The organism is Leclercia barmai, from assembly GCF_049312895.1.
GTDB classification, from domain to species: Bacteria; Pseudomonadota; Gammaproteobacteria; order Enterobacterales; family Enterobacteriaceae; genus Enterobacter; species Enterobacter barmai.
On sequence record NZ_JBMNWZ010000004.1, the window covers coordinates 1 to 56,211 of the forward strand.

General features: G+C 56.2%; 56 protein-coding genes, 1 tRNA gene, 1 other RNA gene and 1 pseudogene (1 of these 59 only partly in view). 31 read left to right on the forward strand and 28 right to left on the reverse strand.

Annotated elements, in window-relative coordinates:
* Window positions 1-161 precede the first annotated feature (161 nt).
* Entirely contained in the window at window positions 162-503 is a 342-nt protein-coding gene (locus ACOYA6_RS15730; protein WP_138370478.1) for a TehB family protein, read from the forward strand.
* 219 nt (window positions 504-722) lie between these two features.
* Here ACOYA6_RS15730 and ACOYA6_RS15735 read toward each other — a convergent pair.
* Both ACOYA6_RS15735 and ACOYA6_RS15740 read right to left on the reverse strand, forming a co-directional pair.
* Window positions 723-798 (reverse strand) — tRNA-Phe (locus ACOYA6_RS15735).
* Window positions 799-893: 95 nt separating this feature from the next.
* Complete coding sequence (locus ACOYA6_RS15740; RefSeq protein ID WP_039029786.1) at window positions 894-1,604, reverse strand: DUF554 domain-containing protein; 711 nt, start codon at window positions 1,602-1,604, stop codon at window positions 894-896.
* Window positions 1,605-2,002: 398 nt separating this feature from the next.
* Here ACOYA6_RS15740 and ACOYA6_RS15745 point away from each other — a divergent pair, with 398 nt between their 5' ends.
* Window positions 2,003-4,138: an ornithine decarboxylase gene (locus ACOYA6_RS15745; protein WP_422654982.1), complete on the forward strand. Its 2,136-nt coding sequence runs from the start codon at window positions 2,003-2,005 to the stop codon at window positions 4,136-4,138.
* A gap of 37 nt (window positions 4,139-4,175) precedes the next feature.
* Here ACOYA6_RS15745 and ACOYA6_RS15750 read toward each other — a convergent pair whose 3' ends face one another.
* From ACOYA6_RS15750 to mutY, 4 genes are all read right to left on the reverse strand, one after another.
* The gene (locus ACOYA6_RS15750; protein WP_139563597.1) at window positions 4,176-5,432 is read right to left on the reverse strand and encodes a nucleoside permease; all 1,257 of its coding nucleotides are present in this window, start codon (window positions 5,430-5,432) and stop codon (window positions 4,176-4,178) included.
* A gap of 236 nt (window positions 5,433-5,668) precedes the next feature.
* Window positions 5,669-6,748, reverse strand: a complete 1,080-nt coding sequence (gene mltC / locus ACOYA6_RS15755) for a membrane-bound lytic murein transglycosylase MltC (protein WP_039030108.1) — start codon at window positions 6,746-6,748, stop codon at window positions 5,669-5,671.
* A gap of 83 nt (window positions 6,749-6,831) precedes the next feature.
* Entirely contained in the window at window positions 6,832-7,104 is a 273-nt protein-coding gene (locus tag ACOYA6_RS15760) for an oxidative damage protection protein (RefSeq protein WP_039029789.1), read from the reverse strand.
* A gap of 25 nt (window positions 7,105-7,129) precedes the next feature.
* Window positions 7,130-8,182 carry an A/G-specific adenine glycosylase gene (gene mutY / locus ACOYA6_RS15765; RefSeq protein WP_039029790.1) on the reverse strand — a complete coding sequence of 351 codons (1,053 nt, stop codon included), beginning with the start codon at window positions 8,180-8,182 and terminating at the stop codon, window positions 7,130-7,132.
* 144 nt (window positions 8,183-8,326) lie between these two features.
* Between mutY and trmB the strand changes: the two genes are divergently transcribed.
* The 3 genes from trmB to ACOYA6_RS15780 are packed head-to-tail and all read left to right on the forward strand — an operon-like array spanning window position 8,327 to window position 10,144.
* Window positions 8,327-9,046: a tRNA (guanosine(46)-N7)-methyltransferase TrmB gene (gene trmB, locus ACOYA6_RS15770; protein WP_039029791.1), complete on the forward strand. Its 720-nt coding sequence runs from the start codon at window positions 8,327-8,329 to the stop codon at window positions 9,044-9,046.
* On the forward strand, window positions 9,046-9,372 hold the full coding sequence (locus tag ACOYA6_RS15775; RefSeq protein ID WP_039029792.1) for a YggL family protein: 327 nt from the start codon (window positions 9,046-9,048) through the stop codon (window positions 9,370-9,372). The genes trmB and ACOYA6_RS15775 overlap by 1 nt, the downstream gene beginning before the upstream one ends.
* 52 nt (window positions 9,373-9,424) lie before the next feature.
* Window positions 9,425-10,144 (forward strand): YggN family protein, encoded by a 720-nt coding sequence (locus tag ACOYA6_RS15780; protein WP_422654983.1) that lies wholly within the window; start codon window positions 9,425-9,427, stop codon window positions 10,142-10,144.
* A gap of 81 nt (window positions 10,145-10,225) precedes the next feature.
* Here ACOYA6_RS15780 and ACOYA6_RS15785 read toward each other — a convergent pair whose 3' ends face one another.
* The 6 genes from ACOYA6_RS15785 to ACOYA6_RS15810 all read right to left on the reverse strand — a co-directional run bounded on the left by ACOYA6_RS15785 (window position 10,226) and on the right by ACOYA6_RS15810 (window position 13,942).
* Complete coding sequence (locus ACOYA6_RS15785) at window positions 10,226-10,564, reverse strand: endonuclease domain-containing protein (RefSeq protein ID WP_422654984.1); 339 nt, start codon at window positions 10,562-10,564, stop codon at window positions 10,226-10,228.
* Window positions 10,565-10,627: 63 nt separating this feature from the next.
* Complete coding sequence (gene hemW / locus ACOYA6_RS15790; RefSeq protein WP_422654985.1) at window positions 10,628-11,770, reverse strand: radical SAM family heme chaperone HemW; 1,143 nt, start codon at window positions 11,768-11,770, stop codon at window positions 10,628-10,630.
* A complete protein-coding gene (locus tag ACOYA6_RS15795) occupies window positions 11,763-12,356 on the reverse strand; it encodes an XTP/dITP diphosphatase (RefSeq protein ID WP_422654986.1) in 594 nt (197 codons plus the stop codon). Before ACOYA6_RS15795 ends, hemW begins: the two co-directional genes overlap by 8 nt.
* A 3-nt stretch (window positions 12,357-12,359) precedes the next feature.
* A complete protein-coding gene (gene yggU / locus ACOYA6_RS15800) occupies window positions 12,360-12,656 on the reverse strand; it encodes a DUF167 family protein YggU (RefSeq protein ID WP_422654987.1) in 297 nt (98 codons plus the stop codon).
* Window positions 12,653-13,219, reverse strand: a complete 567-nt coding sequence (locus tag ACOYA6_RS15805) for a YggT family protein (protein WP_039029798.1) — start codon at window positions 13,217-13,219, stop codon at window positions 12,653-12,655. The genes yggU and ACOYA6_RS15805 overlap by 4 nt, the downstream gene beginning before the upstream one ends.
* Before the next feature lie 21 nt (window positions 13,220-13,240).
* The gene (locus tag ACOYA6_RS15810; RefSeq protein ID WP_138370486.1) at window positions 13,241-13,942 is read right to left on the reverse strand and encodes a YggS family pyridoxal phosphate-dependent enzyme; all 702 of its coding nucleotides are present in this window, start codon (window positions 13,940-13,942) and stop codon (window positions 13,241-13,243) included.
* A 17-nt stretch (window positions 13,943-13,959) separates the two neighbouring features.
* Here ACOYA6_RS15810 and ACOYA6_RS15815 point away from each other — a divergent pair, with 17 nt between their 5' ends.
* Together ACOYA6_RS15815 and ACOYA6_RS15820 are read left to right on the forward strand one after the other, a co-directional pair.
* Window positions 13,960-14,937, forward strand: coding sequence for a type IV pilus twitching motility protein PilT (locus ACOYA6_RS15815; RefSeq protein WP_039029800.1), 978 nt, complete (start codon window positions 13,960-13,962; stop codon window positions 14,935-14,937).
* Window positions 14,938-15,030: 93 nt separating this feature from the next.
* Window positions 15,031-15,720, forward strand: coding sequence for an IclR family transcriptional regulator (locus tag ACOYA6_RS15820; RefSeq protein ID WP_039029801.1), 690 nt, complete (start codon window positions 15,031-15,033; stop codon window positions 15,718-15,720).
* A gap of 39 nt (window positions 15,721-15,759) precedes the next feature.
* On the opposite strand, the gene ruvX is transcribed toward ACOYA6_RS15820, so the two are convergent.
* From ruvX to metK, 8 genes are all read right to left on the reverse strand, one after another.
* Window positions 15,760-16,176, reverse strand: coding sequence for a Holliday junction resolvase RuvX (gene ruvX, locus ACOYA6_RS15825; RefSeq protein WP_139563590.1), 417 nt, complete (start codon window positions 16,174-16,176; stop codon window positions 15,760-15,762).
* The gene (locus tag ACOYA6_RS15830) at window positions 16,176-16,736 is read right to left on the reverse strand and encodes a YqgE/AlgH family protein (RefSeq protein WP_039029803.1); all 561 of its coding nucleotides are present in this window, start codon (window positions 16,734-16,736) and stop codon (window positions 16,176-16,178) included. Before ACOYA6_RS15830 ends, ruvX begins: the two co-directional genes overlap by 1 nt.
* Before the next feature lie 211 nt (window positions 16,737-16,947).
* Entirely contained in the window at window positions 16,948-17,895 is a 948-nt protein-coding gene (gshB, locus tag ACOYA6_RS15835) for a glutathione synthase (protein WP_422654988.1), read from the reverse strand.
* A gap of 19 nt (window positions 17,896-17,914) precedes the next feature.
* A complete protein-coding gene (gene rsmE, locus ACOYA6_RS15840; RefSeq protein WP_138370490.1) occupies window positions 17,915-18,646 on the reverse strand; it encodes a 16S rRNA (uracil(1498)-N(3))-methyltransferase in 732 nt (243 codons plus the stop codon).
* Window positions 18,647-18,761: 115 nt separating this feature from the next.
* Window positions 18,762-19,469 (reverse strand): deoxyribonuclease I, encoded by a 708-nt coding sequence (endA, locus tag ACOYA6_RS15845; protein WP_422654989.1) that lies wholly within the window; start codon window positions 19,467-19,469, stop codon window positions 18,762-18,764.
* 94 nt (window positions 19,470-19,563) lie between these two features.
* Window positions 19,564-20,061 (reverse strand): SprT family zinc-dependent metalloprotease, encoded by a 498-nt coding sequence (locus ACOYA6_RS15850; RefSeq protein ID WP_138370491.1) that lies wholly within the window; start codon window positions 20,059-20,061, stop codon window positions 19,564-19,566.
* Window positions 20,062-20,132: 71 nt separating this feature from the next.
* Entirely contained in the window at window positions 20,133-21,530 is a 1,398-nt protein-coding gene (locus ACOYA6_RS15855; protein ID WP_422654990.1) for a sugar porter family MFS transporter, read from the reverse strand.
* Between the two features lie 208 nt (window positions 21,531-21,738).
* A complete protein-coding gene (gene metK / locus ACOYA6_RS15860; RefSeq protein WP_032613918.1) occupies window positions 21,739-22,893 on the reverse strand; it encodes a methionine adenosyltransferase in 1,155 nt (384 codons plus the stop codon).
* Between the two features lie 419 nt (window positions 22,894-23,312).
* Here metK and ACOYA6_RS15865 point away from each other — a divergent pair, with 419 nt between their 5' ends.
* From ACOYA6_RS15865 to speB, 4 genes are all read left to right on the forward strand, one after another.
* Entirely contained in the window at window positions 23,313-23,465 is a 153-nt protein-coding gene (locus ACOYA6_RS15865; protein WP_419146408.1) for a hypothetical protein, read from the forward strand.
* Between the two features lie 87 nt (window positions 23,466-23,552).
* The gene (gene yqgB, locus ACOYA6_RS15870) at window positions 23,553-23,684 is read left to right on the forward strand and encodes an acid stress response protein YqgB (protein ID WP_156126890.1); all 132 of its coding nucleotides are present in this window, start codon (window positions 23,553-23,555) and stop codon (window positions 23,682-23,684) included.
* Between the two features lie 8 nt (window positions 23,685-23,692).
* Window positions 23,693-25,669 carry a biosynthetic arginine decarboxylase gene (speA, locus tag ACOYA6_RS15875; RefSeq protein ID WP_138370495.1) on the forward strand — a complete coding sequence of 659 codons (1,977 nt, stop codon included), beginning with the start codon at window positions 23,693-23,695 and terminating at the stop codon, window positions 25,667-25,669.
* A gap of 260 nt (window positions 25,670-25,929) precedes the next feature.
* Window positions 25,930-26,850 (forward strand): agmatinase, encoded by a 921-nt coding sequence (gene speB, locus ACOYA6_RS15880; protein WP_006811917.1) that lies wholly within the window; start codon window positions 25,930-25,932, stop codon window positions 26,848-26,850.
* Between the two features lie 44 nt (window positions 26,851-26,894).
* On the opposite strand, the gene loiP is transcribed toward speB, so the two are convergent.
* Window positions 26,895-27,653, reverse strand: coding sequence for a metalloprotease LoiP (gene loiP / locus ACOYA6_RS15885; RefSeq protein WP_039029810.1), 759 nt, complete (start codon window positions 27,651-27,653; stop codon window positions 26,895-26,897).
* Window positions 27,654-27,932: 279 nt separating this feature from the next.
* Between loiP and tkt the strand changes: the two genes are divergently transcribed.
* From tkt to ACOYA6_RS15920, 7 genes are all read left to right on the forward strand, one after another.
* Complete coding sequence (gene tkt, locus ACOYA6_RS15890; RefSeq protein WP_422654991.1) at window positions 27,933-29,924, forward strand: transketolase; 1,992 nt, start codon at window positions 27,933-27,935, stop codon at window positions 29,922-29,924.
* A 357-nt stretch (window positions 29,925-30,281) separates the two neighbouring features.
* Window positions 30,282-31,301, forward strand: coding sequence for an erythrose-4-phosphate dehydrogenase (gene epd / locus ACOYA6_RS15895; RefSeq protein ID WP_039029812.1), 1,020 nt, complete (start codon window positions 30,282-30,284; stop codon window positions 31,299-31,301).
* A 49-nt stretch (window positions 31,302-31,350) separates the two neighbouring features.
* Window positions 31,351-32,514, forward strand: a complete 1,164-nt coding sequence (gene pgk, locus ACOYA6_RS15900) for a phosphoglycerate kinase (RefSeq protein ID WP_039029813.1) — start codon at window positions 31,351-31,353, stop codon at window positions 32,512-32,514.
* A gap of 89 nt (window positions 32,515-32,603) precedes the next feature.
* Window positions 32,604-33,683 (forward strand): class II fructose-bisphosphate aldolase, encoded by a 1,080-nt coding sequence (gene fbaA, locus ACOYA6_RS15905; RefSeq protein WP_039029814.1) that lies wholly within the window; start codon window positions 32,604-32,606, stop codon window positions 33,681-33,683.
* Window positions 33,684-33,870: 187 nt separating this feature from the next.
* Entirely contained in the window at window positions 33,871-34,728 is an 858-nt protein-coding gene (locus tag ACOYA6_RS15910; protein ID WP_422654992.1) for a small-conductance mechanosensitive channel MscS, read from the forward strand.
* 140 nt (window positions 34,729-34,868) lie between these two features.
* Window positions 34,869-35,504, forward strand: coding sequence for an arginine exporter ArgO (gene argO, locus ACOYA6_RS15915; RefSeq protein ID WP_138370497.1), 636 nt, complete (start codon window positions 34,869-34,871; stop codon window positions 35,502-35,504).
* A gap of 125 nt (window positions 35,505-35,629) precedes the next feature.
* On the forward strand, window positions 35,630-36,379 hold the full coding sequence (locus ACOYA6_RS15920; RefSeq protein ID WP_422655107.1) for an oxidative stress defense protein: 750 nt from the start codon (window positions 35,630-35,632) through the stop codon (window positions 36,377-36,379).
* Window positions 36,380-36,439: 60 nt separating this feature from the next.
* Here ACOYA6_RS15920 and argP read toward each other — a convergent pair whose 3' ends face one another.
* The gene (argP, locus tag ACOYA6_RS15925) at window positions 36,440-37,333 is read right to left on the reverse strand and encodes a DNA-binding transcriptional regulator ArgP (RefSeq protein WP_039029817.1); all 894 of its coding nucleotides are present in this window, start codon (window positions 37,331-37,333) and stop codon (window positions 36,440-36,442) included.
* Between the two features lie 150 nt (window positions 37,334-37,483).
* Here argP and rpiA point away from each other — a divergent pair, with 150 nt between their 5' ends.
* Both rpiA and serA read left to right on the forward strand, forming a co-directional pair.
* The gene (rpiA, locus tag ACOYA6_RS15930) at window positions 37,484-38,143 is read left to right on the forward strand and encodes a ribose-5-phosphate isomerase RpiA (RefSeq protein ID WP_039030111.1); all 660 of its coding nucleotides are present in this window, start codon (window positions 37,484-37,486) and stop codon (window positions 38,141-38,143) included.
* Between the two features lie 267 nt (window positions 38,144-38,410).
* Window positions 38,411-39,643 carry a phosphoglycerate dehydrogenase gene (serA, locus tag ACOYA6_RS15935; protein ID WP_039029818.1) on the forward strand — a complete coding sequence of 411 codons (1,233 nt, stop codon included), beginning with the start codon at window positions 38,411-38,413 and terminating at the stop codon, window positions 39,641-39,643.
* 92 nt (window positions 39,644-39,735) lie between these two features.
* Here serA and ACOYA6_RS15940 read toward each other — a convergent pair whose 3' ends face one another.
* From ACOYA6_RS15940 to zapA, 3 genes are all read right to left on the reverse strand, one after another.
* Window positions 39,736-40,335, reverse strand: coding sequence for a 5-formyltetrahydrofolate cyclo-ligase (locus tag ACOYA6_RS15940; RefSeq protein WP_223075451.1), 600 nt, complete (start codon window positions 40,333-40,335; stop codon window positions 39,736-39,738).
* Between the two features lie 25 nt (window positions 40,336-40,360).
* A non-coding RNA gene (gene ssrS, locus ACOYA6_RS15945) (6S RNA) lies at window positions 40,361-40,544 on the reverse strand.
* 41 nt (window positions 40,545-40,585) lie between these two features.
* Window positions 40,586-40,915, reverse strand: a complete 330-nt coding sequence (gene zapA, locus ACOYA6_RS15950; protein ID WP_039029820.1) for a cell division protein ZapA — start codon at window positions 40,913-40,915, stop codon at window positions 40,586-40,588.
* A gap of 167 nt (window positions 40,916-41,082) precedes the next feature.
* Here zapA and ACOYA6_RS15955 point away from each other — a divergent pair, with 167 nt between their 5' ends.
* From ACOYA6_RS15955 to ACOYA6_RS15990, 8 genes are all read left to right on the forward strand, one after another.
* Window positions 41,083-41,661, forward strand: a complete 579-nt coding sequence (locus tag ACOYA6_RS15955; protein WP_138370500.1) for a YecA/YgfB family protein — start codon at window positions 41,083-41,085, stop codon at window positions 41,659-41,661.
* Between the two features lie 21 nt (window positions 41,662-41,682).
* Window positions 41,683-42,996, forward strand: coding sequence for a Xaa-Pro aminopeptidase (gene pepP, locus ACOYA6_RS15960; protein WP_139563578.1), 1,314 nt, complete (start codon window positions 41,683-41,685; stop codon window positions 42,994-42,996).
* Window positions 42,993-44,171, forward strand: coding sequence for a 2-octaprenyl-6-methoxyphenyl hydroxylase (gene ubiH / locus ACOYA6_RS15965; RefSeq protein ID WP_422654993.1), 1,179 nt, complete (start codon window positions 42,993-42,995; stop codon window positions 44,169-44,171). Before pepP ends, ubiH begins: the two co-directional genes overlap by 4 nt.
* Window positions 44,172-44,183: 12 nt before the next feature.
* Complete coding sequence (ubiI, locus tag ACOYA6_RS15970) at window positions 44,184-45,386, forward strand: FAD-dependent 2-octaprenylphenol hydroxylase (RefSeq protein WP_138370503.1); 1,203 nt, start codon at window positions 44,184-44,186, stop codon at window positions 45,384-45,386.
* Window positions 45,387-45,814: 428 nt separating this feature from the next.
* Window positions 45,815-46,909 carry a glycine cleavage system aminomethyltransferase GcvT gene (gene gcvT, locus ACOYA6_RS15975; RefSeq protein ID WP_039029825.1) on the forward strand — a complete coding sequence of 365 codons (1,095 nt, stop codon included), beginning with the start codon at window positions 45,815-45,817 and terminating at the stop codon, window positions 46,907-46,909.
* Window positions 46,910-46,932: 23 nt separating this feature from the next.
* Entirely contained in the window at window positions 46,933-47,322 is a 390-nt protein-coding gene (gcvH, locus tag ACOYA6_RS15980; RefSeq protein ID WP_039029826.1) for a glycine cleavage system protein GcvH, read from the forward strand.
* Window positions 47,323-47,446: 124 nt separating this feature from the next.
* On the forward strand, window positions 47,447-50,320 hold the full coding sequence (gene gcvP, locus ACOYA6_RS15985; protein WP_422654994.1) for an aminomethyl-transferring glycine dehydrogenase: 2,874 nt from the start codon (window positions 47,447-47,449) through the stop codon (window positions 50,318-50,320).
* Window positions 50,321-50,387: 67 nt separating this feature from the next.
* Complete coding sequence (locus ACOYA6_RS15990; RefSeq protein ID WP_039029828.1) at window positions 50,388-51,131, forward strand: SDR family oxidoreductase; 744 nt, start codon at window positions 50,388-50,390, stop codon at window positions 51,129-51,131.
* Between the two features lie 77 nt (window positions 51,132-51,208).
* Here ACOYA6_RS15990 and bglA read toward each other — a convergent pair whose 3' ends face one another.
* Both bglA and ACOYA6_RS16000 read right to left on the reverse strand, forming a co-directional pair.
* Window positions 51,209-52,642, reverse strand: coding sequence for a 6-phospho-beta-glucosidase BglA (gene bglA / locus ACOYA6_RS15995; RefSeq protein ID WP_422654995.1), 1,434 nt, complete (start codon window positions 52,640-52,642; stop codon window positions 51,209-51,211).
* A 114-nt stretch (window positions 52,643-52,756) separates the two neighbouring features.
* Entirely contained in the window at window positions 52,757-53,488 is a 732-nt protein-coding gene (locus tag ACOYA6_RS16000; RefSeq protein ID WP_039029830.1) for a MurR/RpiR family transcriptional regulator, read from the reverse strand.
* Window positions 53,489-53,540: 52 nt separating this feature from the next.
* Between ACOYA6_RS16000 and yqfB the strand changes: the two are divergent.
* Together yqfB and trhA are read left to right on the forward strand one after the other, a co-directional pair.
* A pseudogene (gene yqfB / locus ACOYA6_RS16005) lies at window positions 53,541-53,852 on the forward strand (N(4)-acetylcytidine aminohydrolase).
* Between the two features lie 165 nt (window positions 53,853-54,017).
* A complete protein-coding gene (gene trhA, locus ACOYA6_RS16010; protein WP_039029832.1) occupies window positions 54,018-54,677 on the forward strand; it encodes a PAQR family membrane homeostasis protein TrhA in 660 nt (219 codons plus the stop codon).
* A gap of 89 nt (window positions 54,678-54,766) precedes the next feature.
* Here the strand turns inward: trhA and ygfZ are convergent, their stop codons facing one another.
* Window positions 54,767-55,747 carry a tRNA-modifying protein YgfZ gene (gene ygfZ, locus ACOYA6_RS16015; protein ID WP_039029833.1) on the reverse strand — a complete coding sequence of 327 codons (981 nt, stop codon included), beginning with the start codon at window positions 55,745-55,747 and terminating at the stop codon, window positions 54,767-54,769.
* 303 nt (window positions 55,748-56,050) lie between these two features.
* Here ygfZ and sdhE point away from each other — a divergent pair, with 303 nt between their 5' ends.
* Window positions 56,051-56,211 carry the 5' portion of an FAD assembly factor SdhE gene (gene sdhE, locus ACOYA6_RS16020; RefSeq protein ID WP_039029834.1) on the forward strand. It continues 106 nt past the right edge of the window, so the window shows 161 of its 267 coding nt (coding positions 1-161); its start codon is at window positions 56,051-56,053; its stop codon lies beyond the right edge, outside the window.

A 56,211-nucleotide genomic window follows, 5' to 3' on the forward strand; every position in this document is an offset into this window, starting at 1 on the left:
TCCCGTCCTGCCCGGTGGCGCTGCGCTTACCGGGCCTACAAAAAACAATTCTCTGTCATATATCCTCCATTAATAATAGAAATGAGAGTTATTATCAAATGGGCTTTACAGGCTTATCATAAACATGTAATTTAAATGCATGTTTTAAGTCGGAGGTCATTATGAGCCATCAAAGAATCCCCAAAAACTGGACAATCAAACGTTCAACTCCCTTCTTCACTAAAGATAACGTTCCTGCAGCGCTTCTGAGCCACCACAATACCGCAGCTGGCATCTTTGGGCAGCTTTGTGTGATGGAAGGAACCGTAACCTATTACGGCTTCGCGAACGCAGAGGCAACAGAACCAGAAGTGAAGGTTGTGATTAACGCAGGTAACTTCGCGACCAGCCCACCGCAGTACTGGCACCGTATTGAGATGACGGATGACGCCCAGTTCAATATCAACTTCTGGGCTGAACCGACCTTCTCTGGGGAAGAAGTCTACAGCGCGAAAAAGGCGTAACGCCGTTTGTTAGCGAAGGGCGCTCTTAATCATTGACTGTATAGTGTCTGGACGGCCATAAGAAGCCAGATAGACGCAGGACTGTGTTGCAGAAGTTAAAACCTTCGCAACGCGTATGGGTCGCAAATTTAGGGCCATTAAAGAAGAGTTAATAGAGAGCGATGAAAGTTCGGTTCTGCAAAAGCAAAAACCCGCCTTTTGGGCGGGTTCTTTAAATAGTGGTGCCCGGACTCGGAATCGAACCAAGGACACGGGGATTTTCAATCCCCTGCTCTACCGACTGAGCTATCCGGGCAACGGGGCGCATTAAACCCGATCTACCCTCTGCCGTCAACGATATTTGTTAATTTCGCTACTGACCGCACACTCTGTCGCCATTTCGCTGCAATATCAGGCAAAAAACGCAGTCCACAGGGCAGAGAGCGGCATGGCGATCACCAGCGCAGGCAGCATATTCACCACCGCAAACATCTTGATCCCACAGATCCTCAAACCCGTCGCCAGCAGCAGCAGGCCACCGACGGCGGTGAAGTCAGCCATCATTGCCGGGGTTGTCAGCGGCAGTATCAGCGTGGCGCAGGTTGCCAGGGCGAGTTGGATAAGCAGCATCGGCACGCAGATGGCGGCGACGGCAATACCGAGTGTGGTCGCAAAGATGGTGGCGGTAAAGAAATCGAGAAAGGCTTTCGCGATCAGTATGCTCGGATCGCCGGTCATTCCTTCCTGCATCGAACCAAAAATCCCCGTACCGCTGGCGCAGAACAGAATAATGATGGCCACATAGTTCTGGATAAACGCGTCGTGACCGCCGCCTTTCTGTTTACCCCGCGAGAGCAGATTTTTCGCTCTGCTGACGGCACCATTAATACCCTTCTCCAGATAGCAAAACTCGCCAATCAGCGCTCCAAGCAGCGTTGCCAGCACCATTACCGGCAGGTTGGCGCACTTGATGACCAGCAGAATACCTATGCCTAATGAGGCCAGGCCGAAGATCGAGGGCATGGAGGAGCGAATACGCTCCGGTAATCGCTGGCTCAGCACGGCGCCCAACACGCCGCCCAGCAGCACGGCGCCTGCGTTAATAAATGGTCCAATAACCACTGCGAACTCCTGTTATTTACTCATTGATATTGCATTATTATTACTCTTTTCAGTGAGTAATCGCCAAATGTAATGACGTATTTTGCATAAAGATTCCTTCTTGCACCACCTTATGAAAGGTGACATTATTGCGCGAATTTTCTTCTCTCAGATACGGGGCCGCCCATGAACAGATCTTCTCTCGCTGTGCGAATGGCTGGCCGTATCGACACATCTTATTCTACGCTCACCATGCGGTGAGGGTAACGCAGGCTCACTGCAGGACAACAGTAAAACCAGACGCGTTCTGTTTTTACTGATGTCTGGCGGTCGGAGCTGAACTCCGGTCAGACACATTCGTTGGGCAGGGGGACTCCCTGTCCGGGGCTTTTTCTCGCCTTGCACGGGTATTTGCGCTTATGAAATCAATGAAAATTGCCGTCAGCCGCGAGCTGGCGTCCGCCTTATCCACGCACCGGGAAGTGGTGACGCTGGATAACACAGATTTTACGGATGTGGCGGCAGTCGTCATTACCGTCGCTGACAGTCACAGCGGCATCCTCGCGTTACTGAAACGCACCGGTTTCCATCTGCCTGTCTATATGTTCTCAACAGAGCCTGTAGAAGCCCCTGCGGGTGTCGATGCGGTGATCGACGGCAAAGCGCAGGAGTGGTTAGAGCTGGAAGCCGCCGCCTGTCGCTACGAAGAGAACCTGTTGCCGCCGTTTTTCGACACCCTCACTCAGTACGTGGCGATGGACAACAGCACCTTTGCCTGTCCGGGGCACCAGCACGGCGCGTTCTTTAAGAAGCACCCTGCAGGGCGTCAGTTTTTCGATTTCTTCGGTGAGAACGTCTTTCGTGCCGATATGTGCAACGCCGACGTGAAGCTTGGCGATCTGCTGATCCACGAAGGTTCCGCCAAACATGCGCAAAAGTTCGCGGCGAAAGTGTTTAACGCCGACAAAACCTACTTCGTTCTCAACGGCACCTCGGCCGCCAACAAGGTGGTGACCAATGCGCTGCTGACCCGTGGCGATCTGGTGCTGTTCGACCGCAACAACCATAAGTCCAACCACCATGGCGCCCTGATTCAGGCCGGTGCCACGCCGGTTTATCTCGAAGCGGCGCGCAACCCGTTTGGCTTTATTGGCGGCATTGATGACCGCTGTTTTGACGAGGCCTACCTGCGGGAGCTGGTCCGTGAAGTCGCTCCGGAAAAAGCCCGTGAAGCGCGCCCGTTCCGCCTGGCGGTGATCCAGCTCGGCACCTATGACGGCACCATCTATAACGCCCGCCAGGTGATCGACAAGATTGGCCAGCTCTGTGACTACATCCTGTTCGACTCCGCGTGGGTGGGTTACGAGCAGTTTATCCCGATGATGGCGGACAGCTCGCCGCTGCTGCTGGAGCTGAACGCCAACGATCCGGGGATCTTTGTCACCCAGTCGGTGCACAAACAGCAGGCCGGGTTCTCCCAGACTTCGCAGATCCATAAAAAGGATAACCATATCCGCGGCCAGGCGCGTTTCTGCCCGCATAAGCGGCTCAACAACGCCTTCATGATGCACGCCTCTACAAGCCCGTTCTACCCGCTGTTTGCGGCCCTCGACGTGAACGCCAAGATCCACGAAGGGGAGAGCGGGCGTCGGCTGTGGGCAGAGTGCGTTGAGCTGGGCATTGAAGCGCGCAAGGCGATTATTGCCAACTGTAAGATGATTAAGCCGTTTATCCCGCCGGTCGTGGCCGGACGTCCGTGGCAGGATCACCCAACCCACGCGATTGCCAGCGAACTGCGCTTCTTCAGCTTTGAACCGGGGGCGAAATGGCACGGCTTTGAGGGCTATGCCGACCAGCAATACTTTGTCGATCCCTGTAAACTGCTGCTGACCACGCCGGGCATCGACGCCGAAAGCGGCGAATATACCGATTTTGGTATTCCGGCGACCATTCTGGCGCACTACCTGCGTGAGAAAGGCATTGTTCCGGAGAAGTGCGATCTCAACTCCATTCTCTTCCTGCTGACCCCGGCGGAGAGCGCCGAAAAAATGGCGCAGCTGGTGGCAATGCTGGCCCAGTTTGAGCAGCACATCGAAGATGATACCCCGCTGGCGGATGTTCTGCCGACCATCTGGAACAAATATCCGGTGCGCTACCGCGACTACACGCTGCGCCAGCTCTGCCAGGAGATGCACGATCTGTATGTCAGCTTTGACGTGAAAGATCTGCAGAAGGCGATGTTCCGCAAAGAGAGCCTGCCCACCGTGGTGATGAACCCGCAGGATGCCAACCAGGCCTTTATTCGCGGTAACGTCGAACTGGTACGCATTAGCGAAGCCGAAGGGCGCATCGCGGCGGAAGGGGCGCTGCCATACCCGCCGGGCGTGCTGTGCGTGGTGCCGGGTGAACTCTGGGGCGGCGCGGTGCAGCGTTACTTCCTGGCGCTGGAAGAGGGCGTCAATCTGCTGCCCGGTTTTTCACCGGAACTGCAGGGCGTATACAGCGAGAAGGATGCGGACGGGATTAAGCGTTTGTACGGCTATGTACTGAAGTAAAAAAAATCCCCCTCCGCAGGGAGGGGGACTTAACCGATTAATGCGCGACGGTTTGCGCACCTGTTGGGGTACGAACATGTTTGTACTTGAACAGCACCATGAACGCGAAAGCCAGTACCAGTGAGTAGCCTGCGAAGATCAGCCACACCGGCTGCCAGTTAGTAATACCGTTAGTGGTATACATCTCCACAACCTTGCCGCTCACCACGCCGCCGAGAATACAGCCGAAGCCGTTGGTCATCATCAGGAACATGCCCTGGGCGCTGGCGCGGATTTCCGGACGAACCTCTTTTTCCACGAACACGGAACCGGAGATGTTGAAGAAGTCGAAGGCGCAGCCGTAGACAATCATCGACAGAACCAGCAGCACGGTACCGAAGGCAGACGGGTCACCGTAGGCGAACAGACCAAAGCGCAGCATCCACGCGAAGATACTGATCATCATCACGTTCTTGATGCCGTAGCGGCTCAGGAAGAACGGGATGGTCAGGATGAACAGTGTTTCGGAGATCTGGGAGATCGACATCATCACCGAGGCATGTTCAACGATAAAGCTCCCGGAGAACATCGGGTCGTTATCAAAGCTGTGCAGGAAGGTGTTGCCGAACATGTTGGTGATCTGCAGCTCCGCACCCAGCAGCATGGAGAAGATGAAGAAGATCGCCATGCGTTTGTTTTTGAACAGCGCGAACGCGTCCAGGCCGAGCATGGAGCTCCAGCTCTGGTTTTTCTGCTGGTTAGAGACCGGAATGTGCGGCAGCGTCAGGGTGAACAGCGTCAGCACCAGAGACAGCGCAGCACCGATGTAGAGCTGCATATGGCTCAGTTCGAAGCCTGCGAAGCTCACGCCCCACATCGCCATGATAAAGCCGATGGTGCCCCAGATACGGATCGGTGGGAAGTCGGTCACGATATCCATACCGGCGTTTTTCAGACGGTAGTAGGAGATGGTGTTGATAAGCCCCAGCGTTGGCATATAAGCCAGCGAGTTAAGCAGGATCACCATAAACATCGCCCCTGGCGTGGTGACTTCGGCCGCCATAAACAGCGTACCCGCCCCCACCAGATGACAAAGCGCATAGACCCACTTCGCGCTTATCCATTTGTCCGCCACGATCCCGAGCAGCGTCGGCATCAGGACAGCGGCAATGCCCAAAGAGCTATAGACAGCGCCGATAGAGGCACCGTCGAATTTGAGCGTGACAAACATGTAGGAGCCGAGCGTGGTCAGCCAGCTCCCCCACAGACAGAACTGCAGAAACGACAAGATTTTAAGCTGCAGCTTAAGGTTCATGTTACTTTCCTCACAAGAGAGCGGGCTGTATGTTGGTGTAGAAACATTTGGGTTTTGGATTTGATGCAATTCTATCAGCGAGTGGCGTTATGTTTTGTTACCTCCCGCAAAAAAATGCAATCCACATTAATTTGCAGTTTGGATTGTGATGCAAATAACAATTTCGTATGGATAAAGCGGGCGGTCAGGAATGAAGGATTACCCTCTCCACAACGGAGAGGGTAAAAAAAGTCACACTACTTTCTACGATAGCTCTTCTGAGCCGTATTGACCTTATAGAGGTAGCGGCGGGACTCTGCGGAAGGGTGACGGGTGGTGAGGGTCTGATAAACATCCCCCGGCGACATGCTGTTGATGATGCTCGCCGCCTTGATTTTATCGTTGGAGAAGACGCGCAGCACGCTGCCTGCGCCACCGTTATAGGCGGTGATCACCGCGTAGCGACGCGAGGTCGGGTTATCAATGCCGCCCAGGTAAACGTTATTCAGCATCGCCAGATAGGCGGTGCCGGTATCGATGTTGCTTGCGGGATCGAACAGATAGCTGCGGCTCGGGGTGCCGGAACGCCCCTGCGAGCGGAACACGTCTTTGCCGGCGCTGTGCTGCACAACCTGCATCAGGCCCAGGGCGTCGGAACGGCTTACCGCGTAAGGGTTAAACGACGACTCCGTCTGCATAATCGCCAGGATCAGCGACTCATCCACACCGTATTTACGCGAGGCCTGGCGTACCATCCCGACATATTTATGCGCACGCTTATCGAGGTGGTTCGGCACCAGGTTAATGGTTACGCTGTAGATCACGCGCAGGCCGTTGCTGCGGCTTTTCAGGCGCGTCTGCAGCAGATAGTTGGCAAAGTTGTTGGCGCGGCCTTCCCAGCGGATGGACTGGCCGGTCTGATCCACCACCTGACCATAGAGGAACGGCTCTCTGGAGATAGTGATATCGTCGGTGTCGGAGTAGAGATCGATAGAGCCCGGATCGTCACCCATCAGCAGGGTTTTAACGATCGCCTGACGCAGTCGTCCGGCAGGATCGGTCCCGGCGATGGTCTCGACGGTGATAGTCCCTTCGTCAAAGTTGATGTGGCTGCGGGTCTGGTAGCCGTCGGTGTACTTAACGTAGTCCTTTGGACCGGCGATCAGAACTTCGTTAAAACCCCATATGTTTTCGATGTTATGGGCGAACTGCCCCATCAGAATGTCAAAACCGTTGGTGTCCTTTACCCAGGCTTCGTTATAGCTATCGCCTTTATTACTGGAGGAACACGAAACAAGTAACGGTGCAACAAGAGCAAGCGCTAAAAATTTTTTCATCATTCCGGGAGTGCGTGTTGTGTTTGTTCCGGGGCAGTTTTCGCCGGGTAAGCGTAGCGCCACCCGGCATCAACCGCTGGGTATTATTTTTCTGGCGGCGTATAACCTTCGATGTGCACCTCTTTCCCTTCAAACAGGAAATTGACCATCTCTTCTTCGAGCTGTTTACGGTGTTCAACGTTCATCATGTTGAGCTTGCGCTCGTTAATCAGCATGGTTTGCTTGTGCTGCCACTGCGCCCACGCTTCTTTTGAGATCTCGTTATAGATGCGCTTACCCAGATCGCCCGGATAAAGCTGGAAGTCCTGACCTTCTGCTTCACGTTGCAGGAAGGTGCAAAAAATTGTTCTGGCCATACTGATTCCTCTTTGTCGCCCGGAGCTAAACCGTTGCTCCGACACGTAATTGCTGTAACAGGCGCTCTACGGGAGCCGCCAGACCCACTGATGGCGGTTGCGCTAAGTTATACCAGAGAGCGCTGCCTTCATCCATGCACGCCGTGAATGAGGACACGGGAAGCCACATCGGCACAATATCCAGATGGAAATGGCTGAAGGTGTGGCGAAACGCGGTGAGCTGCACAAGAGTATCGGCGCTAATGCCGCGCTGCGCCAGCCAGTCGCGAAGTCCGGCCTCATCCTCAAACTGCGGGAAGCAGAACAGTCCGCCCCATAATCCACTCGGCGGACGCTGGGCGAGGTACACGGTCTCCTCGTGCTGCATCAGCAGAAAATAGCCGGTACGCTCTGGCAGGGTCTGCTTCGGCTTTTTACCGGGATACTGCGCCCACGACTGGTTAGCATAGGCCACGCACAGATTATTGAGCGGGCAAAGTTCGCATTTAGGTTTCGAGCGGGTGCAGACCATCGCCCCTAAATCCATCATCGCCTGGTTAAAACGTTCAACCCCTCTGGCGGGCGTCACCGCTTCACTGATTTCCCACAGGCGTTTTTCCACCTCTTTTTTGCCCGGCCAGCCGCTGACTGCGTAGCAGCGCGCCAGCACGCGTTTCACGTTGCCGTCGAGAATAGGGAAATGTTTGCCCAGCGAAAGGGAGAGGATCGCCCCGGCGGTGGAGCGCCCGACGCCCGGCAGGGCGGCCACTTCATCGAAGGTTTCGGGGAAGATGCCACCGTGCAGCGACACCACCTGCTGGGCGGCTTTGTGCAGATTGCGGGCGCGGGCGTAATAGCCCAGCCCGGTCCAAAGATGCAGCACTTCGTCCAGCGGGGCGTTGGCCAGATCGGTGACCGTCGGGAAACGCGCCATAAAGCGCTCAAAATAAGGGATAACCGTCGCGACCTGCGTTTGTTGCAACATCACCTCTGAGAGCCATACTTTGTACGGTGTTTTTTCAGTTTGCCAGGGCAGGGTTTTACGCCCGTATTTGTCGTACCAGTCCAGCACCTGGGCTGAAAATTGAGAGGCTTGCATGGTCTTCGCTTTGCGGTATCAGGGACGCAGATTGCAGCACAGCGGCATGCGGCTGTAAACCGGATCTTTCCCATGCTTGCATCCGGTCATTAACTTTGGATAATGCCCGTTTCCCGAACATTCTCACAAGCAGACTACTCTTTTATGAAAAACGACGTCATATCACCGGAATTCGATGAAAACGGCCGCCCGCTGCGCCGTATTCGCAGCTTCGTCCGCCGTCAGGGGCGCCTGACAAAAGGGCAGCAGCACGCGCTGGATAACTACTGGCCGGTGATGGGCGTTGAGTTCACCGAACAGCCGCTCGACTTTGTTGAACTCTTTGGCCGCGATGCGCCGATTACGCTGGAGATCGGTTTCGGTATGGGCGCTTCGCTGGTCACGATGGCCAAAGCGCGCCCGGAGCAGAACTTCCTCGGTATTGAGGTACACTCACCGGGCGTAGGCGCTTGCCTGGCGACGGCTCATGAAGAGGGCGTCGAGAACCTGCGCGTCATGTGTCACGACGCGGTAGAAGTGCTGCACAAGATGATCCCTGACAATTCTCTGAACATGGTTCAGCTCTTTTTCCCTGACCCATGGCACAAAGCGCGTCATAATAAACGCCGTATCGTTCAGGCACCGTTTGCCGAACTGGTCAAAAGCAAGCTGAAGCTGGGTGGTGTTTTCCACATGGCGACCGACTGGGAACAGTATGCGGAACATATGCTGGAAGTGATGTCAGGTCTCGACGGGTATAAAAACCAGTCGCAGAGCAACGACTATGTGCCGCGTCCTGAATCACGTCCGGTAACCAAATTTGAACAGCGTGGCCATCGTCTTGGTCACGGCGTATGGGATTTAATGTTCGAGAGGGTGAAATAATGGCAAAGAACCGTAGCCGTCGTCTGCGTAAGAAAATGCACATCGACGAGTTTCAGGAAATTGGTTTTTCGGTTGCATGGCGTTTCCCGGAAGGCACCAGCGTAGAAAAAATTGATGAAGACGTGGATGCGTTCATCAATGAAGTGATCGAGCCGAACAAACTGGCGTTTGACGGCAGCGGCTACCTGGCGTGGGAAGGGTTGATCTGCAAACAGGAGATCGGCCAGTGCACAGAAGAACACCAGGCCATCGTGCGTAAGTGGCTGGAAGACCACAAATTCGAAGAGGTGCGCATCAGCGAACTTTTCGACATTTGGTGGGACTAATAGAGCATCAGGGGCCAGCAATTGCTGGCCCATTTTGTATGAGGGAGAAGATATGATGCGCAAAACGCTGCTCGCTGCGGCTTTAATGACCACGGCCCTGACTGCTCACGCAGAGTACAAATGCGAAGTCACGCCGCGCGACGATGTGATCCTCAGTCCGCAAACCGTGCAGGTAAAAGGTGAGAACGGCAACCTGGTGATCACCCCTGATGGCAACGTGATGTTCAACGGCAAGCAGTACCAGCTCAGCGCCGCCCAACGTGAACAGGCGAAAGATTACCAGGCCGATCTGCGCAGCGCGCTGCCGTGGATAGACGAAGGCGCGCAGAACCGCGTGGAAAAAGGCCGTGTGGCGCTGGATAAGATCATCGCTAAAGAGGTAGGGGAGAGCAGCAACATGCGCTCGCGCCTGACCAAACTGGACGCGCAGTTAAAAGAGCAGATGAACCGCATTATTGAGCATCGTACCGATGGCCTGACCTTCCACTACCAGGCGATCGATCAGGTGCGCGCCGACGGGCAGCAGCTGGTGAACCAGGCGATGGGCGGCATTTTGCAGGACAGCATTAACGAGATGGGCGCCAAAGCGGTGCTGAAGGGCGGGGGCAACCCACTGCAGGGCGTGCTGGGTAGCCTGGGCGGTCTACAAACCTCTATTCAGAACGAATGGAAAAACCAGGAAGCTGATTTCCAGAAATTCGGTAAAGACGTGTGTAAACGGGTGGTTTCGCTGGAAGAGAGCCGCAAGGGGCTGGTGGGATCGCTGAAGTAGGTTGGTGCGCTCTGGGCCCCTCACCCCGGCCCTCTCCCCATGGGAGAGGGAGTACGAGTTCCCTCTCCCTGTGGGAGAGGGTTAGGGTGAGGGAATCAGGCATTGCAGATGTTGCAGAATAACCATCAATACGCCCTCTTCGTTCGCCCTGAATTCGTTATTCCAGAACCGAATCACACGCCAGCCACGCGAATTCAGATAAGCCGTTCTGCGTAGATCGTACTTTTCATCATCCTGATGCTGTCCACCATCCAGTTCAACAATTAATCGGGCCTTAAAGCACGCAAAATCAACGATGTAAGAACCCACCGGCATCTGGCGGCGAAACTTGAAGCCATAGAAATGCCGTCCCCGAAGTAGATACCAAAGGCGCACCTCTTCTGGCGTCATGTTTATTCGTAGCTGTTTTGATTTTTCCATCCCCACACTCTGCCAGCTTTTCCCTCAGCCAGCAGAACGGGATGCAAAATCCTGAATCATGCTTCAGGATTCTTCGGCGAGGAAAAGCTCGAGAAGGGAGTTTAAGAACAGTTTGCCATGCTCGGTGATCTGCCAGAAATCTGCGCACTCGGTTAGATACCCCTGCGCCAGCGCCTCGTCAATCTGCGGGCGAATCACCGATTCCGCTAACCCGGTATACAGCGTAAACTCCGCGCGCGGTGCGGCTTCCAGCAGTCGGAAGCGGTTCATAAAGAACTCGAACGGCTTATCTGCGGCTTCGACATCATGGCTGCGCTCAAGATAGCGTCCTTCCATATAGCCGCGCGGATGGCGGGTTTTGGCCGTGCGCAGAATACGCCCGTCCGGGAATGTCACTTTGCCGTGTGCGCCACATCCAATGCCCAGGTAGTCGCCAAAACGCCAGTAGTTCAGGTTGTGCTGACACTGATAGCCCGGCTTTGCATAGGCCGAGGTTTCGTACTGCTGATAACCGGCGGCGGTCAGCAGTTGGTGGCCCTGCTCGAAAATATCCCACAGCGCGTCATCATCAGGCAGTACCGGGGGACGCGACCCGAACAGCGTGTTCGGCTCAATGGTCAGCTGATACCACGAGAGGTGCGGCGGATTCAGCTCAATGGCCTGGCGCAGATCGTCCAGCGCCTCTTCCAGAGACTGATCCGGCAGGCCGTGCATCAGGTCGAGGTTGAAGCTGCGTAACCCCAGCCCGGTCGCGAGATGGGCGGCACGCTTCGCCTCATCCGGGCCATGAATTCGGCCCAGACGCTTTAACTTCGGCTCGCTGAAGCTCTGCACGCCAATGGAGATACGGTTCACCCCGGCGCGCTGATACTCCACAAAACGGTCGGCCTCAACCGTCCCCGGATTGGCCTCCATGGTAATTTCTGCATCCGCTGCCAGACTGAGGCGCGCACGCACGCCATCCAGCAGCGTCTGCATCGCCGGGCCTGAGAGCAGGCTCGGCGTACCGCCACCGATAAAAATGGTCTTAACTTCACGTCCCTGCGCGTAAGCGACGTCGGCGTCCAGATCGGCAAGCAGATGCTGAACGTAATCGTCATGAGGCACTTCGCCTTTCAGCGCATGCGAGTTGAAATCGCAGTACGGGCATTTCTGCACGCACCACGGGATGTGAATATAAAGACTCAGGGGTGGCAAATTAGCCATTACGTAATGCTTCCAGTAACAGTTTCAGGGCGCGTCCACGGTGGGAGATCGCGCTTTTTTCTTCGCGGGTCAGTTCCGCAGCGGTTTTGCCCTCGGTCGGGACAAAGAAGATCGGGTCATAGCCAAAGCCGCCGCTGCCAGCCGCCTCGCGGGCGATGACACCCGGCCAGCTGCCGTGGCAGACAATCGGCGTTGGGTCTTCGGCATGGCGCATATAGACCAGCACGCAGTGGAACTGTGCCTGGCGCTGCTCGTCCGGTACGTCCTTAAGCGCGTCCAGCAGCTTTTCAAGGTTCTGCTGGTCGGTGGCATCGACGCCGGAATAGCGGGCGGAGTAAATTCCTGGCGCACCGCCAAGCACGTCCACCGCCAGCCCGGAGTCGTCGGCAATGGCCGGCAGACCGGTGACCTGCGCGGCATGGCGCGCCTTCAGAATGGCGTTTTCGATAAACGTCAGGCCGGTCTCTTCGGCAGAGTCCACGCCCAGTTCGGTCTGGGCGACCACGTCCAGACCAAAATCATTTAACAGCGAGGCCAGCTCGCGCACTTTACCGGCGTTACCGGTAGCGAGAACAACTTTTTGCATGTGTTAATCCTGTTGTATCAGTGCCGCGACTTCCGTCGGGATATGTTGCGGATTAAGAATTTTGACCTGCTTGTGGCGTCCCAGTTCACCCTTCTCGATCAGCACATGGCCTTTCGCGACGCGAAACTGCTTAGCCAGATACTTCACCAGTTGGGCATTCGCCTGGCCGTCCACCGGGGGCGCGGTGATGGCGACTTTCACTTCGTCGCCATGCAGCCCGATAATTGAATCACGGCTGGCTTTCGGCTGAATATACAGCCGTAAAACCAGCCCGTCGGCGCAAGTGCTGACCGCACTCATAACGCCATCCACAGCCCCGGCAGCAGCACGTTGCCTGTGGACTGCAGCAGTTCAGCAATACCCATGTTGATGACGTACAGCAGCAGCACGAGGATCATCGGGGAGAAGTCGATCCCGCCCATGGCTGGCAGCAGATTACGAATCGGGCGCAGCAGCGGGTCGGCGAGCTGAATCAGGGAGTATTCCACCGGGCTACGGCCCTGGCTTACCCAACTCATGATCGCCATCAGCAGCAGCACCCAGAAAATCAGCAGGCCGATGGTTTTTATCAGGATCAAAACCGCTGCGATCCAGATGATCGGCTGGAAGGTGATGACCATAAACAGCACGATCGCTTTTACCACGCACAGGATCAGCGCAATCAGCAGAGAGGCGCTGTCAATAGGGCCCATCGGCGGGATCACCCGGCGCAGCGGCCCGACAATCGGTTGGGTGACTTTCACGACAAACTGCGAGAAGGGGTTATAAAAATCACAACGGGCCCACTGCATCCAGACGCGTAACAAAAGCACCATCGTATACAGTTCAATGACCGTTGAGAGCAGGAAGGTCAACGTCTTCATGGCGTTCCTCAGGTTTCCTTATTATTGGGTGTAATCGCGCGCGCCGAAAATAGCTGTCCCGATGCGCACCATGGTGCTGCCAGCTGCAATCGCGGCAGCCATATCGTCCGTCATGCCCAGTGAAAGCGTGTCGACCGTTGGGAAGCGTGTTTTAAGCGCCTCAAATGCTACAGCCATTTGCCGGGCTACGGCAAACTGCCTGTCGTAATCTGACTCCGGGGCCGGGATCGCCATTAACCCGCGAAGCGTAAGGCCAGGCATGGCTGCCACCTGTTCCGCCAGCTGATCAAGCGCTTCCAGCGCAATACCGGATTTGCTGTTCTCATCGCTAATATTGATTTGAATCAGCACGTTAAGCGGTGGCATTTCTGCCGGGCGCTGTTCGCTCAGACGGGTGGCGATGCGCAGTCGATCGACGGTATGACACCAGTCGAAATGCTCCGCCACCAGCCGGCTTTTGTTCGACTGCAGGGGCCCAATAAAGTGCCACTGCAGATCCGCGGCGCCTGCTTCCCGGAAGTGGCGAATCTTTTCCACCCCTTCCTGCACGTAATTTTCACCGAACATGCGCTGGCCTGCGTCAATCGCTTCTGCGATGGCGCTCGCAGGTTTGGTTTTACTGACTGCAAGCAACGTAACTTCTTCTGAAGCACGGCCGCAACGCGTTGCTGCGGCTGAGATTTTGTCCCTGACCTGTGCCAGGTTATGCGCAATGTCGTTCATTTTCCGGGGATCATTAAATGGATATGGAAGAAATTGTGGCCCTTAGTGTAAAGCATAACGTGTCGGATCTACACCTGTGCAGTAACGCGCCACCACGCTGGCGGCGGCGCGGGAAAATGGAATTCGCCCCTTTTCCGGGGCCGGATGTCGCCATGCTGCTGAAAAGCTGGCTCAGCGATGAGCAGCAGGGAGCCTGGTGCGCCCAGGGGCAGGTGGATTTTGCCGTCGCGCTGGAGCACCATCGGCTGCGGGCCAGCGCCTTTGCCCATACGCAAGGCTGTTCGCTGGCGCTGCGGCTGCTTGCAGAGCAGTGTCCGCAGCTGCGAACCCTGGGCACGCCGCGGGCGATACCCGAGCTGCTGACCAACGATAACGGCCTGATTCTGGTGACCGGGGCCACCGGCAGCGGCAAATCCACCACCCTTGCGGCCATGGTCGATTTTCTCAATCACCACAGTGACGGGCATATTCTGACTCTGGAAGATCCGGTGGAGTTTATCCATCAGAGCAAGCGCTGCCTGGTGCAGCAGCGGGAGATTGGCCTGCACTGTCCGTCGTTTGCCGATGGGTTACGGGCGGCCCTGCGTGAAGATCCGGATGTGATCCTGCTGGGCGAACTGCGTGACAGCGAGACGATCCGCCTTGCGCTCACCGCCGCCGAGACGGGGCATCTGGTGCTGGCGACTCTGCATACCCGGGGCGCGGCTCAGGCGGTAGAGAGGCTGGTGGATGCTTTCCCCGCCCAGGAAAAAGAGCCGGTACGTAAACAGCTGGCGGGCAGCCTGCGCGCCGTGCTGGCGCAAAAGCTCGAAAGGGATAACCAGCAGGGTCGCGTCGCGCTGTTTGAGCTGCTGGTGAATACCCCTGCTGCCGCGAATTTGATCCGTGAAGGTAAAACTTATCAACTGCCCGGCGTGATCCAGACCGGGCAGCAGGCGGGCATGCAGAATTTCGATCAGAGCCTTGCCGAGCGCCGGGCACAGGGGCGGCTGTAATGCATTAGCGGCAGCAGAGAATGGCTTCGCGGCCTTGTTTCCTTCGGTACGGGCGCTAAAATCGACTTTCTGATTGCACTGATTGAAGCGGCTATGTCATCACAACCGAACCAAAGTCTTATCGACGGCATTCGCTGTCTGCAGTATCTGGTTTCCAGCGGCCGCGCCATCGGCTGCCGTGAACTCGCACGACTGATGGGGATTAACACCACCCGTGTTAACCGTTTGCTGATGACGATGGCCTCCATTGGCCTGACCATGCAGGACGATCATCGTCGCTATCTTCCCGGCCCCGGCATTCATGCCCTGGCGGCGCAGTCCATCCGTGGCTCTGAGCTCTTCTCCCGGGCGCTGCCCCGGCTGGAGCGCCATGCGCCGCGCGACATCGTGGTGGCGCTGGGGGTTTTGTGGGAAGACCAGGTTATCTATATCTGGCACTCCGTTCCCGGCAGCCAGACCAGCCAGGCGCTGGCCGGTTTCCACATGCTGCCTGCCTGGCAATCGGTGATTGGTATGTCGCTGCTGGCGAGCGAAACGGATGAAGCGCTAATCCCTCGCTTTACGCCCGAGCAGTGGCAAAACCTGGCCCCACATGTGGCCCAGCAGCGCGAGCAGGGGCATGTGATCTGGCATCACGACGACGGTGAAGTGTCGATGGCGCTGCCCGTGGGCGCGCATCATGCCGCGCTGGCGTTTGCCGGTATGTGGAATATTGACGATGCGAGCGTCCGGACGCGTCTTACTGAACTGACCGCGCTCAATGCCACGCTGCTGGCGGAATAAACGTGATTTGCCCGGGGAACCGGGCAAAGGGAAGGGGGATCAGTAACCCTGCTCGAAGAAACTCTCAAGGATAACCACGGCGGAGGCGGAATCGACGCTGCCTTTGTTAAGCGCGCGGAAACCGCCATGCTCAAACAGACCGGCGCGAGCTTCTACCGTGCTTAACCGTTCGTCGTGCAGCTTAATCGCCACTCCAAAACGGCCATGAATTTTATTGGCAAAATTGCGCGCCCGGGCAGTTAATGGCTGTTCGGTGCCATCCATATTCAGCGGTAAGCCGACAATGACGACATCCGGCTGCCACTCTTTCAGCAGTCGTTCAATCAGGTTCCAGTCCGGGGTGCCGTTTTGCGCTTTCAGCGCCGTCAGCGGACGAGCGGTGCCGGTAATGCGCTGGCCGATTGCCACGCCGATACTTTTGGTGCCGAAATCAAAGGCGAGAAGCGTGCCGCTCATCAGGCATGCCCCGCTACGCCAGGCATGGTCTGGATATCAATGCCAATCAGCTTAGCCGCATCACGCCAGCGATCGGCGATCGGGGTTTTAAACAGAATGTTCAAGTCTGCCGGGGCGGTGAGCCAGGCATTATCCAGGATCTCCTGCTCAAGCTGACCTTTTTCCCATGAGGAGTAACCGAGCGCCACCAGCACATCGGCAGGCTGCTTTTCTGTGCCCAGCGTCTCCAGCACGTCACGGGAGGTGGTCACAACGGTATTGTCAGAGATACGGATGCTGGAGGAAAAACCTGGCGGCGTATGCAGGATAAAGCCGCGATCTTCTGCCAGCGGGCCACCGAGCATTACCGGTTTGTCGAGACGAATTTCAGGCACACGTTCGTCCTGGGAAATTTTCAATTTTTCCAGAATGCCTTCAACAGAAAGATTTTCCAGCGGTTTATTGATGATAATCCCCATCGCGCCTTCTTCGCTGTACTCGCAGATATAAACGACGGAACGGCGGAAAATCGGGTCCTGGAGAGCAGGCATGGCAATAAGAAAGTGATGCTGTAAATTCATTGTCAGAGGTTCTGTTTCCTGGTTTAAAAAGCGACAGCACCCAGTATGCGGACAAAACCCGATACTGTCACTATACACTTCGCCCTTCACGCTGCCTCTGCGTTGGCTGCGCCTTCGGACCCCAGTCACATAGTTGTCTATGCTCCTGGGGATCCTCAGGCTTGCCGCCTTGATGCAACATGAATGGCTGTGTGTATAAATATGGGAGCTATTACTGCTTCAGCCGTTTTTCGATGGCATCCATCAGCATGCCGGTAATAGATACCGGGAACTCAGCTTCGATTTCACGAATACAGGTCGGGCTGGTGACGTTCACTTCCGTCAGGCGGTCGCCAATGATGTCGAGACCTACGAAAATCAGCCCCTTGGCTTTTAACAGCGGACCCACGCGGCGGGCAATTTCCCAGTCGCTTTCGGTCAGCGGACGCGGTTCGCCACGGCCACCGGCCGCCAGGTTACCACGGGTTTCGCCGCCCTGCGGAATACGCGCCAGGCAGTAAGGCACCGGCTCGCCGTCCACCACCAGCACGCGCTTGTCGCCGTCGACAATCGCCGGAATATAGTTCTGCGCCATGCAGTAGCGGGAGCCATGTTCGGTCAGGGTCTCGGCGATAACGCCCAGGTTCGGGTCACCCTCTTTGACGCGGAAGATAGAGGCGCCGCCCATGCCGTCCAGCGGCTTCAGGATGATATCGCCGTGTTTCTGCCAGAAGGCTTTCAACTGGGCTTTGTTGCGCGTCACCAGCGTCTCTGGCGTCAGGTCGGAGAACCAAGCGGTGTAGAGCTTCTCGTTACAGTCACGCAGGCTCTGCGGTTTGTTAACGATTAGCGTACCTTTCTCTTCTGCGCGCTCAAGAATATAGGTGCAGTAGATGTATTCGGTGTCGAACGGCGGATCTTTACGCATCAGGATGACGTCGAGTTCGGCCAGGGGCAGATCCTGCTCGGAACCGAACTCATACCATTTATCGTAATTCTGCTCGACGTTGACGATGCGGGTGCGGGCCCGCGCTTCGCCGTTAATCAGGTACAGGTCGCTCATCTCCATATAGTGGAGCTGGTAGCCGCGACGTTGCGCTTCCAGCAGCATAGCGAAGCTGGAATCTTTCTTGATATTGATGCTTGTGATGGGATCCATCACGATGCCGAGCTTGATCATTGTCTTCTCCGTTAATGCTTCAACCTAAATCGCCAAAACGCACCTGCAGGGCAGTGATGGCGGTTAGCGCGGTGGTCTCAGTACGCAGAACGCGGGGTCCCAACAGAATATCAGTAAACTGGTAGCGTGCGGTCATGGCGATCTCATCCGCCGACAGGCCGCCTTCCGGGCCAATCAACAAGCGCACGCGCTCAACCGGCAGCGGCAGGGTGTTGATGCTGGCGCTGGCGCGGGGATGAAGGTTGAGCTTCAGACCCTGCTCCTCTTCGGCACACCAGGCTTCAAGATCCATCGCCGGGCGGATCTCCGGGACGCGGTTGCGGCCACACTGCTCACAGGCGGCAATGGCGATTTTTTGCCACTGCTGGAGCTTCTTATTCAGACGTTCAGCATCCAGTTTAACGCCGCAGCGCTCAGAAAAAAGTGGCGTAATGAGGCTTACACCCAGTTCGATCGATTTCTGGATAGTGAATTCCATTTTTTCGCCGCGCGACATCACCTGGCCTAAATGGATATGCAGCGGTGATTCACGATCGTCGATTTCGCCACGCACGATGCTGACGTGCACGCTTTTCTTATCGGCGCGGATGATATTCGCGTCAAAAACCTGGTTTGAACCATCAAACAGCTGAATGGCCTGGCCTGTGCCCATGCGCAGCACGCGGCCCACGTGGTTGGCGGCCTCTTCAGACAGGGCAATCTCGCTGCCTGCGGCGATCGGTTCAGGGTGATAAATACGGGGAACGCGCATAATTAATAAATCCATCAAGAGCTGTATACCCGGCACATTCTGTCCCTTCTCCCCTATGGGGAGAGGGTCAGGGTGAGGGGTATACACTTAAAGAAACAGTTGCCGCTAGTGTAGGTTAGCTCTTTTGCGCCTGGCAAGCGCGCTGGACGTAAGGGTTGTGATTCCCCTGCACTTTGGCAATGCGCACGTCGCGCTCGCACTCCCAGGCGGTCACCGGATAGAGTTTATCCCAGGCGTTGAAGAGCTGGGTTTGCTGGCGGGAGAGGTTGAGGTTATAGCGATCGCGCATATAGAAGTAGGTACGGGCGATGCTGCCGCGTGCGCGGGCCGGGGGCTCGGCAAGCTTCTCTTTGAAATCGACCTTCATCGCACACTGGCCGTACTGGCCTTCGCCGCCGTTCCACTGGCTGTACATAAAGTTGCCGCGATCGCCATTCACCTCGCCCACGGCGGGTTGCAGGTTATGCATGTCGCTCTCAATCTGGCGATAAACCGGGTCTTTGGCGCAGTTTTTACGCCCGCCATCCTGCCAGCACTGGCGCTGGTGGCCGAACTGCCAGGCCGGGACCACATGTTCCCATTCAATGCGGCTGGCGCGGTTTTCATTTTTACGTACTTTGTAGCCGCAGGACGCCAGGTCCACGACCCCTTTTTTGCCCTGCCAGTTAATTTTGCAGCCACAGTAAAAATCGCCCGCGACGTCGGCATTGACCTTCACGCCTGCGGCTTTTGCCTGAGAGAAACTGTTGATACCTTCGGCCAGCGCATGGCCTGAGAACGCCGTCGTCAGAAAGGCGACCGCGAGAGAGAAATTACGGGACATCGTCAACTCCGTGTCAAAACGAGCCCGCAACGTAACGAAAGTTGTTCCTGTATGCAATCAGGCAGATCAGGAATGTTCCTGATAGTTCTGTCGCTTACCCGGCAATAAGCGGTTCACCGCATTTCACGCAGCGGTAGGTGGCTTCGCCGCGCACGACACGGTTATGACGACGCACCGTGAGCTGGTGCTGCTGACACTGGCAGCGGTAGGGGAACGTATTGCGGCGAACGGAATCAAGCTCGAACTGGTGGGTCCGACGAGCAGGCACGCCCAGCACCGCTTCCATCATCCATTTCCACTCTTTGCCGTGCGGCGCCACGCGGCCAAAGTGCTTCCACACCAGCAGATGCGCCAGCTCGTGCGGTACCACTTCGTCGATAAAGGCCTGCTGGTTTTCCAGCATTAAAACGGGGTTGAGGCGGATCTCATACGTATCCAGCCAGGCGGTACCTGCTGCGGTGCCGCGCTGCTGCCAGACCAGCTTAGGTTCAGGGTAGTTCCGGCCGAGCTTCAGGTTGGCCTGGGCCAGTTTGTCGCGCAGGCTGCGCATGGCGGCTTGCTGAAGCGCAATGGGGAGACGGGGTGTTTTCATAGGGGCAGAGCATAAAACGTGCGGCGTGGCGGTGCAAGCGGCTTCCTCCGCGAGGGAGGAAGCCGGAAGGATCAGTCGTGAGCGCCAATTTCGCGCAGGGGACGACCTTTCATCAGGTTGCGTTCGATATGTTCCAGCGAAACGTGTTTAGTTTCAGGAACCAGCCACAGGGTCAGGACGATAAACAGCAGGTTCAGACCGCCGTACACCCAGAAGGTGTTGGCGTTACCCAGCGTATCGAGCATGGTCAGGAAGGTTGCGCCGACAATCATGTTGGCGATCCAGTTAGTGGCGGTGGAGCAGGTGATACCGAAGTCACGGCCTTTCAGCGGCTGGATCTCAGAGCAGAGTACCCAGATCAGCGGGCCTGCGCTCATCGCAAAACCAACGATAAACATCAGCAGCATCCCAACGGCCACATACAGCAACTCAGGGGACTCGATGCCCACATGTAGCATGGTACCCAGCACGCCCATGCCGACGGCCATCACCAGGAAGCCCAGCGTCAGGGTCGGTTTACGGCCCCAGCGATCCACCAGACCGATGGCGATAAAGGTTGCCAGCACGTTGGTCAGGCCGACAATCACGGTGCCCCACATCTGCTGGGTAGTGTTGCTATAACCCGCCAGCTCAAAGATTTTCGGCGCGTAATACATGATGACGTTCATCCCGGTGAACTGCTGCATGATCTGCAGCAATACGCCAAGGAACACCGCCCGACGGAAGTTGCTGTTCTCTTTAAACAGCGCCCAGCCGCTCTGTTTTACCTGCAGGCTTTCGCGGATCTCTTCCAGCTCACGCTTCGCTTCGGCACTGGTGTCGCGCAGGCGCAGCAGCACCCGTTCCGCATCGTTAAAGCGGCGTTTGGCGGCAAACCAGCGCGGGCTGTCAGGCAGGAAGAAGACGCCAATCAGCAGCAGCACCGCCGGGATAATGATCACCCCCAGCATCCAGCGCCATGCGCCGCTGTAGCTGAAGGCGGTGTCAGAAAGATAGGCCCCGAGAATACCGATAGTGATCATCAGCTGGTACATGGAGATCATGCTGCCGCGGATTTTCTCCGGCGCAATCTCCGACAGGTACAGCGGCGCGGTATAAGAGGCCACACCCACCGCCAGGCCCAGCAGCACGCGGGAGGCAATCAGCACTTCCACGTTAGGTGCCGCGGCGGAAAAGAGCGAGCCGGCGACAAACAGGATCGCGCCAATCATCAGGCTCTTTTTACGCCCGAGCTTGAAGGAGAGCCAGCCGCTGCCGACCGCCCCGACCGCCGCCCCAAACATCATTGAGCTCACCACCCACTCCTGGGTGTGGGAACTGATCTGGAATTCATCGGTAATGAACGGCAGGGCACCGGCAATTACGCCGATATCCAGACCAAACAGTAATCCTGCCAGTGCTGCGAGGAAGCAGACGAAGAATGTCATCGTCTTATTGGACGTCCGCCCCTTTTTTTTATTATCAGGCATCAAGCCCTCCGGTTAGTTTTATGTTTTTTGAATGTAAAGATTTGAATGGGATACTGTAAAAGTATGTGAGAGGTGCGAGACAAACAAAGAGAGTATTCCGAAAGGGCTGAGCTTTTATCGCGGTGAGAGCGTTTTCAGACAGGGGTAATGGGGCAGAAAAACAAAAAGGCCAGCACGCGGCTGGCCTCATTAAAGCTTTGTCAGTCGATTATTTCAGACCGGCAGCTTCACGCAGCTGAGCGGCTTTGTCGGTTTTTTCCCATGGGAAATGTTCGCGACCAAAGTGACCGTAAGCAGCGGTTTCTTTGTAGATCGGGTGCAGTAGATCCAGCATCTGAATCAGACCGTATGGACGCAGGTCGAAGAACTCGCGTACCAGCAGGGTCAGCTGCTCGGTTGCCACTTTTTCGGTACCGAAGGTTTCAACCATGATAGAGGTGGGTTCTGCCACGCCGATGGCGTAGGAAACCTGGATCTCACAGCGGTCAGCCAGGCCAGCAGCAACGATGTTTTTCGCAACATAACGTGCCGCGTAGGCTGCAGAACGGTCAACCTTAGACGGATCCTTACCGGAGAATGCGCCGCCACCGTGACGCGCCATGCCGCCGTAGGTATCAACGATGATCTTACGACCGGTCAGACCGCAGTCGCCCATTGGTCCACCGATAACAAAGCGGCCCGTTGGGTTGATGAAATATTTGGTGGAGGCATTCAGCCACTCGGTTGGCAGAACCGGCTTGATGATCTCTTCCATCACTGCTTCCTGCAGGGATTTCTGGTCGATATCTTCAGCGTGCTGAGTAGAGAGAACCACCGCGTCGATGCCGACAATTTTGCCGTCGTCGTACTGGAAGGTGACCTGGCTTTTCGCATCCGGACGCAGCCACGGCAGGGTGCCGTTTTTACGCACTTCAGCCTGACGCTGCACCAGACGGTGAGCATAGGTGATTGGCGCTGGCATCAGCACGTCGGTTTCGTTGGTCGCGTAGCCAAACATCAGGCCCTGGTCGCCCGCGCCCTGTTCCAGCGGATCGGCACGGTCAACGCCCTGGTTGATGTCCGGGGACTGTTTGCCAATCGCGCTCAGGACGGCGCAAGAGTTGGCATCAAAGCCCATATCAGAATGCACATAGCCGATTTCACGCACGGTGTTACGGGTGATCTCTTCGATATCAACCCATGCACTGGTGGTGATTTCACCGCCAACCATGACCATGCCGGTTTTGACATAGGTTTCACAGGCTACGCGCGCCTTAGGATCCTGCTCGAGGATCGCATCCAGCACCGCATCGGAGATTTGGTCAGCAATTTTATCAGGATGTCCTTCTGATACGGACTCGGACGTAAACAGGTGTTTTGCCATGTTTTAATTTACCTAAGGAGAATTTGTTTAGCTCAAACTGTCGTGTGGGGTAGCCGTGGCAGTATTTTCCACCAGGACTTGCAGACGATGACACTGGCAGTCTGAGTGTTAATCAGTATGGATGGATTAACATCTGGATGGCTATTTTAGGTCACTTCTTCGCCCGATTTCCAGCTTTTTTTGTATGCGTGCCTACGCCCTTGAAAACCCGGCTGGAAATTTTTGCTGACGGTGTGTCAATGCGCGCATTTATATTTTGCTTTTTCCCCGTCTTGTCGGTATAAAACGCGGCGCGCGGCTCATACAAAAAAGCACACGACGTTTCTTCGTGTCGCCACTTCCAGCCGGGTAAAGCAGTGAACTTTTAGCTTTAACTTGTCGCGGGTTTAATCAGGCTTGCGTGGAGGTGATACGAGATAATGAACCGTCGTTTTCCGCTAATTCAGTTCTGCCTTTCAGGCCGGAACATGTTCCCCGCCATTCGCATTTCTAATCTGCAAACCTGCCGATGTTATACCCATCTCGGCGCTTCTCAGGATTCAAGGGCTGGCACTACGCTTTGTGAAGACTGAACAAGGGCGCTCTTGTAAATACAAGAGTTTTCTCGTGGTTTCGCCGGACCTTGTCATACAGAGTTCGGATACGTGTTTTACAATGATATGAATAAGAAACCGGTCGCACGCCCCGGCTTTCAGCATTCTGTGCTGGAAAGCGGGTCGGATAATGGGTTGTTATCGCAGATTGACGCTGCGATAGTAGTCAACTGTTTTACACTGAATAGTAAGAGTTGAGGTTCGCTATGTCTGACGACATGTCTTTTGTTTCGCCTTCGTCAGCGGGCGAACAGGGTGTACTACGTTCTATGCAGGAGGTTGCGATGAGCTCCCAGGAAGCCAGCAAGATGCTGCGCACTTACAATATTGCCTGGTGGGGCAATAACTACTACGACGTCAACGAACTGGGCCACATCAGCGTTTGCCCGGATCCTGACGTACCGGAAGCGCGCGTCGATCTCGCCAAACTGGTGAAAGCACGTGAAGCGCAGGGGCAGCGTCTGCCTGCTCTGTTCTGCTTCCCGCAGATCCTGCAACACCGTCTGCGTTCCATTAACGCCGCCTTTAAGCGCGCGCGTGAATCTTACGGCTACAACGGCGACTACTTCCTGGTCTATCCGATCAAGGTTAACCAGCATCGTCGTGTGATCGAATCCTTAATTCATTCTGGCGAACCGCTGGGACTGGAAGCCGGTTCTAAAGCGGAGCTGATGGCGGTACTGGCGCATGCCGGAATGACCCGCTCGGTGATCGTCTGTAACGGCTATAAAGACCGTGAATACATTCGCCTGGCGCTGATCGGTGAGAAGATGGGCCACAAGGTCTATCTGGTCATTGAGAAGATGTCTGAGATCGCCATCGTGCTGGAAGAGGCCGAGCGCCTGAACGTTGTGCCGCGCCTCGGCGTGCGTGCGCGTCTGGCGTCCCAGGGCTCCGGTAAGTGGCAGTCCTCCGGCGGCGAAAAATCCAAATTCGGCCTGGCGGCGAACCAGGTTCTGCAGCTGGTGGAAATCCTGCGCGAACGTGGTCGTCTGGACAGCATTCAGCTCCTTCACTTCCACCTCGGCTCGCAGATGGCCAACATTCGCGACATCGCCACCGGCGTGCGTGAGTCGGCCCGTTTCTACGTTGAGCTGCACAAGCTGGGCGTGAACATTCAGTGCTTCGACGTGGGCGGCGGTCTGGGCGTGGACTATGAAGGTACGCGCTCGCAGTCCGACTGCTCCGTAAACTATGGCCTGAACGAATACGCGAACAACATCATCTGGGCGATTGGCGATGCCTGTGAAGAGCACGGCCTGCCGCACCCGACGGTAATTACCGAATCCGGGCGTGCGGTGACCGCACACCACACGGTGCTGGTCTCCAACATCATCGGCGTTGAGCGTAGCGAAATCAGCGAAGCGACGCCGCCAGCGGATGATGCCCCACGTTCTCTGCAAAGCATGTGGGAAACCTGGCAGGAGATGCACGAGCCGGGCACCCGCCGCTCGCTGCGCGAATGGCTGCACGACAGCCAGATGGATCTGCATGATATTCATATCGGCTATTCATCCGGGACGTTCAGCCTGCAGGAGCGCGCCTGGGCGGAGCAGCTGTATCTGAACATGTGTCACGAAGTGCAGAAACAGCTCGATCCGAGCAACCGCGCGCACCGTCCGATTATCGACGAGCTGCAGGAGCGTATGGCGGACAAGATGTACGTCAACTTCTCGCTGTTCCAGTCAATGCCGGATGCCTGGGGTATCGATCAGCTGTTCCCGGTTCTGCCACTGGAAGGGCTGAACCAGGTGCCTGAGCGCCGCGCGGTGCTGCTGGATATCACCTGTGACTCCGACGGGGCTATCGACCACTACATTGACGGTGACGGTATCGCCACCACCATGCCAATGCCGGAGTACGATCCGGATAACCCACCAATGCTGGGCTTCTTTATGGTTGGCGCCTATCAGGAGATCCTCGGCAACATGCACAACCTGTTCGGGGATACCGAAGCGGTTGACGTGTTTGTCTTCCCTGACGGCAACGTGGAAGTGGAACTCTCTGACGAGGGCGACACAGTGGCGGACATGCTCCAGTACGTTCAGCTCGATCCGAACAAGCTGCTGACCCAGTTCCGCGATCAGGTGAAAAAGACCGATCTGGACGACACGTTGCAGAAACAGTTCCTGGAAGAGTTTGAAGCCGGTCTGTACGGTTACACTTACCTGGAAGACGAGTAACGCCTGTGCCCGGTGGCGCTGCGCTTACCGGGCCTACAAAGCCGCGACACGTAGGCCGGATAAGGCGAAGCCGCCATCCGGCGATAAAATTTCGCCGGAATTGCGTTTGCTATACTCACTTGAACCCGTATGAAATAGCGGCGATAATCCGCCGCAACAGGCACTATTCGAATCAATCCCTTCCTCGTCGGGTTTAACGACGCGGAGGGGATTTTTTTTCATCTATTTTTAATGCACCGACGTTATAAAGAGGTCAGGACATGAGCACTTTAGGGCATCAGTACGATAATTCTCTGGTATCTAACGCTTTTGGTTTTTTACGCCTTCCGATGAACTTCCAGCCGTACGACAGCGACGCGGACTGGGTGATCACCGGGGTGCCATTTGATATGGCGACGTCCGGCCGTGCCGGTGGCCGTCATGGCCCGGCGGCGATCCGTCAGGTCTCCACCAACCTGGCCTGGGAGCACAATCGCTTCCCGTGGAACTTCGACATGCGCGAGCGCCTGAACGTGGTTGACTGCGGTGACCTGGTGTACGCCTTTGGTGATGCGCGTGAAATGAGTGAAAAACTGCAGGCCCACGCAGAAAAACTGCTGGCAGCCGGCAAGCGCATGCTCTCTTTCGGTGGTGACCATTTCGTGACCCTGCCCCTGCTGCGCGCCCATGCGAAGCACTTCGGCAAAATGGCGCTGGTGCATTTCGATGCCCATACCGACACCTACGCGAACGGCTGCGAATTCGACCACGGCACCATGTTCTACACCGCGCCGAACGAAGGCCTGATCGATCCGAACCACTCCGTGCAGATTGGTATTCGTACCGAGTTCGATAAAGACAACGGCTTCACCGTGCTGGACGCCGGTCAGGTGAACGATCGCGGCGTGGACGATATTCTGGCCCAGGTGAAACAGATCGTCGGCGATATGCCGGTCTACCTGACCTTCGACATCGACTGCCTGGATCCGGCCTTTGCCCCGGGTACTGGTACCCCGGTGATCGGCGGCCTGACCTCTGACCGCGCCATCAAACTGGTGCGCGGCCTGAAGGATCTGAATATCGTCGGCATGGACGTTGTGGAAGTGGCGCCTGCCTATGACCAGTCCGAGATCACTGCCCTGGCCGCAGCGACCCTGGCGCTGGAAATGCTCTACATCCAGGCGGCGAAGAAAGGCGAGTAATAAAGACAGAGGCCGGGACAGATTGCCCGGCCTGTGTATCGATGTTACTTGAGGCCGTCTGCGGACATGCGATCGCGAATATGCTGCGCACGCTCTGCAGAGGCAGGGTGGTCGTCAAACATGGAGCTTTGACGGCCCGCTTCCTGTTGAGCCAGCTTTTCGAAGCTGGTGGCTAAACCTGACGGGTTAATGCCACGTTTGCGCAACAGATCGTATGAGTAGTCATCGGCCTCAGATTCCTGACGCTGGGAGAACTGGGAGTTAACCAGTTTTTCGCCGAGATCGCCAAGCTGCGACTGGGAGAGACTTCCGACAATGCCGCCGGCAGAGGCTGCCGCCACGCGTACGGCGTTAGTGCCGAGCGCGACCTGCATTCCTTTCTTCACGTGGCCGAGGGCAACGTGACCCATTTCGTGGCCGATAACCGCTTCGACTTCGTTGTCGTTCATCATATCCATCAGCCCGCTGTAGACGCGGATACAGCCGTTGGCCATGGCAAAGGCGTTGACGTCTTTGGCCATGTACACCTTGTAGTTCACCGGCTGGCCATTAATGTTGTCGCCGAGGGCCGAAGCAATCTTATTCAGACGCTGAGCGTAGGTGCTGTCAGCAGGCGCGATGGTCGCTTTACCGTCCATCTCCTTACAGGCCTCATCGCTTAACGTTTTCACCTGGGCGTCGGTCAGGGAGTAGGCCTGAAACGCCTCTGCTCCGGAGCTCAACAGGCCGCCAGAATTCATATTTTGACACCCGCTAAGCAGGAGCGTCGTTCCCAGAGCCAGCACTATTGCACGCATTTTCATTATGTTGCTTCCGTACTCGTTAACATTGATAAATTCTGAAAGTTTTGCCGCCCCGGAGAAGGGTGCAGGAGTAATTATAAGGAATTTAAACCCAGCCGGGCGAGAAGATTGCGCAACGTGCGATCGTGTTCCGGAGATTTCTTAAGCGGCAAAAGAATGGTCCATGTACATGCTTTGTCGCTTGGGTTACATTGTTGGCACTTTTTTCTGGCGTAGCCCAAAACGCGCTGTCGTCAAGCCGAAACGGGTATGGCCTTCAACATCCGATCTGGAGTCAAAATGTCCTCACGTAAAGAGCTTGCCAATGCTATTCGTGCGCTGAGCATGGATGCTGTACAAAAAGCTAAATCCGGTCACCCGGGTGCCCCGATGGGTATGGCTGACATTGCCGAAGTGCTGTGGCGTGATTTCCTGAACCACAACCCGCAGAACCCGGCCTGGGCTGACCGCGACCGTTTCGTTCTCTCTAACGGTCACGGCTCCATGCTGATCTACAGCCTGCTGCACCTCACCGGCTACGACCTGCCAATCGACGAGCTGAAAAACTTCCGTCAGTTGCACTCCAAAACCCCGGGTCACCCGGAAGTGGGCTACACCGCAGGTGTAGAAACCACGACCGGCCCGCTGGGCCAGGGTATTGCTAACGCCGTAGGTATGGCGATCGCCGAGAAGACGCTGGCGGCGCAGTTCAACCGTCCGGGCCACGACATTGTTGACCACTTCACCTACGCGTTCCTGGGTGACGGCTGCATGATGGAAGGCATCTCTCACGAAGTGTGCTCCCTGGCAGGTACCCTGAAGCTGGGCAAACTGGTTGCGTTCTACGACGACAACGGCATCTCCATCGACGGCCACGTTGAAGGCTGGTTCACCGACGATACCGCAGCACGTTTCGAAGCCTACGGCTGGCACGTGGTGCGTGGCGTTGACGGCCACGATGCTGAAGCGATTAAACGTGCGGTAGAAGAAGCGCGCGCAGTCACCGACAAACCGTCCCTGCTGATGTGCAAAACTATCATCGGTTTCGGTTCTCCGAACAAAGCCGGTACGCACGACTCTCACGGCGCACCGCTGGGTGATGCTGAGATCGCGCTGACCCGCGAAGCGCTTGGCTGGAAACACCCTGCGTTTGAAATCCCGTCTGACATCTATGCCCAGTGGGATGCAAAAGAAGCCGGTCAGGCAAAAGAAGCGGCCTGGAACGAGAAATTCGCTGCCTATGCGAAAGCCTTCCCACAGGAAGCGGCAGAATTCACCCGTCGTATGAAAGGTGACATGCCGGCAGACTTCGACGCGAAAGCGAACGAGTTCATCGCTAAGCTGCAGGCTAACCCGTCCAAAATCGCCAGCCGTAAAGCGTCCCAGAATGCCATCGAAGCCTTCGGTCCGTGGCTGCCAGAGTTCCTCGGCGGCTCCGCTGACCTTGCGCCTTCTAACCTGACTATCTGGTCCGGCTCTAAAGCGATCAACGAAGATACTGCCGGTAACTACATCCATTACGGCGTGCGTGAGTTCGGTATGACCGCAATCGCCAACGGTATCTCCCTGCACGGTGGTTTCCTGCCGTACACCTCCACCTTCCTGATGTTCGTGGAGTATGCCCGTAACGCGGTGCGTATGGCTGCGCTGATGAAACAGCGTCAGGTGATGGTCTACACCCACGACTCCATCGGTCTGGGCGAAGATGGCCCGACTCACCAGCCGGTTGAGCAGGTTGCCTCTCTGCGCGTGACCCCGAACATGTCCACATGGCGTCCATGTGACCAGGTTGAGTCCGCGGTAGCGTGGAAATATGGCGTTGAGCGTAAGGACGGCCCGACCGCACTGATCCTCTCCCGTCAGAACCTGGCTCAGCAGGATCGTACTGAAGCACAGCTGGCGAACATCGCCCGCGGTGGTTACGTACTGAAAGACTGCGACGGTCAGCCGCAGGTGATCTTCATCGCCACCGGTTCTGAAGTTGAACTGGCCGTTGCAGCCTGGGATCAGCTGGCAGGCGAAGGCGTGAAAGCGCGCGTGGTGTCCATGCCGTCTACCGATGCCTTCGACAAGCAGGACGCGGCTTACCGTGAATCCGTGCTGCCGAAAGCCGTTTCTGCCCGCGTGGCAATCGAAGCGGGTATCGCTGACTACTGGTTCAAATACGTGGGCCTGAACGGCGCTATCGTCGGTATGACCACCTTCGGTGAGTCTGCTCCGGCTGAGCAGCTGTTCGAAGAGTTCGGCTTCACCGTTGAGAACGTGGTCGCGAAAGCGAAAGAACTGCTGTAATCGCTGTTTTGCCCGGTGGCGCTACGCTTACCGGGCCTACAAATGGCACGAAAACCAGGCCGGGTAATCGCAAGCGAATTACCCGGCTTTTTTGTATGTACTATTCCTCCAGCCTGTAACCAGACCGTTAATTATTCCATTAGAAATGTGACGCAAGTCATATAGCTGGCTTATTGGTCTGGACAGTCATTTCCTTTATTCCGTGTTTCGCTTATTCTGGCTGAAGCGTTTCAGTCGACTAAATGTTCGACAAATGACCAATCAGTTGGAGTTTGTGACAGGCAAGGATTCCCCTCAGAGCGTTGCTGCATTACTCTGTCAGCCACCTCAAGTCAGGGAAAGCTTTGCAGGAGACTTATGACCGTACGCGTAGCGATTAATGGTTTCGGTCGCATCGGACGTAACGTGGTTCGTGCTTTATATGAATCCGGACGCCGGGCGGAAATTACCGTGGTGGCCATCAACGAACTGGCGGATGCCGCAGGCATGGCGCATTTGTTGAAATATGACACCAGCCATGGGCGCTTTGCCTGGGACGTTCGTCAGGAGAGAGAGCAGCTGCTTGTCGGTGATGACGTGATTCGTCTGCTTCATGAGCGGACGATCGACGCATTACCCTGGCGTGAACTGGGCGTTGATGTGGTCCTCGATTGTACCGGCGTCTACGGCAATCGCGAACACGGCGAAGCCCATCTGGCGGCCGGCGCGAAGAAAGTGCTCTTTTCACACCCTGGCAGTAACGACCTCGATGCCACGGTGGTTTACGGCGTCAACCATCATGAGTTGCGCGCGGAACACCGTATCGTCTCCAATGCTTCCTGCACCACCAACTGTATTATTCCGGTCATCAAACTGCTGGACGATGCCTACGGCATTGAGTCGGGTACGGTTACCACCATCCACTCCGCCATGCACGATCAGCAGGTCATTGACGCTTACCACCCGGACCTGCGACGCACTCGCGCGGCGAGTCAGTCGATTATCCCGGTGGACACCAAACTGGCGGCCGGCATTACCCGAATTTTTCCCCAGTTTGAAGACCGTTTTGAAGCCATCGCCGTGCGTGTTCCCACCATCAACGTGACGGCGATCGACCTCAGCGTAACCGTGAAAAAACCGGTAAAAGCCTGTGAGGTCAACCTGTTGCTGCAAAAAGCGGCACAGCAAGCATTTCATGGTATAGTTGACTATACGGAATTACCGTTGGTCTCAGTAGATTTTAACCACGATCCGCATAGCGCCATTGTTGATGGCACGCAAACGCGCGTAAGTGGAGCGCATCTGATCAAAACGCTGGTCTGGTGTGATAATGAATGGGGCTTTGCTAACAGGATGCTCGACACCACGTTAGCCATGGCCGCTCAAGGTTTCAGGTAAGACGCGTATTGCGTCTGCAAAACTTTAAGAATCAACGAGAGGATTCACCATGTCTGTAATTAAGATGACCGATCTGGATCTGGCAGGTAAACGCGTTTTCATCCGTGCGGATCTGAACGTACCGGTTAAAGATGGTAAAGTGACCAGCGACGCGCGTATCCGTGCTTCTCTGCCAACCATCGAACTGGCACTGAAGCAGGGTGCGAAAGTGATGGTAACCTCCCACCTGGGTCGTCCGACTGAAGGCGAGTACAACGAAGAGTTCTCTCTGCTGCCGGTTGTTAATTACCTGAAAGACAAACTGTCCAGCCCGGTACGTCTGGTTAAAGACTACCTGGACGGCGTTGAAGTTGCTGAAGGTGAACTGGTTGTTCTGGAAAACGTTCGCTTCAACAAAGGCGAGAAGAAAGACGACGAAACCCTGTCCAAAAAATACGCTGCGCTGTGCGACGTATTCGTCATGGACGCTTTCGGTACTGCTCACCGCGCGCAGGCTTCCACTCACGGTATCGGCAAATTTGCTGACGTTGCTTGTGCAGGTCCACTGCTGGCAGACGAACTGGAAGCACTGGGTAAAGCGCTGAAAGAACCTGCTCGTCCGATGGTTGCTATCGTTGGTGGTTCTAAAGTTTCTACCAAACTGACCGTTCTGGATTCTCTGTCCAAAATCGCTGACCAGCTGATCGTGGGCGGCGGTATCGCCAACACCTTCGTTGCAGCCCAGGGCCACAACGTCGGTAAATCCCTGTACGAAGCAGACCTGGTTGGCGAAGCTAAACGCCTGCTGACTACCTGTGACATCCCGGTTCCAACTGACGTTCGCGTAGCGACCGAGTTCTCTGAAACCGCAACCGCAGAGCTGAAATCTGTTTCTGACATCAAAAATGAAGAGCAGATTCTGGACCTGGGCGACGCCTCTGCAGAGAAACTGGCTGAAATCCTGAAGAATGCAAAAACCATTCTGTGGAACGGTCCGGTTGGCGTGTTCGAATTCCCGAACTTCCGTAAAGGTACTGAAATCGTAGCTAACGCGATTGCAGACAGTGAAGCATTCTCCATTGCTGGCGGCGGTGATACCCTGGCAGCAATCGATCTGTTCGGTATTTCCGACAAGATCTCCTACATCTCCACTGGCGGCGGCGCATTCCTCGAATTCGTGGAAGGCAAAGTTCTGCCAGCAGTAGCCATGCTCGAAGAGCGCGCTAAGAAGTAAGCCATTTTAGGGCAGGGAAACCTGCCCAATTTTCAGCGCGCTTTTAAGAGCTCGCCCCTTTCCAAGGCCGAAGATACAGGACTCGCAACATGTCTAAAATTTTTGATTTCGTAAAACCTGGCGTGATCACTGGTGATGACGTTCAGAAGGTGTTCCAGGTAGCTAAAGAAAACAACTTTGCTCTGCCAGCTGTTAACTGCGTCGGTACCGACTCAATCAACGCCGTACTGGAAGCCGCAGCAAAAGTTAAAGCTCCGGTAATCGTTCAGTTCTCCAACGGTGGCGCTGCGTTCATCGCAGGTAAAGGCGTGAAAACTGACGTTCCTCAGGGCGCGGCAATCCTGGGCGCGATCTCTGGCGCACATCACGTTCACCAGATGGCTGAGCACTACGGTGTTCCGGTTATCCTGCACACTGACCACTGCGCGAAGAAACTGCTGCCGTGGATCGACGGTCTGCTGGACGCGGGCGAAAAACACTTCGCTGCAACCGGTAAGCCACTGTTCTCTTCTCACATGATCGACCTGTCTGAAGAGTCTCTGGAAGAGAACATCGAAATCTGCTCCAAATACCTGGCGCGCATGGCCAAAATGGACATGACTCTGGAAATCGAACTGGGTTGCACCGGTGGCGAAGAAGACGGCGTGGACAACAGCCACATGGACGCTTCTGCTCTGTACACTCAGCCAGAAGACGTTGATTACGCTTACACCGAGCTGAGCAAAATCAGCCCACGTTTCACCATCGCTGCCTCCTTCGGTAACGTACACGGCGTGTACAAACCAGGTAACGTGGTTCTGACGCCAACCATCCTGCGTGATTCTCAGGAATACGTTTCCAAGAAACACAACCTGCCGCACAACAGCCTGAACTTCGTCTTCCACGGCGGTTCCGGTTCTTCTGCTCAGGAAATCAAAGACTCCGTAAGCTACGGCGTAATCAAAATGAACATCGATACCGATACCCAATGGGCGACCTGGGACGGTATCCTGCAGTACTACAAAACTAACGAAGCTTACCTGCAGGGTCAGCTGGGCAACCCGAAAGGCGAAGACCAGCCGAACAAGAAATACTACGATCCACGCGTATGGCTGCGCGCAGCCCAGACCTCTATGGTGACGCGTCTGGAGCAGGCTTTCAAAGAGCTGAACGCGGTTGACGTTCTGTAATTTGAGCTGCTGACAGCATCAGAAGCCCGCGTTAATCGCGGGCTTTTTTTATGTCTTTTCAACTGGCTATCTTGCCTGTTTTTGTGATCTGTTTGGCAAAACCCCCGCTTTTGTTTACCCTTTACTAACCTGCCTGCCTCGACGGGGGATGCATTTTTTATGGTCTGGCTTAGATAAGGAATATTGAATGGAAGATCTCGGTGTTGTAGATAGCATCAATAACGCGGGCTCCTGGCTGGTGCGTAACCAGGCGTTGCTGTTGAGTTACGCGGTAAACATTGTGGCGGCCATCGCCATTATTGTCATCGGTATGATTGTAGCGCGCATCATCTCTAATGCGGTTAACCGCGTGATGAGGGCGCGTCATATTGATGCCACGGTAGCAGACTTTCTCTCGGCGCTGGTGCGCTACGGTATCATCGCCTTTACGCTGATCGCGGCGCTTGGGCGCGTAGGGGTCCAGACCGCGTCGGTGATCGCCGTGCTCGGTGCCGCCGGTCTGGCTATTGGTCTGGCCTTGCAGGGCTCGCTGTCGAACCTGGCCGCCGGGGTGCTGTTAGTCACCTTCCGTCCGTTCCGTTCGGGCGAATATGTGGATCTGGGCGGCGTGGCCGGTACCGTGCTGCAGGTGCAGATCTTCTCGACCACCATGCGCACCGTTGACGGTCGTATCGTGGTGATCCCGAACGGTAAAATCATCGCCAACAATATTATCAACTTCTCCCGTGAACCGGTGCGTCGTAACGAGTTCATTATTGGCGTGGCGTACGACTCTGATATCGACAAAGTGAAGCAGCTGCTCACCAACATTATCGAGTCTGATGACCGCATTCTGAAAGATCGCGAAATGACTGTTCGCCTGAACGAGCTTGGCGCATCATCCATTAACTTTGTGGTGCGTATCTGGAGCAACAGCAGCGATTTGCAGAGCGTTTACTGGGATGTACTGGAACGCGTGAAGCGTGACTTTGACGCCAACGGCATCAGCTTCCCGTATCCGCAGATGGACGTGAACTTCAAGCGTGTGAAAGAACCGGCGGAATAACCTTTCTGCCTGACCCGGTACGCGCAATGCGTGCCGGGTTTAATTAGCTTCTCTTATTGCCAATTAATATTATCCATTTCCTCTTATTATTCTCCCGCAGTATAGTCAGCCCTCAAGACACAATTCTGAGATTAAATTTCATGTTTTCTTTTTATATTCAAGGGCTTATGATTGGCGCAGCGATGATCCTGCCCCTCGGCCCGCAAAACGCCTTCGTCATGAATCAGGGCATTCGTCGTCAGTATCACATCATGATCGCGCTGCTCTGCGCGGTGAGCGATATGCTCCTCATTTGCGCCGGGATTTTCGGCGGCAGCGCGTTACTGATGCAGTCCCCGTGGCTGCTGGCGCTGGTCACCTGGGGTGGCGTAGCCTTTCTGCTCTGGTATGGCTTCGGCGCTTTGAAAACGGCGATGGGCAGCAATATTGAGCTGGCAAGCGCCGAAGTGATGAAGCAGGGGCGCTGGAAAATTATTATCACCATGCTGGCGGTGACCTGGCTTAATCCGCACGTTTATCTGGATACGTTCGTTGTTCTGGGGAGCCTGGGAGGGCAGCTGGACGCTGAGCCGAGACGCTGGTTCGCGCTGGGCACCGTGAGCGCCTCTTTCCTGTGGTTCTTTGGTCTGGCGCTGCTCGCCGCATGGCTGGCACCCCGCCTGCGCACCGCCAAAGCCCAGCGCATTATTAATGGTCTGGTCGGCGTGGTGATGTGGTTTATTGCTTTCCAGCTGGCGAAAGAAGGGATTCATCACATTCGTGAACTATTCTACTAAGCGTTGTCTTATGGACATTCGACCAGCAGCCGCTAAGCTTGCTGGCATGCGCCCTGTTACATGGGCACTCTTCGCAACATGGAGGAATAAAAGTGAAGTTGAATGCAATCGCCCTGGCGGCATTAATGGGTTTTGGCGCAGCATCCGTTCAGGCCAGTGAACTGCCTGACAGCCCGCACATTGTGACCTCCGGCACCGCAAGTGTGGATGCGGCACCGGATATCGCGACTTTAGCCATTGAAGTTAACGTGGCGGCAAAAGATGCGGCCACCGCCAAGAAACAGGCAGACGACCGCGTTGCGCAATATCTCTCTTTCCTGGAGCAGAACGCCGTCGGTAAAAAAGATATCAACTCCGCCAATCTGCGTACCCAACCGGATTACGACTATAAGGATGGCAAAAGCATTCTGAAAGGTTACCGCGCGGTACGTACCGTAGAAGTTACGGTGCGTCAGCTGGATAAACTCAACTCCCTGCTGGACGGGGCCCTGAAAGCGGGCCTGAATGAGATCCGTTCGGTGTCACTGGGTGTTGCGCAACCTGAGAAGTATAAAGATGAAGCGCGCAAAGCGGCGATTGATGATGCCGTTCGTCAGGCACAGCAGTTGGCCGCTGGCTTTAACAGCAAGCTGGGCCCGGTTTACAGCGTGCGTTACCACGTCTCTAACTACCAGCCGAGCCCGATGGTGCGCATGATGAAAGCGGAAGCGGCGCCGGTCTCTGCCCAGGATACCTACGAGCAACCTACGATTCAGTTCGACGATCAGGTTGATGTGGTGTTCCAGCTTGAGCCCGCTCAGGGTCAGCAGCAGACTCAGCAGAACCAGCCGGTTCAGCAAAATCAGCAGCAGGATACGGCGACTAAAGCACCGTAAGTATTGTTTTGATATACAGCGACAAGGCCGGGTCAGCGTTTACGCGACCCGGCTTTTTTATTAGTCCTGACGCAGAACCTTATGACCGTGGGCCAGCAGCGCATCGGTCACGTTGCGCATCATACGGCTTTCCGGCGCGAAGCGGTGCCAGTAGAGCATGCGGCGCTGGTGCAGGCCTGGCGTCAGGTCGATCAGCTCACCGCTCTGCAGCTCTCTTTCAATCTGCAGATGCGGGATCATGCAGCAGGTCGTGCCCTGACGCGCCAGCTGTACGAAGGCTTCGGAGGAGTTAACGATATGGCAGGGAACGCTGCCGGGCGGCAGGTCGAAGTTCTGCTGTAAAAACGCCTGATGCATATCATCAAGATGGTCAAACGCCACGGCAGGGGCTTTGAGCAGGGCCGCGCGGGTGACGCCATTCGGGAAGTAGCGCTCAGCAAAGGCTTTAGAGCCGACAAACAGGTAGTCCAGCGCCCCCAGCTGATCCACCAGGCAGCTTGGCAGCGCCTGGGGCTGGATACTGACTGCACCTACCACTTCACCACGACGCAGACGCTCCTGGGTACGGGTTTCATCTTCTACCTGTAAGTTCAGGCGAATAGGTGAATCGGCCAGCACCGGGGCGAGGGCAGGGAGGAGCCAGGTTGCCAGACTGTCGGCGTTGACCGCCAGCGACAGCAGCAGCGGCGTGGAGCCGGTCTGTTCGTCGCCCAGCCACTCATCTTCCAGCAGCTCAACCTGACGCAGCAGCGCCAGCAGCTTTTGTCCCTGTTCGGTAGGACGCGGCGGCACGGTACGAACCAGCAGCGGCTGCCCGAACATGTTCTCAAGCTGTTTGATTCGTTGCGAAACGGCGGACTGGGTAATACACAGCTTCTGTGCTGCGCGTTCGAATCCGCGTTCACGTATAACGGCATCAAGCGCCTGTAATGTTCTGTAGTCCGGACGTTTCATTGCTCTGGCTGACTCCCAAATAATTCAATACTTCGCACTATGACATAAATTTATGTTTGATACAGACGAAATTGGTGACCTCGCAGATCACATGGCGCAGGTGAATGCTCTATAATGCGCGTCACGCAAAATCACCACGGGCAAGAGATCATGACGCAGGATGAACTGAAAAAAGCAGTAGGATGGGCCGCTCTCCAGTATGTACAGCCGGGTACCATTGTCGGCGTGGGCACCGGGTCAACGGCAGCACACTTTATTGATGCGCTGGGCACGATGAAAGGCCAGATTGAGGGCGCAGTTTCCAGCTCCGATGCATCCACGGAAAAGCTGAAAAGCCTGGGCATTACCGTTTTCGATCTGAACGAAGTGGACCGTCTGGGGATTTACGTGGACGGCGCGGATGAGATCAACGGCCATATGCAGATGATCAAAGGCGGCGGCGCGGCGCTGACGCGCGAGAAGATCATCGCCTCTGTCGCGGACAAGTTTATCTGTATCGCCGATGCCTCCAAGCAGGTGGATATCCTCGGCAAATTCCCGCTGCCGGTTGAAGTGATCCCGATGGCGCGTAGCGCGGTTGCCCGTGAGCTGGTCAAGCTGGGCGGACGCCCGGAATACCGTCAGGGCGTGGTGACGGACAACGGGAACGTGATCCTGGACGTGCACGGTCTGGAGATCCTCGACGCCGTCGCGCTGGAAAACGCCATCAATGGCCTGCCGGGCGTGGTAACCGTAGGGTTATTTGCCAACCGTGGCGCGGATGTCGCGCTGATTGGCACTGCCGATGGCGTCAAAACCATCGTGAAATGATCTGACGGGGGGAACCTCCCCCCGCTAATTTTTTTTGCAAAAGCGATATTCGGTGACTTGTGTCACATTTCTAACCCTCTCCTGACGATCCTGCCGCTTTCTCATTTCTCCGCAGCATTTTTCACTGCCAATTGACGCTGTATGACATTTCTTCAGAGTGCCGACGCAAACGTTCATATTGCTGCAATAGTTTTTTTTGATATGTTGGCTGGAGCGGATTCAAATCCAGCACAACAACAGTTCAGACAATCAGACAGGGTCGGGGAAATGGCAAAGGTATCACTGGAGAAAGACAAGATTAAATTTCTGCTGGTCGAAGGGGTGCATCAGAAAGCACTGGATAGCCTTCGTGCGGCGGGTTACACCAACATCGAATTTCACAAAGGTGCGCTGGATACCGAACAGCTGAAAGAGTCGATCCGTGATGCCCATTTCATCGGCCTGCGCTCCCGTACCCATCTGACAGAAGACGTTATTGCGGCGGCAGAGAAACTGGTGGCGATCGGCTGCTTCTGCATCGGCACCAACCAGGTTGACCTTAATGCGGCTGCGAAGCGCGGTATTCCGGTCTTTAACGCGCCATTCTCCAACACTCGTTCCGTGGCGGAGCTGGTCATCGGCGAACTTCTGCTGCTGCTGCGCGGCATCCCTGAAGCCAACGCCAAAGCCCACCGCGGCATCTGGAATAAGCTGGCCTCCGGCTCTTTCGAAGCGCGTGGTAAAAAGCTGGGGATCATCGGTTACGGCCACATCGGTACGCAGTTGGGTATTCTGGCAGAATCGCTGGGAATGCACGTCTTCTTCTACGACATCGAAAGCAAACTGCCGCTGGGTAACGCCACTCAGGTTCAGCATCTCTCCGACCTGCTGAATATGAGCGACGTGGTGAGCCTGCACGTGCCGGAAAACGCCTCCACCAAAAACATGATGGGTGCGGAAGAGCTGGCACTGATGAAGCCGGGCTCACTGCTGATCAACGCCGCGCGCGGTACGGTGGTGGATATCCCGGCCCTGTGTGACGCGCTTAAACGCAAACACCTGGCGGGCGCGGCTATCGACGTCTTCCCGACCGAACCTGCGACCAACAGCGATCCGTTCACCTCGCCGCTGTGTGAGTTCGACAACGTGATCCTGACGCCACATATCGGTGGCTCTACTCAGGAAGCGCAGGAGAATATCGGGCTGGAAGTGGCCGGTAAGCTGAGCAAATACTCCGACAACGGTTCAACGCTGTCTGCGGTCAACTTCCCGGAAGTATCGCTGCCGCTGCACGGTGGGCGTCGTCTGCTGCACATCCACGAAAACCGTCCGGGCGTGCTGACCGCCATTAACCAGATCTTCGCCGAGCAGGGCGTCAATATTGCCGCGCAGTACCTGCAAACTAACGCGCAGATGGGCTATGTGGTTATCGATATCGAAGCGGATGAGGACGTGGCAGAGAAAGCGCTGCAGGGGATGAAAGCCATTCCGGGCACCATTCGCGCGCGTCTGCTTTACTAAGTTTAGTGCGGCCTGATGCCCTCACCCCGTCCCTCTCCCACGGGGAGAGGGCGCAAAAACTAAAAACGGTAACTGGCGTTACCGTTTTGCTTTTACCTCCACTGCCACAATTTCGACGGTGTCACCACCGCAGGCAGCGGGATATCCCATTTCTCCACCGGCAGCTTTTCAACGCCCTGACAATCATGGGCATAGCCCACCGGCTGTAAGCCGTGCTGCTGCCAGTTCTGCAGGGTGCGATCGTAAAAACCTCCGCCCATCCCTAAGCGCTGACCGCTTTCATCAAACGCCACCAGCGGCGTCACCAGCACGTCGAGTCGATCCAGCGGCAATACGTCGCGCACGTCCAGTTTCGGTTCGGTGATTTTGAGACGATTTACCACCAGTTCGCTGTGCGGGTGGTAGTGCAGAAACAGCAGATTACCCGGGCTAAAAGGGTGAAGTACCGGCAGATAGACTTTTTTCCCGGTGCGCCAGAGTTCATCGATTAGCGGTTGGGTATCCAGTTCGCCGTCAAAGGAGAGAAACAGGGCCACCGTGTGCGCCATCACCACGGGCGGATACGCCATCATGCGGGCCGCGGCTTGTTGCGCGAAATGGGCTTGTTGTTCAGGCGTTAAGGCTCTGCGCTGCTGACGGATAAACTGACGAATGTGTTGACGGGAAGAGGTAACTTCAGGAAGTTGCGTCATGGTAGTCGCTGGGTAGAAAGGTGAGGGAATCTCCGAGATGCCGCCGCAGGCTGTAACCCTTGAACCCTTGGTTCAAGGTGAATGTGTCGTCATAGTTTTAAGGCTTCTCGGACGAACCGAGCATGCTCACCAACCATGGAGCGCCACATTCTTGTGGTATGAAATATCGGCTCAGGGGACTGGCCCGCATGCGAACATCTCAGAGAAATTTTTCCTTCAGGGTCACTCTACCATAGTAGACCATGAAGTGTTATTCAAAGTTTTGCCCCGGTCTGTCTGTAATGCGACCCTGATCAAGCAATGCCTGTTCAATGGTCTGCTGGAGCATTTTAATACGTTGTTCCATGCTCGCCGCGTATTCGCGGGTCTTCGCTTTTTCCTGAGTCAGCTCATAACTGATGTTCAACGCGGCGATGAAGACCAGCTGCTCAGTATTTGTGACTCTAGTGCGTTCTTTTAAATCTTGCAACCGCTGATTCAAATCATCCGCAGCCTGATTCAAAGCATCCCTTTGTTCAGGCGGACAATTCACTCGCAGCGAACGGCCAAAAATTTGGATATCGACGGGTTGTGCAGACATGCCACCTTCCTGCTGTTTGACTGCGCTGCCTTCACACCCGATTCCGGGGGCTGCGAAGGGGCGACACTATAGCTACCCTGGTGCGCAGATACAAGCCCTATTCTGGTTCACCAGGGTCCAAAGTGGTAGCATACCATGAATATTCCTCCCAATGATGACGAATGCGCATGTCTATACAGAACGAAATGCCTGGCTACAACGACCTTAGCCAGTTACTGAACCAGCAGGGCGTAGGTTTAACCCCGGCTGAAATGCACGGTCTGATCAGCGGGATGCTGTGTGGTGGAAACAGCGACAGCTCATGGCTGCCGCTGGTTCACGACCTGACGAACGAAGGTCTGGCGTTTGGTCACGATCTGGCCCAGGCGTTGCGGAGCATGCATGGCGCAATCAGCGATGCGCTGGAAGATGACGGCTTCCTTTTTCAGCTTTATCTGCCTGATGGCGATGACGTCAGCGTGTTCGATCGCGCCGATGCGCTGGCCGGGTGGGTCAACCATTACCTGTTGGGGTTGGGCGTAACGCAGCCTAAGCTTGAGAAGGTGACGGGCGAAGCCGGAGAAGCTATCGACGATCTGCGCAATATTGCGCAGCTGGGCTACGACGAGGACGAAGACCAGGAAGAGCTGGAGATGTCCCTCGAAGAGATCATTGAGTATGTGCGCGTTGCGTCGCTGCTCTGCCACGATACCTTTACGCGGACCCAACCGACTGCGCCGGAAGTGCGCAAACCAACCTTACACTAATAACAACGACTGGAGGGTGTCATGACTCAGCAAGAGTATCTGCGCCGTCGGCAGGCGCTGCTGGCCACAATGCAGCCGGGAAGCGCCGCGCTGATATTTGCCGCACCGGAGGCCACGCGCAGTAACGATAGCGAATATCCGTACCGCCAGAGCAGTGATTTCTGGTACTTCACCGGCTTCAACGAGCCGGAGTCGGTACTGGTGCTGATTAAAAGTGATGACACCCACAACCACAGCGTGCTGTTTAACCGCGTCCGGGATCTGACCGCCGAGATCTGGTTTGGTCGCCGCTTAGGCCAGCAGGCTGCGCCCGAAAAGCTGGGCGTGGATCGTGCGCTGGCGTTCAGCGAGATCAACGAGCAGCTTTACCAACTGCTGAATGGTCTGGATGTGGTCTATCACGCGCAGGGTGAATACGCCTGGGCCGATGAGATCGTTTTTGCCGCGCTGGATAAGCTGCGCAAAGGCTCCCGGCAAAACCTGAAAGCCCCGGCAACGCTCACCGACTGGCGTCCTGCTGTGCACGAGCTGCGCCTGTTTAAATCGGCGGAAGAGCTGGACGTGATGCGTCGTGCAGGTGAAATCAGCGCGCTGGCCCATACCCGGGCGATGCAAAAATGCCGTCCGGGGATGTTTGAATATCAGCTCGAAGGCGAAATTCATCATGAATTCACCCGCCACGGCGCGCGCTACCCGGCCTACAACACTATTGTTGGCGGCGGGGAAAATGGCTGCATTCTGCACTACACCGAAAACGAGTCCGAACTGCGCGATGGCGATCTGGTGCTGATTGATGCCGGTTGCGAATATAAAGGCTATGCCGGGGATATCACCCGCACCTTCCCGGTGAACGGCAAATTCACACCCGCCCAACGCGCCATTTACGACATCGTCCTGCATTCGCTGGACACCGCCCTGATGCTGTTCCGCCCCGGCACCTCCATTCAGGAAGTCACCGGGGAAGTGGTGCGCATCATGATTAGCGGCCTGGTGGAGCTGGGTATTCTGCACGGCGATGTCGAACAGCTGATTACCGAAAACGCGCACCGTCCCTTCTTTATGCATGGCCTGAGCCACTGGCTGGGGCTGGATGTGCATGATGTGGGCGTCTACGGCCCGGAACGTTCCCGCGTGCTGGAGCCGGGCATGGTGCTCACCGTTGAGCCGGGACTCTATATCGCCCCGGATGCCGATGTGCCTGCGGAGTATCGCGGGATCGGCATTCGTATCGAAGATGACATCGTTATCACCGAAACCGGCAACGAGAACCTGACCGCTTCGGTGGTGAAGAACGCCGACGAGATTGAGGCGCTGATGGCGGCGGCGCGCCCATGAGCATCATCATCGTTGGCGGAGGCATGACGGGAGCTACGCTTGCGCTGGCGATCTCCACCCTGACCCAGGGCAAACTTCCGGTTCATCTGGTCGAGGCCGTTGCGCCACAGTCCACCGGTCATCCGGGATTTGACGGACGCGCTATCGCCCTGGCGCAGGGCACCTGCCAGCAGCTGGCACGAAGCGGCATCTGGCAGGCCATTGCCGACTGCGCCACGGCCATCGAAACCGTTCATGTCAGCGACCGGGGCCATGCCGGCTTTGTTACCCTTGAGGCGCAGGATTACCGTATTGATGCGCTGGGGCAGGTGGTTGAGCTACACGACGTGGGTCTGCGCCTGTTCCGTCTGTTAAAAGAGGCCCCAGGCGTAACCCTGCACTGCCCCGCGCGCGTGGAGCGCTTTACCCGCAGCGAAGACGCGGTGAGCGTCACCCTGGATGACGGCACGACGCTGGACGGACAGCTGCTGGTGGCCGCCGACGGTTCCCGTTCGGCACTCGGCCAGCAGTGTGGGATCCAGTGGCAACAGCAGCCTTACCATCAGTTGGCGGTGATTGCTAACGTCGCCACCGCCGAGCCGCACCGGGGGCGCGCCTTTGAACGTTTTACTCAGCACGGCCCGCTGGCCATGCTGCCGATGTCCCAGGGGCGCAGTTCGCTGGTCTGGTGCCATCCCCTGGAGAGTGCGGATGAGGTGCAGAGCTGGTCTGATGAACGCTTCTGCACTGAACTGCAAAAAGCCTTTGGCTGGCGGCTGGGACGTATCACCCATGCCGGCAAGCGGGCGTTTTATCCCCTGGCGTTAACCACGGCGTCGCAGTCTGTCTCCCATCGCGTCGCGCTGGTGGGCAATGCGGCCCAGACGTTACACCCCATCGCCGGGCAGGGCTTTAATCTCGGACTGCGCGACGTCATGACCCTGGCCGAAACGCTGGCCCAGGCGTTTGCGCAACAGCAGGATTGCGGTGCCTACCCGGTCTTATGCCATTACCAGAAACGACGCCAGGCCGATAAAGAGGCCACCATCGGCGTAACCGATGGGCTGGTGCATCTGTTTGCCAATCGCTGGGCACCGCTGGTGGCGGGCCGTAACGCAGGGTTGATGGCGATGGAACTATTCATTCCGGCACGTGATGTGCTGGCACAGAGGACGCTTGGTTGGGTCGCTCGCTAAGGAGTAAACAAAGTGCAGAATGTTGATGTCGCCATTGTCGGTGGCGGAATGGTAGGACTGGCGTTGGCCTGCGGCTTGCAGGGCAGCGGTCTGCGCGTGGCGGTGCTGGAACAGAAGCAGCCGCAGCCTGTCGCTCCCGACGCGCCGCCTGAGCTACGCGTCTCGGCGATCAACGCCGCCAGTGAAAAGCTGCTGACCCGCGTCGGCGTCTGGTCGGAGATTATCGCCCAACGCGCCAGCTGTTATCACGGGATGGAAGTGTGGGATAAAGACAGCTTCGGGCATATCGCGTTTGATGACGAGAGCATGGGCTACAGCCATCTCGGGCATATCATTGAAAATGCGGTCATCCACCATGCTCTGTGGCAGAAAGCGCAGCAGTGCAGCGATGTTACGCTGATTGCGCCTGCTGCGCTGCAGCAGGTCGCCTGGGGTGAAAACGACGCCTTTATTACCTTGCAAAGCGGAGACATGCTCACCGCTCGCCTGGTGGTGGGGGCCGATGGCGCAAACTCCTGGCTGCGAAATAAAGCCGACATTCCGCTGACGTACTGGGACTATCGTCACCATGCGCTGGTCGCCACTATTCGCACGGCGGAGCCGCATCAGGCCGTGGCCCGGCAGATCTTCCACAACGACGGCATTCTGGCCTTCCTGCCGCTCAGCGATCCGCATCTCTGTTCGATCGTCTGGTCGCTGGCGCCCGAGAAGGCCCAGCAGATGCAGGAGGCGTCAGCCGAGGAGTTCAATCAGGCTTTGTGCGTGGCGTTTGATAACCGGCTGGGGCTGTGCTCCGTCGAAAGCGAGCGTCAGGTATTTCCGTTGACCGGCCGCTATGCGCGCCAGTTTGCCGCGCATCGTCTGGCGCTGGTGGGCGACGCGGCGCATACCATTCATCCGCTGGCCGGGCAGGGCGTAAACCTGGGCTTTATGGATGCCGCCGAACTGGTGGACGAACTGCGCCGACTGCATCGCGAAGGCAAGGATATTGGTCAGCACCTTTATCTGCGCCGCTACGAGCGCAGCCGCAAACACAGCGCGGCAATGATGCTGGCAGGTATGCAGGGGTTCCGCGAACTGTTTGCCGGGGCGAACCCGGCAAAAAAACTGCTGCGCGACCTCGGCCTGAAACTGGCTGATACCCTTCCAGGCGTTAAACCTCAACTTCTGCGTCAGGCGATGGGGCTTAACGATCTGCCGGACTGGCTTCAGTAAACCAGACCCCCATCACACTTTCTTCTCCCGGCCTGTGGGCCGGGAAATTCCCCTCGTTTGAAATAATCTAATTTCACTGACTTTTTCGCATTAGATTATCTAATCTGGCTGTTTTTATGTTACGGAAATTCCGCGCGTTTTTCCGCAGTAAATATCATCCTGTGCTCAACTCCAGGCTGTTGACTTTGCTTTTGTGCGGAACGTTTCGCATTTTTATAGTGAATAACTCTGTACGCTTTGTTGGCTTTTTTGACCATAAGCTAATGTGATGACCCATTTTGCCTTATGGTTAACCACCGTTTTCGGTGGTAAGTTCAGAGGAAAGAGAACGTTTGCGTCGGCGTCCGGGAGCGATGCCGATGCCGGGTTTTGTGGTGATTTTTTCACCTTGAAACGCAAGACAGCCCTGCTCATTCAACGAGGATAAGATGGCTCAACAGACGCCTTTGTACGAACAACACACCCTGTGCGGTGCACGCATGGTCGATTTCCATGGCTGGATGATGCCGCTGCATTATGGTTCGCAGATTGATGAGCATCATGCGGTGCGCACCGATGCCGGTATGTTCGACGTCTCTCACATGACCATTGTCGATCTCCACGGCAGCCGCACCCGGGAGTTTTTACGCTATCTGCTGGCAAACGACGTGGCTAAGCTCACAAAGCCGGGTAAAGCGCTCTACTCCGGCATGCTGAATGCCTCCGGCGGCGTGATTGACGACCTGATTGTCTATTACCTCTCTGATGATTTCTTCCGCCTCGTTGTTAACTCCGCCACCCGCGAAAAAGACCTCTCCTGGATCACCCAACACGCAGAACCCTTCGCCATCGACATTACCGTGCGTGACGATCTGTCGCTGATCGCGGTGCAGGGCCCAAACGCGCAGGCAAAAGCGGCCTCCCTGTTCAGCGATGAGCAGCGTCAGGCCACCGAAGGCATGAAGCCGTTCTTTGGCGTGCAGACGGGCGATCTGTTTGTGGCGACCACCGGCTACACCGGTGAAGCGGGCTATGAAATTGCGATGCCGAACGAAAAAGCGGCCGATTTCTGGCGTGCGCTGGTGGAAGCGGGCGTTAAACCGGCGGGGCTCGGCGCGCGCGATACGCTGCGTCTGGAAGCCGGTATGAATTTATACGGTCAGGAGATGGACGAAGGCGTCTCTCCGCTGGCGGCCAACATGGGCTGGACCATCGCCTGGGAACCTGCCGATCGTGATTTTATCGGCCGTGAAGCGCTGGAAATGCAGCGCGAGAAGGGCACCGAACAGCTGGTTGGCTTGGTGATGACCGAAAAAGGCGTCCTGCGCGGCGAGCTGCCGGTACGTTTCACCGATGCGAACGGCAACCACTGCGAAGGCATTATCACCAGCGGCACCTTCTCTCCGACGCTGGGTTACAGTATTGCTCTGGCGCGTGTTCCGGCGGGCATTGGCGAGACTGCCGTGGTGCAGATCCGCAACCGCGAAATGCCGGTCCGCGTGACCAAACCGATTTTTGTTCGCGCCGGTAAACCGGTCGCCTAATTATTTTTATCAGGAGAAATTCAATGAGCAATGTGCCAGCAGAACTGAAATACAGCAAAGAACATGAGTGGCTGCGCAAAGAAGCCGACGGCACTTATACCGTTGGGATCACCGAACATGCTCAGGAGCTGTTAGGTGACATGGTCTTTGTGGATCTGCCGGAAGTGGGCGCGACCGTCACCGCAGGCGACGACTGCGCGGTAGCCGAGTCCGTAAAAGCGGCGTCGGACATCTATGCCCCGGTCGGCGGCGAAATCGTGGCGGTTAACGACGCGCTGAGCGACTCACCGGAGCTGGTCAACAGCGAGCCTTACGGCGAAGGCTGGATCTTCAAAATCAAAGCCAGCGACGAAGCGGAAGTTGCCGCCCTGCTGGATGCAACAGCCTATGAAGCACTGTTAGAAGACGAATAAGCGTTTTTCTCCCTCTCCCATTCAGGGAGAGGCGAGACAACGTAGGCCCGGTAAGCGTTAGCGCCACCGGGCAACAGAGTTACAGACAACTACGATTCACTGCACGTTTCAGGAACCATCGCTCATGACACAGACTTTAAGCCAGCTTGAAAACCGTGGCGCCTTCATTGAACGTCACATTGGGCCGGATGCTCAGCAACAGCAGGAGATGCTGAAGACGGTTGGCGCGGATTCGCTCAACGCCTTGATCGGCCAGATTGTGCCAAAGGATATTCAGCTCGCCACGCCGCCGCAGGTGGGGGAATCGACCACTGAATACGCCGCGCTGGCGGAACTGAAAGGCATTGCCAGCCTGAACAAGCGCTTTAAGTCTTACATTGGCATGGGCTACACCAACGTGCAGTTACCGCCGGTGATCCTGCGTAACATGCTGGAAAACCCGGGCTGGTACACGGCCTATACCCCTTATCAGCCGGAAGTGTCTCAGGGGCGTCTGGAAGCGCTGCTCAATTTCCAGCAGGTCACGCTGGATCTGACCGGTCTCGACATCGCTTCGGCTTCGCTGCTGGATGAAGCCACCGCCGCTGCAGAAGCCATGGCCATGGCAAAACGCGTCAGCAAGCTGAAGGGCGCAAACCGCTTCTTCGTCGCGGCCGACGTTCACCCGCAAACCCTGGACGTGGTGCGTACCCGTGCAGAGACGTTTGGCTTTGAGGTGATCGTTGATGATGCCGATAAAGTGCTGGATCACCAGGATGTGTTCGGCGTGCTGTTGCAGCAGGTTGGCACCACCGGTGAAGTGCATGACTACAGTACGCTGATTGCCGGGCTGAAAGCGCGCAAAGTTGTCGTCAGCGTGGCGGCCGATTTCATGGCGCTGGTGCTGTTAACCGCCCCGGGTAAACAGGGTGCGGACATCGTCTTCGGCTCTGCGCAGCGCTTCGGCGTGCCGATGGGCTACGGCGGTCCACACGCGGCCTTCTTCGCCGCAAAAGATGAATTCAAACGCTCCATGCCAGGCCGTATTATCGGCGTATCGAAAGATGCGGCCGGTAACACCGCCCTGCGCATGGCGATGCAGACTCGCGAGCAGCACATCCGCCGTGAGAAAGCGAACTCCAATATCTGTACCTCTCAGGTACTGCTGGCCAACATCGCCAGCCTGTATGCCGTCTATCATGGCCCGGCTGGCCTGAAGCGTATCGCCGGCCGTATTCATCGCCTGGCCGATATTCTGGCCTGCGGCCTGCAGCAGAAAGGTCAAAAACTGCGTCACGCGCACTTCTTCGACACCCTGTGCGTTGAAGTGGCCGACAAAGCGACCGTGCTGGCACGCGCTGAAGCAGCTGAGATCAACCTGCGCAGCGACATCCTGAATGCGGTCAGCATCACCCTGGATGAAACCACCACCCGTGACGATGTGCAGGTGCTGTTCAACGTCCTGCTGGGTGACGACCACGGCCTGAATGTGGACGCGCTCGATAAAGAGGTGGCGCACGACAGCCGCTCCATCCAGCAGAGCATGCTGCGCGACGACGCGATCCTGACCCATCCGGTCTTTAACCGCTACCACAGCGAAACCGAGATGATGCGCTATATGCACTCTCTGGAGCGTAAAGATCTGGCCCTGAACCAGGCGATGATCCCGCTGGGCTCCTGCACCATGAAGCTGAACGCCGCTGCCGAGATGATCCCCATCACGTGGCCGGAATTCGCTGAGCTGCACCCGTTCTGCCCGGCTGACCAGGCGGAAGGTTATCATCAGATGATCAACCAGCTCTCAGACTGGCTGGTAAAACTGACCGGCTACGACGCACTCTGCATGCAGCCAAACTCCGGCGCACAGGGTGAATACGCGGGCCTGCTGGCCATCCGCCACTACCACGAGAGCCGCAACGAAGGCCATCGCGATATCTGCCTGATCCCAAGTTCTGCCCACGGCACCAACCCGGCATCGGCCCAGATGGCAGGGATGGAAGTGGTGGTTGTGGCCTGCGATAAGAACGGCAACATCGACCTGGCCGACCTGCGTGCGAAAGCGGAACAGACCGGCGATAAGCTCTCCTGCATCATGGTCACTTATCCGTCCACCCACGGCGTGTATGAAGAGACCATCCGTGAAGTGTGCGAGATCGTGCATCAGTATGGCGGTCAGGTTTACCTCGATGGCGCCAACATGAACGCCCAGGTGGGCATCACCACCCCAGGCTTTATCGGCGCGGACGTGTCGCACCTGAACCTGCACAAAACCTTCTGCATTCCGCACGGCGGTGGCGGCCCGGGCATGGGTCCAATCGGCGTGAAAGCGCACCTGGCACCGTTCGTACCGGGTCACAGCGTGGTGCAGATCGAAGGCATGCTCACCCGTCAGGGCGCGGTCTCTGCGGCACCGTTCGGTAGCGCGTCCATTCTGCCAATCAGCTGGATGTATATCCGCATGATGGGCGCAGAAGGGCTGAAGCAGGCAAGCCAGGTGGCGATCCTGAATGCCAACTACATCGCTACGCGTCTGAAGTCTGCCTATCCGATCCTCTATACCGGCCGTGACGGTCGCGTGGCGCACGAATGTATTCTCGATATTCGTCCGCTGAAAGAGCAGACCGGCATCAGCGAGCTGGACATTGCCAAACGTCTGATCGACTACGGCTTCCACGCCCCGACCATGTCGTTCCCTGTTGCAGGTACGCTGATGGTGGAACCAACCGAGTCTGAAAGCAAAGCCGAACTGGACCGCTTTATCGACGCGATGCTGGCGATCCGCATGGAGATCGATCGCGTTCAGGATGGCGAATGGACGCTGGAAGATAACCCGCTGGTGAACGCTCCACACACCCAGCACGAGCTGGTGGCTGAGTGGAATCACGGTTACTCCCGCGAGCTGGCGGTCTTCCCGGCAGGCGTTGCTAACAAGTACTGGCCGACCGTGAAGCGTCTTGATGACGTCTACGGCGACCGTAACCTGTTCTGCTCCTGCGTGCCGATGAGCGAATACCAGTAACTCTCTGCCATACGCTAGGCCGGGTAAGCGCAAGCGTCACCCGGCTTTTTTTATCCGGAGGTTGTAGATGGCAATAGCATTAGTAACCGGCGCCAGCCGCGGGATCGGCAAAGCGACGGCGCTTCAACTGGCACGTGAAGGCTACACCGTAGCGGTGAATTATCACCACAACATCAAAGCCGCCACCGATGTGATCAATCAGATTGTCGAAGAGGGCGGCAAGGCCTTTGCGCTGCGCGCGGACATCAGCGACGAGGCCCAGGTTATGGCCATGTTCGAAAGCCTCGACCGCGAAGGCGAGCCCCTCACGGCGCTGGTTAATAACGCCGGTATTCTGTTCGAGCAGAGCACCATCGAAAATCTCTCCGCCGAGCGGATTAACCGCGTGCTGGCCACCAACGTGACCGGGTATTTCCTCTGCTGTCGTGAAGCGGTGAAACGCATGGCGCTGAAGCACGGCGGGAAAGGCGGGGCGATCGTCAATGTGTCGTCTGCGGCCTCGCGACTCGGCGCGCCGGGGGAATATGTGGATTATGCAGCATCGAAAGGGGCCGTGGACTCCCTCACGACCGGGCTGTCGCTGGAAGTGGCGGCGCAGGGGATCCGGGTTAATTGCGTACGTCCGGGGCTGATTTATACCGAAATTCATGCCTCCGGGGGGGAACCCGGGCGCGTGGATCGGGTGAAGTCGATGCTGCCGATGCAGCGCGGCGGTCAGCCGGAAGAGGTGGCGCAGGCGATTGTCTGGCTGCTGAGCGAGAAAGCCTCGTACGTGACGGGGAGTTTTATTGAGTTAGCGGGCGGGAAATAAATGCCGGGTGGCGGCTTCGCCTTACCCGGCCTACCTGAATCGTAGGCCCGGTAAGCGCAGCGCCACCGGGCAAAACCTTAAAGCGTCTCGCCGTTGCTGGCGATCACTTCTTTGTACCAGTTAAAGCTCTTCTTGCGTGAACGGGACATGTCGCCGGTGCCGTCGTCGTGCTTGTTCACATAGATAAAGCCGTAGCGTTTGCTGTACTGGCCGGTGGTGAAGGATACGCAGTCGATGCAGCCCCACGGGGTGTAGCCCATCAGATCCACGCCGTCGTAAGTGACCGCTTTTATCATCTCTTCCACGTGCGCGCGCAGGTAGTCGATGCGGTAGTCATCGTTGATGCTGCCGTCTTCTTCCACTTTATCGTAAGCGCCAAAACCGTTTTCCACGATAAACAGCGGCTTCTGATAGCGCTCATACAGTTCACACAGGGCGTAACGCAGGCCCACCGGGTCAATCTGCCAGCCCCAGTCAGACGCTTTAACGTGCGGGTTCGGCACGCTGCCTTCGAAGCCGGAGATCGCATCCCCGGTGCCGCCTTCGGCTTTCACCGCGTTGGTCATGTAATAGCTGAAGCCGAGATAATCACAGGTGCCTTCACGCAGGATCTGCTCGTCGCCCGCTTCCATGTTGATGGTGAAGCCGCGACGTTCCCACTCGTTCAGCACGTAGGACGGGTAGTAACCACGCAGCTGCACGTCGGTAAAGACATAACGCTCCCGCATTGATTCCTGAGCAAACATCACGTCTTCTGGTTTGCAGGAGAACGGATAGAGCGCCACCATCGCCAGCATGCAACCGACTTTCATCTCCGGGTTGATGCGGCGAGCCGCTTTCACCGCCAGGGCGCTGGCCACGAACTGGTGATGCAGCACCTGGTACATGGTCTCTTCCGGGTTTTGATGCTCGGTATAGACCACGCCGGAGCAGCAGTAGCCGAACAGCGGCGCGCGCCAGTTACGCTGGTTGTTGATTTCGTTGAAGGTCATCCAGTACTTGACCTTGCTCTTGTAGCGCTCAAACACCACTTCGGCGAAGTTAACGAAGAAATCCACCACCTTACGGTTGGTCCAGCCGCCGTATTCCTGCACCAGATACAGCGGCATTTCGAAGTGGGAGAGGGTGATCACCGGCTCGATGTTGTACTTCAGCAGCTCATCGAACATGTCATCGTAGAACTTCAGCCCCTCTTCGTTAGGCTGGGTTTCATCACCTTTCGGGAAGATGCGGGTCCATGCGATGGAGGTGCGGAAGCACTTGAAGCCCATCTCGGCAAACAGCTTGATGTCTTCTTTATAGTGGCCGTGGAAGTCGATGGCTTCGTGATTCGGGTAGTATTTACCCTCAACCACTTCCTGGGTGATTTCACGCGGTACGCCGTGCGCGCCGCCGGTCAGCACGTCGCAAATGCTCGGGCCTTTGCCGCCTTTGTTCCAGCCGCCTTCAACCTGATGCGCCGCAACCGCGCCGCCCCACAAAAAGTCTTTTGGTAAGGTGAGTTTTTTCATCTTTGCTAATCTCATTTATTACTATTGTTTTTGAGTCTAACAAAGGGAAATAAAAAGTCACGATATAACAATTCGCCGGAATTGTAATTTGTCACACCGAAAAAACAGGGTGTTTTATTCTGTTAATTTCTTCGCCAGTTTACGTCCCAGCGATTCGAGAATATAAACGACCGGAATTTGGGTAGTAATATCGTACACGCCGCCAATACGCGTTTGCGGCACGTGCCAGGAGAGATTGAAATCCGCTAATTTAGCCAGACGCGAGTGCTCGTGGCTGGTAATAGAGAGCACCTTGCAGTGATGCAGACTGAACTGGCTGGCGAAGCGCAGGATCTCTTCGGTTTCGCCCGAGACCGAGAGCACAATAGCCAGCGCGTTTTTCGCCATATCATTAGTGACCGGGAAATAAGGATCGTCGATATGGTTGCTGAACTTTCCAATATTGGAAAAGAAACGCGCGCCATATTTCGCCAGCGAGCCGGACGTACCTGCCCCGACAAAGATAATACGCTCGGAGGATAATATAATTTCCACCGCTTCATTTAATAGCGCGTCAAATTCGTCGTTATTTACGCTCTTGAAAAAACTGATAATCTCGCTGGCGCCAAAATTAGCCTGCTGCGGTTCGTTCTGCTCAAGATATAATTTAAACCGCACGCGGAATTCAGAGTAGCCATCGCAGTTCAGCTTGCGGCAAAAGCGCAGCACGGTGGTGGTGGACACCCCCGCCGCATCCGCCAGTTCGCGAATGGTCATGTACATCACCCGATCGCGGTTTTTGATGACGGTGTTGTAGACCATCATCTCCAGATTATTGAGACTGGCAATGGCGGAATGGGAGAACATGCTCACAGTGGCTAAACTCACTCATCAGACTTCATCTTCAGGGAATAATAACATGCAGCCAAACGACATTACTTTTTTTCAGCGTTTTCAGGATGACATTCTGGCCGGACGTAAAACCATCACCATTCGCGATGAAAGCGAATGACATTTCAGCGCGGGCGACGTGCTACGGGTAGGTCGCTATGAGGATGACGGCTATTTTTGCACCATCGAAGTCACAGCAACCTCGACGGTAACGCTTGATACATTAACGGAAAATCATGCTCAGCAGGAGAACATGACCCTGGACGAACTGAAGGGGGTGATTACAGAAATTTACCCTGACCAGCAACAGTTTTATGTTATTGATTTTAAATGTCTTTGAGGTTTTATGTGAACACACGTTAGCTGAAATAATCACTCAAACCTATGATTGTCATAAATAAAGTTTTAGACGATATTTATTTTAGCTAACAGGTGTTCACTGGAATCATTCTCAGTTAGCATAGTCAGCGATGCACTATTCACTTTTGTTTTCCCGGAGTTATCTATGGTTAGCAAACCATTAACCACACAGGGATATTCGCTGGCTGAGGAAATAGCCAACAGTATTAGTCACGGAGTCGGCCTGGTGTTTGGCATTGTCGGGCTGGTGTTGCTGCTGGTTCAGGCCGTCGATACCAATGCCAGCGCGCTGGCGATCACCAGTTACAGCCTGTATGGCGGGAGTATGATCCTGCTGTTCCTGGCGTCCACCCTTTACCATGCCATTCCCCATCAGCGGGCCAAGATCTGGCTGAAAAAATTCGACCACTGCGCCATCTATCTGCTGATTGCCGGAACCTATACGCCATTTTTGCTGGTCGGGCTGGATTCGCCGCTGGCGCGTGGATTAATGATTGTTATCTGGAGCCTGGCCCTGCTGGGGATCCTGTTTAAACTCACTATCGCGCACCGCTTTAAGGTGCTGTCGCTGGTGACTTACCTGACGATGGGCTGGCTGTCGCTGATAGTGGTTTATCAGCTGGCAGTAAAACTGGCGGCGGGCGGCGTGACGCTGCTGGCGGTGGGTGGCGTGGTCTATTCGCTGGGGGTCATTTTTTACGTCTGTAAGCGCATCCCCTATAACCACGCGATCTGGCACGGGTTTGTCCTGGGCGGCAGCGTGTGCCATTTCCTGGCGATCTATTTGTACGTCGGGCAGGTTTGATTCCGCTTTGCCCGGCGGCGCTTCGCTTGCACGGGCCTACAAAACCCGTAGGCCGGGTAAGGCGAAGCCGCCACCCGGCACTAACAGCATTACTCTTCCAGCGAATACGGCAACGGCTCGATGCTCAGAGTGTTCACATCCTCGCGAACGCGGAACACGCTGTCCGGCTCCATATCGTTATTCATCACGGCCTGAACCAGCAGGCGACCATCGTCGAGCTGAACGGCAGCCAGCACGGTGCCGGTACGACGCCAGTTTTCACCCATTTTCAGTTCCAGATCTTCACCGGCTTCCGGTACGCGGCTGGCTTTACCCGCCAGATACCACAGGGCGCGTTTGTTGGCGCCGCGGAACTTCGCGCGTGCCACCATCTCCTGGCCGGTGTAGCAGCCTTTTTTAAAGCTGATACCGCCAAGCGCCTGCAGGTTGGTCGCCTGGGGAATAAACTGCCCGCTGTTGGCGGCGTCGATCACCGGGATGCCCGCTTCAATGTTCAGCGACAGCCACTGCTGGCTGTTATTCAGCTGCGCTTCGCCACGCAGGGCCTGGGTCACGCGCTCGGCGGTGGCGACATCGGTCACCAACAAGAAGCGCTCTGCCGGATGTTCAAACCACAGCAGGGAGGTGACCCCGTCGGTGGTCACCTGTTTTTCTGCATCAGGCAGTTCGCTGAACAGATTTTTCAGCGCAGCGCGCGCCTGGAAGCCCGCCACACCCAGCAGCACCAGTTCGTCATCGGCGGCAATGGTGACTTTGGAGAACACCGCATACTTTTTCAGTTCGGCGAGCTGTGCGTCGCGCAGACTGCGGCGTTCGATAAGGGCGAAACCGTCCTGACGGCGGAACAGACGCAGGTTGCTCCACATCTTGCCTTTCGGATCGCAGTGCGCCGCCAGCAGGTGCTGGTGTTCGGTCAGCTGACTGACATCAGCGGTCACCTGGCCTTGCAGGTACTTTTCGCTGTCTGCGCCGACGAGGGTCGCCAGCGCCCAGTCATCAAGGGTCATAAGCGTCAGCGGCAGACGCGCAGAGGCGACAGGCTGGCGCGGAGAAAACGGTGTAAATGCCATATTGATGTCCTGAATTGCTTAACGCTTTGATAATGCCTAATGGTAAAAGAGACTGTCGCCATTGCAAGCGGTTTCAACAGGCTATTCGTGCCCTCAGGCTATTCTGCGTAACGCCACGCAAAACAGATGAACACGCTTATTTATTGTGGTTTTTTATGGAAGCCTGCTCCAGGAACGTAATATTCCAGTAATGAAACAGCAAAAAACACGTTACACTAGAGGCCGTTTCATCCCGGTAGAGCGCCTTTCGCCGCCGGTACGAACGGAACACTGCCTGAACTCAACGTTATGCAGGAACCAGACATGGACATTAATAACAAAGCCCGCATTCACTGGGCATGCCGTCGCGGCATGCGCGAACTCGATATCTCCATCATGCCGTTCTTCGAATACGAATATGACAGCCTGAGCGATGAGGATAAGCAGCTCTTTATCCGCCTGCTCGAGAACGACGATCCTGACTT

Coding starts and splice junctions, on each gene's coding strand:
- ACOYA6_RS15730 (WP_138370478.1), top strand. CDS start 162: ATGAGCCATCAAAGAATCCCCAAAAACTGGACAATCAAACGTTCAACT.
- ACOYA6_RS15745 (WP_422654982.1), top strand. CDS start 2,003: ATGAAATCAATGAAAATTGCCGTCAGCCGCGAGCTGGCGTCCGCCTTA.
- ACOYA6_RS15750 (WP_139563597.1), bottom strand. CDS start 5,432: ATGAACCTTAAGCTGCAGCTTAAAATCTTGTCGTTTCTGCAGTTCTGT.
- mltC (WP_039030108.1), bottom strand. CDS start 6,748: ATGAAAAAATTTTTAGCGCTTGCTCTTGTTGCACCGTTACTTGTTTCG.
- ACOYA6_RS15760 (WP_039029789.1), bottom strand. CDS start 7,104: ATGGCCAGAACAATTTTTTGCACCTTCCTGCAACGTGAAGCAGAAGGT.
- mutY (WP_039029790.1), bottom strand. CDS start 8,182: ATGCAAGCCTCTCAATTTTCAGCCCAGGTGCTGGACTGGTACGACAAA.
- trmB (WP_039029791.1), top strand. CDS start 8,327: ATGAAAAACGACGTCATATCACCGGAATTCGATGAAAACGGCCGCCCG.
- ACOYA6_RS15775 (WP_039029792.1), top strand. CDS start 9,046: ATGGCAAAGAACCGTAGCCGTCGTCTGCGTAAGAAAATGCACATCGAC.
- ACOYA6_RS15780 (WP_422654983.1), top strand. CDS start 9,425: ATGATGCGCAAAACGCTGCTCGCTGCGGCTTTAATGACCACGGCCCTG.
- ACOYA6_RS15785 (WP_422654984.1), bottom strand. CDS start 10,564: ATGGAAAAATCAAAACAGCTACGAATAAACATGACGCCAGAAGAGGTG.
- hemW (WP_422654985.1), bottom strand. CDS start 11,770: ATGGCTAATTTGCCACCCCTGAGTCTTTATATTCACATCCCGTGGTGC.
- ACOYA6_RS15795 (WP_422654986.1), bottom strand. CDS start 12,356: ATGCAAAAAGTTGTTCTCGCTACCGGTAACGCCGGTAAAGTGCGCGAG.
- yggU (WP_422654987.1), bottom strand. CDS start 12,656: ATGAGTGCGGTCAGCACTTGCGCCGACGGGCTGGTTTTACGGCTGTAT.
- ACOYA6_RS15805 (WP_039029798.1), bottom strand. CDS start 13,219: ATGAAGACGTTGACCTTCCTGCTCTCAACGGTCATTGAACTGTATACG.
- ACOYA6_RS15810 (WP_138370486.1), bottom strand. CDS start 13,942: ATGAACGACATTGCGCATAACCTGGCACAGGTCAGGGACAAAATCTCA.
- ACOYA6_RS15815 (WP_039029800.1), top strand. CDS start 13,960: ATGGATATGGAAGAAATTGTGGCCCTTAGTGTAAAGCATAACGTGTCG.
- ACOYA6_RS15820 (WP_039029801.1), top strand. CDS start 15,031: ATGTCATCACAACCGAACCAAAGTCTTATCGACGGCATTCGCTGTCTG.
- ruvX (WP_139563590.1), bottom strand. CDS start 16,176: ATGAGCGGCACGCTTCTCGCCTTTGATTTCGGCACCAAAAGTATCGGC.
- ACOYA6_RS15830 (WP_039029803.1), bottom strand. CDS start 16,736: ATGAATTTACAGCATCACTTTCTTATTGCCATGCCTGCTCTCCAGGAC.
- gshB (WP_422654988.1), bottom strand. CDS start 17,895: ATGATCAAGCTCGGCATCGTGATGGATCCCATCACAAGCATCAATATC.
- rsmE (WP_138370490.1), bottom strand. CDS start 18,646: ATGCGCGTTCCCCGTATTTATCACCCTGAACCGATCGCCGCAGGCAGC.
- endA (WP_422654989.1), bottom strand. CDS start 19,469: ATGTCCCGTAATTTCTCTCTCGCGGTCGCCTTTCTGACGACGGCGTTC.
- ACOYA6_RS15850 (WP_138370491.1), bottom strand. CDS start 20,061: ATGAAAACACCCCGTCTCCCCATTGCGCTTCAGCAAGCCGCCATGCGC.
- ACOYA6_RS15855 (WP_422654990.1), bottom strand. CDS start 21,530: ATGCCTGATAATAAAAAAAAGGGGCGGACGTCCAATAAGACGATGACA.
- metK (WP_032613918.1), bottom strand. CDS start 22,893: ATGGCAAAACACCTGTTTACGTCCGAGTCCGTATCAGAAGGACATCCT.
- ACOYA6_RS15865 (WP_419146408.1), top strand. CDS start 23,313: ATGAACCGTCGTTTTCCGCTAATTCAGTTCTGCCTTTCAGGCCGGAAC.
- yqgB (WP_156126890.1), top strand. CDS start 23,553: ATGAATAAGAAACCGGTCGCACGCCCCGGCTTTCAGCATTCTGTGCTG.
- speA (WP_138370495.1), top strand. CDS start 23,693: ATGTCTGACGACATGTCTTTTGTTTCGCCTTCGTCAGCGGGCGAACAG.
- speB (WP_006811917.1), top strand. CDS start 25,930: ATGAGCACTTTAGGGCATCAGTACGATAATTCTCTGGTATCTAACGCT.
- loiP (WP_039029810.1), bottom strand. CDS start 27,653: ATGAAAATGCGTGCAATAGTGCTGGCTCTGGGAACGACGCTCCTGCTT.
- tkt (WP_422654991.1), top strand. CDS start 27,933: ATGTCCTCACGTAAAGAGCTTGCCAATGCTATTCGTGCGCTGAGCATG.
- epd (WP_039029812.1), top strand. CDS start 30,282: ATGACCGTACGCGTAGCGATTAATGGTTTCGGTCGCATCGGACGTAAC.
- pgk (WP_039029813.1), top strand. CDS start 31,351: ATGTCTGTAATTAAGATGACCGATCTGGATCTGGCAGGTAAACGCGTT.
- fbaA (WP_039029814.1), top strand. CDS start 32,604: ATGTCTAAAATTTTTGATTTCGTAAAACCTGGCGTGATCACTGGTGAT.
- ACOYA6_RS15910 (WP_422654992.1), top strand. CDS start 33,871: ATGGAAGATCTCGGTGTTGTAGATAGCATCAATAACGCGGGCTCCTGG.
- argO (WP_138370497.1), top strand. CDS start 34,869: ATGTTTTCTTTTTATATTCAAGGGCTTATGATTGGCGCAGCGATGATC.
- ACOYA6_RS15920 (WP_422655107.1), top strand. CDS start 35,630: ATGGGTTTTGGCGCAGCATCCGTTCAGGCCAGTGAACTGCCTGACAGC.
- argP (WP_039029817.1), bottom strand. CDS start 37,333: ATGAAACGTCCGGACTACAGAACATTACAGGCGCTTGATGCCGTTATA.
- rpiA (WP_039030111.1), top strand. CDS start 37,484: ATGACGCAGGATGAACTGAAAAAAGCAGTAGGATGGGCCGCTCTCCAG.
- serA (WP_039029818.1), top strand. CDS start 38,411: ATGGCAAAGGTATCACTGGAGAAAGACAAGATTAAATTTCTGCTGGTC.
- ACOYA6_RS15940 (WP_223075451.1), bottom strand. CDS start 40,335: ATGACGCAACTTCCTGAAGTTACCTCTTCCCGTCAACACATTCGTCAG.
- zapA (WP_039029820.1), bottom strand. CDS start 40,915: ATGTCTGCACAACCCGTCGATATCCAAATTTTTGGCCGTTCGCTGCGA.
- ACOYA6_RS15955 (WP_138370500.1), top strand. CDS start 41,083: ATGTCTATACAGAACGAAATGCCTGGCTACAACGACCTTAGCCAGTTA.
- pepP (WP_139563578.1), top strand. CDS start 41,683: ATGACTCAGCAAGAGTATCTGCGCCGTCGGCAGGCGCTGCTGGCCACA.
- ubiH (WP_422654993.1), top strand. CDS start 42,993: ATGAGCATCATCATCGTTGGCGGAGGCATGACGGGAGCTACGCTTGCG.
- gcvT (WP_039029825.1), top strand. CDS start 45,815: ATGGCTCAACAGACGCCTTTGTACGAACAACACACCCTGTGCGGTGCA.
- gcvH (WP_039029826.1), top strand. CDS start 46,933: ATGAGCAATGTGCCAGCAGAACTGAAATACAGCAAAGAACATGAGTGG.
- gcvP (WP_422654994.1), top strand. CDS start 47,447: ATGACACAGACTTTAAGCCAGCTTGAAAACCGTGGCGCCTTCATTGAA.
- ACOYA6_RS15990 (WP_039029828.1), top strand. CDS start 50,388: ATGGCAATAGCATTAGTAACCGGCGCCAGCCGCGGGATCGGCAAAGCG.
- bglA (WP_422654995.1), bottom strand. CDS start 52,642: ATGAAAAAACTCACCTTACCAAAAGACTTTTTGTGGGGCGGCGCGGTT.
- ACOYA6_RS16000 (WP_039029830.1), bottom strand. CDS start 53,488: ATGTTCTCCCATTCCGCCATTGCCAGTCTCAATAATCTGGAGATGATG.
- trhA (WP_039029832.1), top strand. CDS start 54,018: ATGGTTAGCAAACCATTAACCACACAGGGATATTCGCTGGCTGAGGAA.
- ygfZ (WP_039029833.1), bottom strand. CDS start 55,747: ATGGCATTTACACCGTTTTCTCCGCGCCAGCCTGTCGCCTCTGCGCGT.